Source organism: Bacillus sp. CECT 9360 (assembly GCF_918741275.1).
GTDB lineage: Bacteria > Bacillota > Bacilli > Bacillales > DSM-1321 > Peribacillus.
On record NZ_CAKKNA010000002.1, the window covers coordinates 1 to 57671 of the forward strand.

General features: G+C 42.1%; 59 protein-coding genes, 11 tRNA genes and 1 pseudogene (1 of these 71 running past the window's edge). 44 read left to right on the plus strand and 27 right to left on the minus strand.

Translation table 11 applies throughout. The annotated features are described in order from the left end of the window. The first annotated feature begins 40 nt into the window (after positions 1-40). The 14 genes from LQ216_RS01890 (at position 41) to LQ216_RS01955 (ending at position 4372) form a co-directional block, all read left to right on the plus strand. Positions 41-117, plus strand: a tRNA-Asp gene (locus tag LQ216_RS01890). A gap of 22 nt (positions 118-139) precedes the next feature. Continuing rightward, a tRNA-Phe gene (locus tag LQ216_RS01895) sits at positions 140-215 on the plus strand. A gap of 172 nt (positions 216-387) precedes the next feature. Next, positions 388-463: transfer RNA gene (locus LQ216_RS01900), tRNA-Thr, on the plus strand. Between the two features lie 17 nt (positions 464-480). After that, positions 481-564: transfer RNA gene (locus tag LQ216_RS01905), tRNA-Tyr, on the plus strand. Between the two features lie 11 nt (positions 565-575). Next, a tRNA-Trp gene (locus LQ216_RS01910) sits at positions 576-649 on the plus strand. Positions 650-665: 16 nt separating this feature from the next. Next, positions 666-741: transfer RNA gene (locus LQ216_RS01915), tRNA-His, on the plus strand. A gap of 39 nt (positions 742-780) precedes the next feature. Then, a tRNA-Gln gene (locus LQ216_RS01920) sits at positions 781-855 on the plus strand. 5 nt (positions 856-860) lie between these two features. Beyond that, positions 861-935, plus strand: a tRNA-Gly gene (locus LQ216_RS01925). A 6-nt stretch (positions 936-941) separates the two neighbouring features. After that, positions 942-1015, plus strand: a tRNA-Cys gene (locus tag LQ216_RS01930). A gap of 11 nt (positions 1016-1026) precedes the next feature. Further along, positions 1027-1107 (plus strand) — tRNA-Leu (locus LQ216_RS01935). 581 nt (positions 1108-1688) lie between these two features. Beyond that, positions 1689-1991 (plus strand): hypothetical protein, encoded by a 303-nt coding sequence (locus tag LQ216_RS01940; RefSeq protein WP_230126442.1) that lies wholly within the window; start codon positions 1689-1691, stop codon positions 1989-1991. 154 nt (positions 1992-2145) lie between these two features. After that, positions 2146-2580, plus strand: a complete 435-nt coding sequence (locus tag LQ216_RS01945; RefSeq protein ID WP_117307616.1) for a YciI family protein — start codon at positions 2146-2148, stop codon at positions 2578-2580. Then, positions 2577-3842 (plus strand): RNA polymerase sigma factor, encoded by a 1266-nt coding sequence (locus LQ216_RS01950; protein WP_230126443.1) that lies wholly within the window; start codon positions 2577-2579, stop codon positions 3840-3842. Before LQ216_RS01945 ends, LQ216_RS01950 begins: the two co-directional genes overlap by 4 nt. 116 nt (positions 3843-3958) lie before the next feature. Beyond that, complete coding sequence (locus LQ216_RS01955; RefSeq protein ID WP_230126444.1) at positions 3959-4372, plus strand: hypothetical protein; 414 nt, start codon at positions 3959-3961, stop codon at positions 4370-4372. Positions 4373-4401: 29 nt separating this feature from the next. Here the strand turns inward: LQ216_RS01955 and LQ216_RS01960 are convergent, their stop codons facing one another. Beyond that, positions 4402-5028: a hypothetical protein gene (locus tag LQ216_RS01960; protein ID WP_230126445.1), complete on the minus strand. Its 627-nt coding sequence runs from the start codon at positions 5026-5028 to the stop codon at positions 4402-4404. 321 nt (positions 5029-5349) lie between these two features. Here LQ216_RS01960 and LQ216_RS01965 point away from each other — a divergent pair, with 321 nt between their 5' ends. Beyond that, positions 5350-6033, plus strand: coding sequence for a hypothetical protein (locus tag LQ216_RS01965; RefSeq protein ID WP_230126446.1), 684 nt, complete (start codon positions 5350-5352; stop codon positions 6031-6033). A 64-nt stretch (positions 6034-6097) separates the two neighbouring features. On the opposite strand, the gene LQ216_RS01970 is transcribed toward LQ216_RS01965, so the two are convergent. Beyond that, positions 6098-6742: a DNA-3-methyladenine glycosylase 2 family protein gene (locus tag LQ216_RS01970; RefSeq protein WP_230126447.1), complete on the minus strand. Its 645-nt coding sequence runs from the start codon at positions 6740-6742 to the stop codon at positions 6098-6100. Between the two features lie 198 nt (positions 6743-6940). Between LQ216_RS01970 and LQ216_RS01975 the strand changes: the two genes are divergently transcribed. The 3 genes and pseudogenes from LQ216_RS01975 to LQ216_RS01985 all read left to right on the plus strand — a co-directional run. Then, the gene (locus LQ216_RS01975) at positions 6941-8080 is read left to right on the plus strand and encodes a zinc-dependent alcohol dehydrogenase (protein ID WP_230126448.1); all 1140 of its coding nucleotides are present in this window, start codon (positions 6941-6943) and stop codon (positions 8078-8080) included. Positions 8081-8317: 237 nt separating this feature from the next. Continuing rightward, positions 8318-8391, plus strand: a tRNA-Gly gene (locus LQ216_RS01980). Between the two features lie 208 nt (positions 8392-8599). After that, positions 8600-8851 (plus strand): annotated as a pseudogene (locus LQ216_RS01985) (multidrug ABC transporter permease); the annotation flags it as partial. A 30-nt stretch (positions 8852-8881) separates the two neighbouring features. Here LQ216_RS01985 and LQ216_RS01990 read toward each other — a convergent pair. After that, complete coding sequence (locus tag LQ216_RS01990; protein ID WP_230126449.1) at positions 8882-9556, minus strand: phenylalanine--tRNA ligase beta subunit-related protein; 675 nt, start codon at positions 9554-9556, stop codon at positions 8882-8884. 109 nt (positions 9557-9665) lie between these two features. On the opposite strand from LQ216_RS01990, the gene queG reads away from it, so the two are divergent. The 4 genes from queG to nfsA all read left to right on the plus strand — a co-directional run bounded on the left by queG (position 9666) and on the right by nfsA (position 13160). Further along, positions 9666-10805: a tRNA epoxyqueuosine(34) reductase QueG gene (gene queG, locus LQ216_RS01995; RefSeq protein ID WP_230126450.1), complete on the plus strand. Its 1140-nt coding sequence runs from the start codon at positions 9666-9668 to the stop codon at positions 10803-10805. An 87-nt stretch (positions 10806-10892) separates the two neighbouring features. Beyond that, complete coding sequence (locus tag LQ216_RS02000; RefSeq protein ID WP_230126451.1) at positions 10893-11771, plus strand: amidase domain-containing protein; 879 nt, start codon at positions 10893-10895, stop codon at positions 11769-11771. Between the two features lie 54 nt (positions 11772-11825). After that, a complete protein-coding gene (trmL, locus tag LQ216_RS02005; protein ID WP_230126452.1) occupies positions 11826-12323 on the plus strand; it encodes a tRNA (uridine(34)/cytosine(34)/5-carboxymethylaminomethyluridine(34)-2'-O)-methyltransferase TrmL in 498 nt (165 codons plus the stop codon). An 87-nt stretch (positions 12324-12410) separates the two neighbouring features. After that, positions 12411-13160, plus strand: a complete 750-nt coding sequence (nfsA, locus tag LQ216_RS02010) for an oxygen-insensitive NADPH nitroreductase (RefSeq protein WP_230126453.1) — start codon at positions 12411-12413, stop codon at positions 13158-13160. A gap of 237 nt (positions 13161-13397) precedes the next feature. On the opposite strand, the gene LQ216_RS02015 is transcribed toward nfsA, so the two are convergent. After that, complete coding sequence (locus LQ216_RS02015) at positions 13398-13883, minus strand: YjdJ family protein (RefSeq protein ID WP_230126454.1); 486 nt, start codon at positions 13881-13883, stop codon at positions 13398-13400. Positions 13884-13922: 39 nt separating this feature from the next. Next, entirely contained in the window at positions 13923-14306 is a 384-nt protein-coding gene (locus LQ216_RS02020) for a VOC family protein (protein ID WP_230126455.1), read from the minus strand. 218 nt (positions 14307-14524) lie between these two features. Here LQ216_RS02020 and LQ216_RS02025 point away from each other — a divergent pair, with 218 nt between their 5' ends. Then, complete coding sequence (locus LQ216_RS02025) at positions 14525-16423, plus strand: PrkA family serine protein kinase (protein WP_230126456.1); 1899 nt, start codon at positions 14525-14527, stop codon at positions 16421-16423. 220 nt (positions 16424-16643) lie between these two features. Here LQ216_RS02025 and LQ216_RS02030 read toward each other — a convergent pair whose 3' ends face one another. Then, positions 16644-16865: a hypothetical protein gene (locus LQ216_RS02030; RefSeq protein ID WP_230126457.1), complete on the minus strand. Its 222-nt coding sequence runs from the start codon at positions 16863-16865 to the stop codon at positions 16644-16646. A 185-nt stretch (positions 16866-17050) separates the two neighbouring features. Here LQ216_RS02030 and LQ216_RS02035 point away from each other — a divergent pair, with 185 nt between their 5' ends. Both LQ216_RS02035 and LQ216_RS02040 read left to right on the plus strand, forming a co-directional pair. After that, positions 17051-17377: an SCP2 sterol-binding domain-containing protein gene (locus tag LQ216_RS02035; RefSeq protein ID WP_230126458.1), complete on the plus strand. Its 327-nt coding sequence runs from the start codon at positions 17051-17053 to the stop codon at positions 17375-17377. 61 nt (positions 17378-17438) lie between these two features. Further along, entirely contained in the window at positions 17439-17597 is a 159-nt protein-coding gene (locus LQ216_RS02040; protein ID WP_230126459.1) for a hypothetical protein, read from the plus strand. A 28-nt stretch (positions 17598-17625) separates the two neighbouring features. On the opposite strand, the gene LQ216_RS02045 is transcribed toward LQ216_RS02040, so the two are convergent. Then, a complete protein-coding gene (locus LQ216_RS02045) occupies positions 17626-17835 on the minus strand; it encodes a heavy metal-associated domain-containing protein (RefSeq protein WP_230126460.1) in 210 nt (69 codons plus the stop codon). A 126-nt stretch (positions 17836-17961) separates the two neighbouring features. On the opposite strand from LQ216_RS02045, the gene LQ216_RS02050 reads away from it, so the two are divergent. The 3 genes from LQ216_RS02050 (at position 17962) to LQ216_RS02060 (ending at position 20121) form a co-directional block, all read left to right on the plus strand. Continuing rightward, positions 17962-18135: a hypothetical protein gene (locus tag LQ216_RS02050; protein ID WP_174234323.1), complete on the plus strand. Its 174-nt coding sequence runs from the start codon at positions 17962-17964 to the stop codon at positions 18133-18135. 281 nt (positions 18136-18416) lie between these two features. Next, the gene (gene yhbH / locus LQ216_RS02055; protein WP_230126461.1) at positions 18417-19589 is read left to right on the plus strand and encodes a sporulation protein YhbH; all 1173 of its coding nucleotides are present in this window, start codon (positions 18417-18419) and stop codon (positions 19587-19589) included. Between the two features lie 109 nt (positions 19590-19698). Then, a complete protein-coding gene (locus LQ216_RS02060) occupies positions 19699-20121 on the plus strand; it encodes a hypothetical protein (protein ID WP_230126462.1) in 423 nt (140 codons plus the stop codon). Between the two features lie 124 nt (positions 20122-20245). Here LQ216_RS02060 and LQ216_RS02065 read toward each other — a convergent pair whose 3' ends face one another. Both LQ216_RS02065 and LQ216_RS02070 read right to left on the minus strand, forming a co-directional pair. After that, on the minus strand, positions 20246-21463 hold the full coding sequence (locus tag LQ216_RS02065; protein WP_230126853.1) for an MFS transporter: 1218 nt from the start codon (positions 21461-21463) through the stop codon (positions 20246-20248). Between the two features lie 73 nt (positions 21464-21536). Then, positions 21537-22037, minus strand: a complete 501-nt coding sequence (locus LQ216_RS02070) for a DUF3231 family protein (protein ID WP_230126463.1) — start codon at positions 22035-22037, stop codon at positions 21537-21539. Between the two features lie 571 nt (positions 22038-22608). Between LQ216_RS02070 and LQ216_RS02075 the strand changes: the two genes are divergently transcribed. Genes LQ216_RS02075 through LQ216_RS02095 form a run of 5 tightly spaced genes read left to right on the plus strand, consistent with a single transcriptional unit; the run spans position 22609 to position 28082 of the window. Next, complete coding sequence (locus tag LQ216_RS02075) at positions 22609-23316, plus strand: ThuA domain-containing protein (RefSeq protein ID WP_230126464.1); 708 nt, start codon at positions 22609-22611, stop codon at positions 23314-23316. A 27-nt stretch (positions 23317-23343) separates the two neighbouring features. Continuing rightward, positions 23344-24384 carry a Gfo/Idh/MocA family oxidoreductase gene (locus LQ216_RS02080; protein WP_230126465.1) on the plus strand — a complete coding sequence of 347 codons (1041 nt, stop codon included), beginning with the start codon at positions 23344-23346 and terminating at the stop codon, positions 24382-24384. Next, the gene (locus tag LQ216_RS02085; RefSeq protein WP_230126466.1) at positions 24381-25391 is read left to right on the plus strand and encodes a Gfo/Idh/MocA family oxidoreductase; all 1011 of its coding nucleotides are present in this window, start codon (positions 24381-24383) and stop codon (positions 25389-25391) included. The genes LQ216_RS02080 and LQ216_RS02085 overlap by 4 nt, the downstream gene beginning before the upstream one ends. A 20-nt stretch (positions 25392-25411) precedes the next feature. Continuing rightward, positions 25412-26380, plus strand: a complete 969-nt coding sequence (locus LQ216_RS02090; protein WP_230126467.1) for a sugar phosphate isomerase/epimerase — start codon at positions 25412-25414, stop codon at positions 26378-26380. Between the two features lie 31 nt (positions 26381-26411). Further along, positions 26412-28082 (plus strand): alpha-glucosidase, encoded by a 1671-nt coding sequence (locus LQ216_RS02095; RefSeq protein ID WP_230126468.1) that lies wholly within the window; start codon positions 26412-26414, stop codon positions 28080-28082. Positions 28083-28123: 41 nt separating this feature from the next. Here the strand turns inward: LQ216_RS02095 and LQ216_RS02100 are convergent, their stop codons facing one another. The 4 genes from LQ216_RS02100 to nagA are packed head-to-tail and all read right to left on the minus strand — an operon-like array spanning position 28124 to position 31597. Next, a complete protein-coding gene (locus LQ216_RS02100; protein WP_230126469.1) occupies positions 28124-28861 on the minus strand; it encodes an SIS domain-containing protein in 738 nt (245 codons plus the stop codon). A 28-nt stretch (positions 28862-28889) separates the two neighbouring features. Beyond that, on the minus strand, positions 28890-29615 hold the full coding sequence (locus tag LQ216_RS02105; RefSeq protein WP_230126470.1) for a GntR family transcriptional regulator: 726 nt from the start codon (positions 29613-29615) through the stop codon (positions 28890-28892). Positions 29616-29668: 53 nt separating this feature from the next. Next, on the minus strand, positions 29669-30388 hold the full coding sequence (gene nagB, locus LQ216_RS02110; protein ID WP_230126471.1) for a glucosamine-6-phosphate deaminase: 720 nt from the start codon (positions 30386-30388) through the stop codon (positions 29669-29671). Positions 30389-30394: 6 nt separating this feature from the next. Next, positions 30395-31597 carry an N-acetylglucosamine-6-phosphate deacetylase gene (gene nagA, locus LQ216_RS02115; protein ID WP_230126472.1) on the minus strand — a complete coding sequence of 401 codons (1203 nt, stop codon included), beginning with the start codon at positions 31595-31597 and terminating at the stop codon, positions 30395-30397. Positions 31598-31845: 248 nt separating this feature from the next. On the opposite strand from nagA, the gene nagE reads away from it, so the two are divergent. The 4 genes from nagE (at position 31846) to LQ216_RS02130 (ending at position 34944) form a co-directional block, all read left to right on the plus strand. After that, positions 31846-33219 (plus strand): N-acetylglucosamine-specific PTS transporter subunit IIBC, encoded by a 1374-nt coding sequence (gene nagE, locus LQ216_RS02120; RefSeq protein ID WP_230126473.1) that lies wholly within the window; start codon positions 31846-31848, stop codon positions 33217-33219. A gap of 143 nt (positions 33220-33362) precedes the next feature. After that, complete coding sequence (locus LQ216_RS02125) at positions 33363-34040, plus strand: alpha/beta hydrolase (protein ID WP_354958258.1); 678 nt, start codon at positions 33363-33365, stop codon at positions 34038-34040. Then, positions 34027-34332: an alpha/beta hydrolase gene (locus LQ216_RS20440; RefSeq protein ID WP_354958260.1), complete on the plus strand. Its 306-nt coding sequence runs from the start codon at positions 34027-34029 to the stop codon at positions 34330-34332. Before LQ216_RS02125 ends, LQ216_RS20440 begins: the two co-directional genes overlap by 14 nt. After that, positions 34333-34944 (plus strand): DUF502 domain-containing protein, encoded by a 612-nt coding sequence (locus LQ216_RS02130; protein ID WP_230126474.1) that lies wholly within the window; start codon positions 34333-34335, stop codon positions 34942-34944. Between the two features lie 193 nt (positions 34945-35137). On the opposite strand, the gene LQ216_RS02135 is transcribed toward LQ216_RS02130, so the two are convergent. The 9 genes from LQ216_RS02135 to LQ216_RS02175 form a co-directional block, all read right to left on the minus strand. Then, positions 35138-35590, minus strand: coding sequence for a hypothetical protein (locus tag LQ216_RS02135; RefSeq protein ID WP_230126855.1), 453 nt, complete (start codon positions 35588-35590; stop codon positions 35138-35140). Positions 35591-36102: 512 nt separating this feature from the next. Further along, entirely contained in the window at positions 36103-37224 is a 1122-nt protein-coding gene (locus LQ216_RS02140) for a Ger(x)C family spore germination protein (protein WP_230126858.1), read from the minus strand. Further along, positions 37208-38302 (minus strand): GerAB/ArcD/ProY family transporter, encoded by a 1095-nt coding sequence (locus LQ216_RS02145; protein WP_230126475.1) that lies wholly within the window; start codon positions 38300-38302, stop codon positions 37208-37210. Before LQ216_RS02145 ends, LQ216_RS02140 begins: the two co-directional genes overlap by 17 nt. Before the next feature lie 11 nt (positions 38303-38313). Then, entirely contained in the window at positions 38314-39780 is a 1467-nt protein-coding gene (locus LQ216_RS02150; protein ID WP_230126476.1) for a spore germination protein, read from the minus strand. A 459-nt stretch (positions 39781-40239) separates the two neighbouring features. Then, entirely contained in the window at positions 40240-41097 is an 858-nt protein-coding gene (locus LQ216_RS02155) for an ABC transporter permease subunit (protein WP_230126477.1), read from the minus strand. Then, positions 41097-41897 carry an ABC transporter permease subunit gene (locus LQ216_RS02160; RefSeq protein WP_230126478.1) on the minus strand — a complete coding sequence of 267 codons (801 nt, stop codon included), beginning with the start codon at positions 41895-41897 and terminating at the stop codon, positions 41097-41099. Before LQ216_RS02160 ends, LQ216_RS02155 begins: the two co-directional genes overlap by 1 nt. Next, complete coding sequence (locus LQ216_RS02165; RefSeq protein WP_230126479.1) at positions 41894-42643, minus strand: phosphonate ABC transporter ATP-binding protein; 750 nt, start codon at positions 42641-42643, stop codon at positions 41894-41896. Before LQ216_RS02165 ends, LQ216_RS02160 begins: the two co-directional genes overlap by 4 nt. Positions 42644-42657: 14 nt before the next feature. Continuing rightward, positions 42658-43569, minus strand: a complete 912-nt coding sequence (locus tag LQ216_RS02170) for a putative selenate ABC transporter substrate-binding protein (protein ID WP_230126480.1) — start codon at positions 43567-43569, stop codon at positions 42658-42660. A gap of 112 nt (positions 43570-43681) precedes the next feature. After that, positions 43682-44281, minus strand: coding sequence for a DNA-3-methyladenine glycosylase (locus LQ216_RS02175; RefSeq protein WP_230126481.1), 600 nt, complete (start codon positions 44279-44281; stop codon positions 43682-43684). Between the two features lie 336 nt (positions 44282-44617). On the opposite strand from LQ216_RS02175, the gene proC reads away from it, so the two are divergent. From proC to LQ216_RS02200, 6 genes are all read left to right on the plus strand, one after another. Then, positions 44618-45424, plus strand: a complete 807-nt coding sequence (gene proC, locus LQ216_RS02180; RefSeq protein WP_230126482.1) for a pyrroline-5-carboxylate reductase — start codon at positions 44618-44620, stop codon at positions 45422-45424. A 375-nt stretch (positions 45425-45799) separates the two neighbouring features. Then, a complete protein-coding gene (locus LQ216_RS02185) occupies positions 45800-47512 on the plus strand; it encodes a serine hydrolase domain-containing protein (RefSeq protein WP_230126483.1) in 1713 nt (570 codons plus the stop codon). A 119-nt stretch (positions 47513-47631) separates the two neighbouring features. Beyond that, positions 47632-49743: a glycoside hydrolase family 3 protein gene (locus LQ216_RS02190; RefSeq protein WP_230126484.1), complete on the plus strand. Its 2112-nt coding sequence runs from the start codon at positions 47632-47634 to the stop codon at positions 49741-49743. 96 nt (positions 49744-49839) lie between these two features. Further along, positions 49840-51099, plus strand: coding sequence for a DUF1343 domain-containing protein (locus LQ216_RS02195; protein ID WP_230126485.1), 1260 nt, complete (start codon positions 49840-49842; stop codon positions 51097-51099). A 90-nt stretch (positions 51100-51189) separates the two neighbouring features. Further along, positions 51190-51249 carry a hypothetical protein gene (locus LQ216_RS20445; protein WP_354958370.1) on the plus strand — a complete coding sequence of 20 codons (60 nt, stop codon included), beginning with the start codon at positions 51190-51192 and terminating at the stop codon, positions 51247-51249. A 246-nt stretch (positions 51250-51495) separates the two neighbouring features. Continuing rightward, complete coding sequence (locus tag LQ216_RS02200; protein ID WP_230126486.1) at positions 51496-52881, plus strand: L-cystine transporter; 1386 nt, start codon at positions 51496-51498, stop codon at positions 52879-52881. Positions 52882-53163: 282 nt separating this feature from the next. On the opposite strand, the gene LQ216_RS02205 is transcribed toward LQ216_RS02200, so the two are convergent. Together LQ216_RS02205 and LQ216_RS02210 are read right to left on the minus strand one after the other, a co-directional pair. Next, positions 53164-53949: an SDR family oxidoreductase gene (locus LQ216_RS02205; RefSeq protein WP_230126860.1), complete on the minus strand. Its 786-nt coding sequence runs from the start codon at positions 53947-53949 to the stop codon at positions 53164-53166. 360 nt (positions 53950-54309) lie between these two features. Further along, a complete protein-coding gene (locus LQ216_RS02210; protein ID WP_230126487.1) occupies positions 54310-54465 on the minus strand; it encodes a hypothetical protein in 156 nt (51 codons plus the stop codon). A gap of 184 nt (positions 54466-54649) precedes the next feature. On the opposite strand from LQ216_RS02210, the gene LQ216_RS02215 reads away from it, so the two are divergent. Then, positions 54650-54844, plus strand: a complete 195-nt coding sequence (locus LQ216_RS02215) for a hypothetical protein (protein WP_230126488.1) — start codon at positions 54650-54652, stop codon at positions 54842-54844. Positions 54845-54923: 79 nt separating this feature from the next. Here LQ216_RS02215 and ald read toward each other — a convergent pair whose 3' ends face one another. The 3 genes from ald to LQ216_RS02230 all read right to left on the minus strand — a co-directional run. Continuing rightward, positions 54924-56057: an alanine dehydrogenase gene (gene ald / locus LQ216_RS02220; protein WP_230126489.1), complete on the minus strand. Its 1134-nt coding sequence runs from the start codon at positions 56055-56057 to the stop codon at positions 54924-54926. Positions 56058-56203: 146 nt separating this feature from the next. Continuing rightward, positions 56204-57457, minus strand: coding sequence for a helix-turn-helix domain-containing protein (locus LQ216_RS02225; RefSeq protein WP_230126490.1), 1254 nt, complete (start codon positions 57455-57457; stop codon positions 56204-56206). A gap of 97 nt (positions 57458-57554) precedes the next feature. Further along, positions 57555-57671, minus strand: the 3' end of a protein-coding gene (locus LQ216_RS02230) for an inorganic phosphate transporter (RefSeq protein WP_230126491.1). 882 nt of this gene lie beyond the right edge of the window; only the last 117 of its 999 coding nucleotides appear in the window; the start codon falls outside the window, past its right edge; the stop codon is at positions 57555-57557.

A 57671-nucleotide genomic window follows, 5' to 3' on the forward strand; every position in this document is an offset into this window, starting at 1 on the left:
CGAAGGTCGCAGGTTCAAATCCTGTCCCCGCAATCATAATGGTCCGGTAGTTCAGTTGGTTAGAATGCCTGCCTGTCACGCAGGAGGTCGCGGGTTCGAGTCCCGTCCGGACCGCCATTTTTATTTTTAATAAGTATTTGGCTCAGTAGCTCAGTCGGTAGAGCAAAGGACTGAAAATCCTTGTGTCGGCGGTTCGATTCCGTCCTGAGCCACCATTTACAAACTGGTTATTTTTTTTGCCGACGTAGCTAATTAGTAGAGCACGAATGAATAGGCTTTATCGATTTACATCAGCATACTGATCGAGTTGCTGCTTGAATAAGCTTTCTGAGATCAGGATGACCATTATAAAATCAAGACAGACTGGAAAATCCATTTTATATATATGCCGGTGTAGCTCAATTGGTAGAGCAACTGACTTGTAATCAGTAGGTTGGGGGTTCAAGTCCTCTTGCCGGCACCATCTTCTTTTTTATATATGGAGGGGTAGCGAAGTGGCTAAACGCGGCGGACTGTAAATCCGCTCCTTCGGGTTCGGCAGTTCGAATCTGCCCCCCTCCACCATTTCAATTTTTAGGGGCATAGTTTAAAGGTAGAACTGAGGTCTCCAAAACCTCCAGTGTGGGTTCGATTCCTACTGCCCCTGCCAATTTCATTTAATTATGGCGGTTGTGGCGAAGTGGTTAACGCATCGGATTGTGGTTCCGACATTCGTGGGTTCGATTCCCATCAGTCGCCCCATTTTTATTTTCATTTAAGTTTTATAACATATATTATTGATGGGCTATAGCCAAGCGGTAAGGCAACGGACTTTGACTCCGTCATGCGTAGGTTCAAATCCTGCTAGCCCAGCCATTTTTGCGGAAGTAGTTCAGTGGTAGAATACAACCTTGCCAAGGTTGGGGTCGCGGGTTCGAATCCCGTCTTCCGCTCCAAGATCTGGCGGCATAGCCAAGAGGTAAGGCAGAGGTCTGCAAAACCTTTACCACCGGTTCGAATCCGGTTGCCGCCTCCACATATTTATTTGCCGGTGTGGCGGAATTGGCAGACGCGCACGACTCAAAATCGTGTTCCTCTGGAGTGCCGGTTCGACCCCGGCCACCGGTATCCTTAGTGTCATTTTAGATACGATTATTAAGTTTGAAAAAGCTCCAAACCTTGATATAGAAGGTTTGGAGCTTTTTCATTTCCATTGACTATAAGGAATGGAACGATATAAATTCGAATTGATTTACACATTAATTCCACAAACATGTTCTCAAATGTTTTTACTGCTACTTGCTCGTCTTGTAACCTTAACTCCTTTAATACATGTGTGTATTCCTTCAATGTTGTTTCAATATCGCTGTGACCTAATCATTCACTTACATATGAGTTTTGGAACAAATAATAAAATGTGTGCTTTTTTAACTTTGTTCAGCAATAAAAACCCTTTAATCAAATATCTAGTATTGTAGAACTAAAAAGACAAAATGGCCCCCTTTTTTTAAAGGGAATTATTACACAATTGGAGTATATATAAGATGAAATGGAATTTTTAAGTATCCAATTAATTCAATATTTTTGGCAAAGAAAATTTATAAAATTTTTTTTGCGGATTTCCAAGAATAACAGAGCTGAAGCCATTAAGTACTTTATGATCAAGGGCATGGGGGGCACCATCATTTGTTGTCAGCATGATGCGCATTATGCCAGGTGTGTGTTCTAAGCTTATGGCGGTTGCACATACGCTTCCCTATGATGCTGCTTTGTTGGATGGCTATATGGAAGGAAAGGAACTATCTGCTGAATGGTGGAGTAGTGTTATGATGCCAAGGTTGGTGCTAGAAGGGACAGAGAGCCCTGTATCTCTTCGTCATAGTGCTCAAGCATTGGCATACGTGCTCCCCAATGCGCAATTGCAGAGTAAAAAAGGTCTTGGCCATACTAAGAAGCTTGATACAAAAAAGATATCGCCGGAGCTTACAGTATTTTTTACGGCTAATTACTAATTAGGCAAAAAGTTTTACAAAAAAGTATGAAAAAAATAATTTCGATTGTCGATTTAACAGGCAGGTATTCGTTGTATAAATAGAAGCGGATTTGCTTATGCGATTTTGCACCGATTAGAATGAAGCTTCACCATAAAATAGGAGGTTATTACTTATGAGATTTATGATGATTGTAAAAGCGACTACAGATTCAGAGGAAGGAAGAATGCCTAGCCCAGAGCTTATTGAGGCTATGCAGAAATATAACGAAGAATTGGTGAAAGCAGGTGTTTTATTAGCAGGAGATGGACTACATCCTAGTTCAAGCGGAATACGGATTTCCTATCCGGAACAGGGTGGTAAACCAAAGATTATGGACGGTCCGTTTACGGAGGCAAAAGAATTAATTGCGGGGTATACTTTGATTGAAGTTAAATCAAGAGAAGAAGCTATTGAATGGGCATTACGGATGCCAGATCCACATGGATTTGGACAGGGAGAAATTGAGCTTAGACAGGTATTTGAGATGGTGGACTTGACAGATAATCCAGAATTTCTGGAAAAAGAAGCAGCACTTCGCAAACATGTAGAGGAGCAAAAGAAGGCGTGAGTTTGCCCCAAAAACAACGAACGATTGAAGCGATATGGCGAATAGAGTCACCAAAGCTCATTGCAAAGTTAACCGGAATGGTACGGGATGTTAGTCTTGCAGAGGATCTGGCTCAAGATGCCTTGGTGATTGCTCTTGAAAAATGGCCGCATGCTGGGATACCAGATAATCCTGGCGCATGGCTGATGACGACGGCGAAACGGCGTGCGATTGATCTTTTGCGAAGAACGAAGATTCGTGATCAAAAGTATGTAGAGATTTCTAAAAATACGGATTTATATACTGAGGAAGACATAGATCATGTTCTGGATGGGGAGATTGGTGAAGATCTCCTTCGTCTGATTTTTATGACCTGTCATCCAGTATTATCACAGGATGCCAGAGTTGCCTTGACACTGCGCCTGTTATGCGGACTTACCACGGAAGAAATTGCGCGTTCATTCCTCATCGCAGAATCAACCATTGCTCAGAGAATTGTCCGTGCTAAGAGAACCCTTAACGAAAAAAAGATTCCTTTTGAGGCACCTCTTGGAGAGGAACTTAATGATCGCCTGTCGACCGTACTTGAAGTGATTTACCTTATGTTTAATGAAGGATATTCAGCAACTTCCGGGGACCACTGGATCCGTCCTTTACTATGCCAAGAGGCACTGAGACTGGGACGTGTCCTTGCCGAGATCGTACCTAATGAACCGGAAGTTCATGGACTAGTTGCTTTAATGGAAATTCAATTTTCCCGGTTCAAAACTCGAGTTAATTCGAAAGGAGAACCTGTTCTTCTTATGGATCAAAATCGGGCACAGTGGGATCGATTATTGATTCGCCGTGGTTTGGCAGCACTGGAGCGCAGCCGGAAGTTAGGGCGTTCACTTGGGCCATATTCATTGCAGGCAGCCATCTCTGCTTGCCATACTCAGGCACCGACTCCAGAGGAGACAGATTGGCCACAAATTGCTGCTCTTTACGAAGCGCTTTCGATTGTAATGCCCTCGCCAATCGTAGAATTAAACCGGGCAGTTGCTATATCCATGGCATTTGGTCCGGACATTGGCATCCAGATTGTAGACGAGTTGAATGCTGACCCAACCTTAAAGAAATATCATCTATTGCCGAGTGTTCGCGGGGATCTCCTGATGAAGCTAGGGCGGTACGATGAAGCTCGGACAGAATTTGAACGTGCTGCATCATTAACCCAGAATGAACGTGAACGAACCCTTCTACTAAATCGCGCAATGGAATGTGGAAAAGGAACATTTACATAAAATTATTACTCATCCTTGTCGATTATCTCATTCCTTATTCGTCGTGCTGGTAAAGGAATAGTTGAGCAGTCTATTCTGCTCTTCATTTCTTCCAACTTAAACGAGGAGGGAAAACAATGAGATTTTTATTGATTGTCAAAGCCACAGAGTACTCGCAGGCGGGACTAGCCGACGGAAAGGATTACCGCGAGGCAATGATTTCGTATAAGAAGTCACTGGCTAAAAAAGGTGCACTTTTTTCCGATGAAGAACTTCAGCCAAATTTAACCGGGTTAAGAATAATGTATCCAAAGAAAGGTGGAAAACCACAGTTATTGGCAGGCCCGTTTCCGGTAAATCAAGACCTTATCATGGAATATATGTTGATTAATGTGAGTACGGAGTGTCGGTTCGACCCCGGCCACCTTTATCAATTGGTCGAGAAACGCAATAGAAAAAAGACTTCAATGATTATTTTGAAGTCTTTTTTCTATGTTCCCTACCGACATAAATCATTCATTTTCGTTCTGCGAATCGTATGCCTGATTTGAGTGTTATGAGGAGATTTGCCCGAATCGCACTAAGTTCTTTGTTTTTTTCTTTTCTTACGCTTCTCTGTTGAATCTGATGCCTGATGCGGGTTCGTCATTTTTAATTTTTCCTTTTTTAGAAGGTCCCCATATTTTGGATCGGTCGTTTCGGTTAATAGCTGCATCCAGACGGATTTGGCTTTATTTTTTTGATTTGTCTCCTTATATGCCATTCCTAAATCAAAAAGAATTTTCCAATAAGACTCTTTTGTTAAGATAGTAGAATCTTTCTCATACGCGGACGCCAAATAATTAAAGTCTTCTAAAGCCGTTTTGGTTCGCTTAAAATACTTTTCAGGAACCCGATAGCTTACATAAGCCCTTAACAAGCGTATCTCTGTATTATCAGGTTCCTTCTTGACTGCTTCATCGAGTATTTTCAGGCCTTGGTTCGTAATGTTGAGTCTATCTTTATTTTGTTGTGCATCCCGGCCGATTAGTGAGGTTACGCTTCCATTGTAAGCTTCTACAAGATTATTTCCGGGATTTAGCGTACGCACTTGTTTCAATAAATCTGCAGCCTGGTTCACAGCCTCTTTGTCTCCATCTACAGCTTTTTTGTGAAGGCTTTTTGCTTCCTTAAAAAGAGCTGACCATGACTCATTATTTATTCCCAATCTTTCTACCTCCAATTATTGAACTTGTCCACATTCCATACTTAGTTTATGAATATAAAAAATTATCGTGCTAGAGAATAAGTGGATTTATTTCAATAAAAGAGGAGGAAATCAGCTTTCAGTTTAAAATGCACCCATCTCCTTTGCTAAGAAGGCAACATAAAAACCTGCAGTATATATGGCGCTTAATTATTTTGGATTAAATAACCAGATACATATTCCAACTGTATAAATATATAAATATAATAATTTCTTATATTTCAATCAAGTTTAATTGGTCTAATATTTATGTTAGTATAATAATAAAAGCCGGGGGATCATATGAAATTACTAAAGAAATATAAGACGGGAATTATTGCAATTGTAACATTGATTATCGGATTTGCTGTAGGAGCGAATTTCGGGTTTGATGCAGGATATGAAGATGGATATTCACAGACTTTTGCGGATGAAGAAAGTTCAACCAATAGTAGTGAGGTTGTTAGTGACAGCGATGAAACGGTATCTGTAACAGAAGAGGAAGTTGTGGATGACGGGAGCATTAGTGAAGGGATGTATAAAGTGGGACAGGATATTCCTAGCGGTGAATATATGTTAGTTTCACAGGGTGGCGGCTACTTTTCGATTAACAGGGATAGTGCAGGCTCAGATTCTATTCTTGCCAATGATAACTTTGATACCCATTCATTTATAACAATTGAAGATGGCCAGTATCTGACCCTTACTCGTGCAGTCATGTATCCAAAGGATAAAGCTCCAAAAATTGAACCAGCAGATGGAAAATTAGCAGATGGAATGTATATAGTAGGTGTTCATTTGCCAGCTGGTGAATATAAAGTCCATCCAAATGAAGGACAGGATGGATACTATGGGATCTACAGCGGCAGTTCGGTTAGCGGCCTTGATAATATTATTGATAATGATAATTTTAATACTGAACGTTATATTACGCTTAAGGATGGCCAATATTTACAATTAACTAGAGCTACAATTATTTTGAACTAGGGAAACCTATAGCTTGCTTACACGCAAATTGTAAGTAAGCTATTTTTGATTGTTTCAGTATGCTTTAACCCTCAAGACCATGCGGAAATTCCTTAATAACCCCCAAATTAATAGCCTCCCACAAATACAACGACACAATCGAATTATAAGGCTTCCATTTCTCATAAAAATGATCTAAATCCAACGGCTCGTCCTTCCCAATTTGATAAAGCCACCGGATCGCATTTTTTATGCTCACATCTCCATAGGATAAAACGTCCAATCTCCCTAAAGAAAAGATAAGGAACATTTCGGCGGTCCATTTGCCGATGCCTTTTACGCTGGTCAGGGTTGTCATGACCTCTTCATCTTCAAGCAGGTGAATAGTCGAGAAATCGACTTCTTTCAATTTATGTTTTTGAGCCAGATCCCGGATATAACTTATTTTTGGTCTTGAAACACCGGCGCTTCTTATTTGTTCGTCCTCTAATACATCTAATAATTCGGGATTAAAGTCTTGCCAAACTTCCTGCACTCTCCCGGCAATAGTCGCGGCTGCTTTTAATGAAAGCTGTTGCCCGATGATTTGCTTTACAATGGAGCGGTAAAAGTCTGTATTAAGAGGAATGTCAATTGTGCCAATCACTTCAATTAATTCTTTAAGTTTTGGGTCTGCCTGGGATAGGTGCCTTACTTTATCATCATCTATTGTGAAATATAATTTATTCATATTGATTTGCTCCCTTAGTGAGTTATCAAAACTAATAATACAACAATAAGAAGCAAGCAAGAAAGTAATACAAAATTACTGCCAGCTAAATAGATAGGATGATTTTATCCCACATTTGTTTCAAAACTTCTTCCAAACATGGCATATAAATGAGTGTAATGGGTATATTTCAAGTATTCCACACTTAGGAGGGCTTAGATGAAGGCAGTAACTTTTCAAGGAGCAAAAGATATTCAAGTGAAACAGGTGGCAGATCCCTCTATTGAGAAAAAAGATGATATTATTGTTCGCATTACATCAACGGCTATTTGTGGTTCTGATCTTCATATCTACCAGGGTGCGTTACCGGCTCAAAAAGACTATGTGATTGGCCATGAACCGATGGGGATTGTGGAAGAAGTAGGACCAGAAGTGACAAAGGTGAAAAAAGGCGACAGAGTAGTGTTGCCATTTAATATTTCCTGCGGCCATTGTTTTTACTGTCAGCATGATTTGGAGAGCCAATGTGATAACTCCAATGGTAATGAGGCTATCGACACAGGCGGATATTTTGGCTTTACTGAACGATATGGTAATTATCCGGGCGGACAAGCTGAGCTGCTGCGTGTACCATATGGCAACTTCATGCCGTTTGTGATTCCTGAGTCATCCGAGCTTGAAGATGAAGCTTTGCTGTTTATGTCTGACGTTCTGCCAACCGCTTATTGGAGTGTTGAAAATTCTGGTGTGAAGAAAGGCGATACAGTCGTTGTGCTTGGCTGTGGACCAATTGGCTTAATGACACAAAAATTTGCCTGGATGAAGGGTGCCAAGCGCGTCATCGCGATTGATAATCTCCCGTACCGTTTAAATCATGCTAAAAAGATGAACAATGTGGAAACATATAACTTTGATGAGCATGATGATATGGGTTCATATGTGAAGGAAATTACAGAAGGCGGCGCAGATGTGGTCATCGATTGCGTTGGGATGGACGGCAAAAAGTCGGTCGTTGAAGCGGTTGAGCAAAAGCTGAAGCTGCAAGGCGGAACGTTGAGCGCCATCCAAATCGCTTTGAAGGCGGTAAGGAAGTTTGGTACGATTCAGCTTACTGGAGTTTACGGCTCGATGTATAATATGTTCCCACTCGGTAATATCTTTGAAAGAAACGTGACGATGAAAATGGGACAGGCACCAGTTATCCACTACATGCCGATGCTATTTGATAAAATAACGAATGGTGAGTTTGATCCGACAGAGATCATTACGCATAAGGTTCCGCTTGATCAGGCAAGCGATGCTTATAAAGTGTTTAATGATCATGAGGATGAATGCATAAAAGTCGTATTAAAACCATAATACTATACCGGACTCTTTTAGGCAGAATGGGAAGCATTTTGCCTAAAGGGGTTTCTATTAACTTTTAAGAATAAATGCGTTAGAGGGTTGTATAATAGTAACAAAGCTAAGACTTCTTTTCCTTTGAAAATATTACTAAGAAAAAAACAAAATAAACGAACGTATTTTGCTTGCCTATACAAAAAAGTGGGTATATAATAAGTTTTATTGTTAAGAGACAAAAGACGACAAATATCTGCGGGTGTAGTTTAATGGTAAAACCTCAGCCTTCCAAGCTGATGTCGTGAGTTCGATTCTCATCACCCGCTCCATACATAGTCACAACGCAGTGTTTCGTTACATATGAGAACGAGGCATTGCGTTTTATTTTAGGAGCATACCATCTTCTGTGGTATGCTTTTTATGATGAAAAATTAGAATCGATTCATTTTCATGAATCTATATATAGGCAGGGGTTATGTATGGCAGGGAAAAAAGAAGCTGGGGGAAAAATTCAAGGAAGCCTTTCGTTAATTTGTTGAGGCTAAATCCAATCTTGACAGCGAATCGGAGCTGCTGGTTCAGCATGCGGTGAAAAATCTGATGAAAGGCCGGACTACGTTAATTATAGCCCATCGCCTTTCGACAGTAGTGGAAGCAGATCAGCTGCTTGTTGTTGAAAACGGGAGGATAACCGGCAAAGGAAATCATGCCGAGCTGCTAGAAAGCCATGAACTGTATCACAAGCTGGCCAAGCAGCAGCTGAAATTAGCGGACACGCAACAACAATAATTGAGCTACAGCCTCCTCAGCTGCAGGTCATCAGTCTTTACAGGTGATGACCTTGCACGTTGCTTCACCGCCATGAACCTGAACGAACATGTTCATGAGCGATTCCGTTAGCTTAAGACCATCTTCGATTGTTATCGAAGGCCTTAAATAAATGATTTGCAGGGCATTCTTCGTTTCTTCTGTAACCTTTGTCTGATCAGAGTCGACAAAAGGACTTCCGAACGTGCCCTGGTCATCGGCGGAGGTAATCATGTTGTGCATCGAATTCGTCCGGCCATTGATGCCGGTATATTCATCGCCTGCTTCGCCGATTTTAATGACGGTATCGCCGCTGATATGATCCATATCATAGATGCCGATCGGCACTACATATTGCAACGAGAAGAAGTTATTCAAGTCAATCGCCGAATTCACGGTAGTTAAGTAATTTTGTTTTTTGATCCGGCGGTAAAGGGCTTCTACTGATGGACGATACCGGGACGGGTCAGTTCCGGCCGCTTTGAAAACCTGGCGCCATTCTTTAACGCCTTGAAAATCGGTCAGTTCTTTTTCCTGCAAATCAAAAAAGATTGACTCCTGAAACAATTGCAGTCTCCCTTTTACCATTTGCGGAGAATCCCCTACTTGAATGCCGTTGTATGTAATAATTCCCGCTTTAAAATCGGGTATTTTGCTGCATAGGGAAGCATGGATAGAAGTTACCAATGGTTTCACCTCCAAAAATAATGGAAAATCGTTTATGATAAATAACAGTGGTTTATTTTTAACTATAAGGGAAACTTCTCTCATTTGAAAGCGGGAAGGAGGTTAAGTGATGGATTATCAACAATTGAAAGAAGACATTATTATATATAGCAAGGAAATTGGTATCGATAAAATCGGTTTTACGACAGCTGATACGTTCGGAGAAATGAAGAACAGGCTGATCCGCCAGGCTGAGCTCGGGTTTCAATCGGGCTTTGAAGAACCGGATATTAATAAAAGGATTCAGCCTGAGCTGATTTTTCCGGAGCCCCGTTCGATTATCTCGATTGCGATTGCCTACCCGTCTAAAATGAAGGATGCCCCGCAAAGTAAACGAGGCGAGCGGCGGGGAATTTTCGCCCGGGCCTCATGGGGAACGGATTATCACGTCATCCTTCGGGATAAATTAAAGCGCCTTGAAGAGTTCATTATGAGCAAAGTGCCGGATGCGGTGACGAAATCAATGGTCGATACGGGTGAACTGGTGGACCGTGCTGTTGCAGAACGAGCCGGCATTGGCTGGAGCGGGAAAAACTGCAGTATTATTACCCCGGAATTTGGTTCATATGTATACTTGGGTGAGATGATAACCAGCCTACCGTTTGAACCGGATCAGCCGATGGAGGATCGCTGCGGGGAATGCAATAAATGTATCGATGTCTGTCCGACAGGGGCGCTTGTTGCAGGCGGCCAGTTGAATGCCCAGCGCTGCATTGCATTTCTGACACAAACAAAAGGATTACTGCCGGATGAATTCCGGACGAAAATCGGGAACCGGCTTTATGGCTGTGACACCTGCCAAACCGTATGCCCGGAGAATAAAGGAAAGGATTTTCATTTCCATCCTGAAACAGAGCCGGATCCTGAGATTGCTAAACCATTACTGAAGCCGCTTTTGACAATCAGTAACCGGGAATTCAAAGAAAAGTTCGGACATGTTTCTGGTTCCTGGAGAGGAAAGAAGCCAATTCAGCGAAACGCGATCATCGCGCTTGCTCATTATAAAGACGAGACAGGACTGCCAGATCTGATTAAAGTCATGAAGGAAGACACACGTCCTGTCATCAGGGGAACGGCCGCCTGGGCGATTGGCAAAATCGGAGGCGAGACAGCGACAATAGAACTCACGTCTGCTCTAGAAGTAGAAAGCGACCAGGAAGTAATCAATGAAATTAAAAAAGGGCTGCAGTTTCAACAATCAGCAAGATAGATTAACCCGGCATCCGCCGGGTTTTTGTTTTGATACAGGCCTCTTCTTCATAGATATGCAATAGGCACTTTATGGGGAGGACTGACCTTGAGAACACAACTAGAGGCTTTGTTGAAGGAAAGAGTTAATCATTTTGTGACTGGTGAAACCCGTGACCGTGAGTTTTTAGGTGAAAAACTGGAGAGGAAGCTGCAATCGCTGCAGAAAAGAAAGGCAGAATTCGTCCAGGTTAAAGCGGAGGCGAATATTCTCTCTGAACAGAAACGCAGTCAGGATACGCTGCTGGAATACATGATTCATTATCGCTTCCTCACGAAACAGGTTGATTTTTTTTATGATGAGGAAGGCATTGAATATCGTACAGCCCGGTTTGTAAACGAAAAACTGGTTGAAGACAAGGAAAAAAGACCGAAAACAGAAACACCTGATTTTGCGTTGAGAATGGAGCCTCCGACCGCACCGGATGAAAGGCTGGCTTATACGTATGCCCGGTTGAAAGCCGTCCAATATGCCGAAAGATGGTGGAATGAATTTAACCCGGCGTATAAAAAATTCGATGATGATTGCACCAATTTTATCTCGCAATGTATGCATGCCGGAGGAATTCCGATGTGGGGGGTGGGCAATAAGTCGAAGGGCTGGTGGATGAAGGGGAATAGCTGGAGTTATACATGGACGGTCGCTCATTCGTTGATGCTGATGCTGGAAAACAGTCGCGGCGTACGGACAAAAAAAGTCAGCTCAGCTCAGGAGCTGCAGGTAGGAGATATTATTTGCTACGATTTCCAAGGAAATGGACGCTTTGACCACAACACAATCGTGACAGAAAAGGACAGGAACGGGATGCCTCTCGTTAATGCCCATACGACAAACAGCCGCCGGCGATATTGGGCATATGAGGATTCCACAGCCTACACGCCGAATATTAAATATAAATTCTATATCATTCTTGATGGGAACCCCTGATTTTTAGGAGATGGAGAAATAGTGATATAATAGCTTGTAGATTTTACAGACGGGGTGAACATAGTGGCCATACATGTAGTTTTATATCAGCCTCAAATTCCATCAAATACAGGAAACATCGCCCGTACATGCGCGGCGACGGATACAGCCCTTCACTTAATTCGTCCGCTTGGCTTTTCAACGGATGATAAAATGCTGAAACGGGCAGGATTGGATTATTGGGAGCACGTCAGCATCACTTATTATGATTCGTTAGAGGAATTCTTTGAAAAAAATAAAGGCGGAGAATTTTTCTATCTTTCTAAATTCGGCGAAAAGCCGCACACGACTTTTGATTACAGCGACAGTGACAAAGACTATTTCTTTGTGTTCGGTCGTGAAACAACCGGTTTGCCTAAGGATTTGATCCGTGAACAGAAAGATCGCTGCCTGCGGATTCCGATGACGGATAAAGTCCGTTCACTTAATCTGTCCAATACCGCCGCGATACTCGTGTATGAAGCACTAAGGCAACAGGACTTTCGTGATTTAGATAGAATCGGAAAGCTGTAGAAGACAAAGTAACAGGGAACATTCTCTGTTGCTTTGCAGTTTCTTCAAATCCAATAGAGGGAAGGATACATATAGAGGTGAGTAATCATGAATGAAGTAATCGAACGGATTTTAAACCATCGCTCCATTAGATCTTTTGAGGATACGCTGTTATCTAAGGAACAAATTCAGACCATTGTTGATTGTGCCCAGGCAGCTTCTTCATCAAGCTTTATACAGGCTTATACAATCATTGGGGTTACAGACCAGGAAAAGAAGGCCACGCTTGCTAATGTTGTTGGGTCGCAAGAATATGTCGCAGAAAACGGGCACCTGTTTGTCTTTTGCGCCGATTTACATAGACATGATGTTATCGCGGAGATGGAGGAGAAAGACCTCGCAGAATCCCTTGAAAGCACAGAGAAGTTCATGGTTGCTTGCATCGACGCCGCACTCGCCGCCCAAAATGCCGCGCTTGCAGCTGAATCGATGGGCCTGGGGATTTGCTATATCGGCGGCATCCGAAATGACCTTCCGACCGTAACGAAATTATTAAACATCCCTTCAAGGGTCATTCCACTTTTTGGCATGACAGTAGGATATCCGAAGCATATCACGGACAAGAAGCCTAGGCTTCCGCGTTCAAATGTCTATCACGAAAACAATTATCAGCAGGATAAGGAAACATTCATCGGCCAATTACAGGACTATAATGAAATCGTCTCCCAATATTATGAGGAACGAACAAATGGTAAACGGAGGGATACGTGGACGGGCCAAATGGCTGGGATGCTGGATAAAAAGAGCCGGATGTATATGAAGGAATTCGTCGAAAACCAGGGTTTTAACAAACGATAAGATGTAAAAAAGCTGCCGGGTGGCAGCTTTCTTTTATGCTTATTTTTTTACACCGGGCTTATCATCGTAACCAGCAGTGAAAATAGCGACTAAAAATGTAACACTAATAGCAAGGATAAGTACTGTACCCATTATGTAGCCCTCCTCTAGCAAACCATATAGTCCCAATTTGCCGTATATAAAAATATTATACCCTAATCTTTATTGTCTGTGAATGAAAACGGTTATAAATTTTTCCTAACTTACATACTTGAGCCATTTTGTTTTAAAAACTTGAAAATAAAAAATGAAAGCAAAGGAGATAAGCCCGATGCCGCCGGAAAGCATGATTTTGAAAAAGGTATTTGCCCCTATTGAAGGTGAATTAGAGACAATATTACATAGAAATAAAAGCAAGGCACCAATGCCAAAAACAAAATAGGAAAAACGTTTATGATTTTTTTGTAATAAACGGTATCCCAAAAGAATGAATAAATATATCCCGCTGATAAACATCATAACAGGAAAAAAGGGATGGAATTTTGCAGCATAAACAAAGTAATCGAATTGTGAAATGTCATTAGCATGGTTCAATTCAACGTTAAGAAGCTGTGTAATAGGAGTTGAATATCCCCACTCCCATGGATCATCCAAAATCCCGCTTCCCTCATACCAGCTGGCCCCGGTCGAAAACAGCAATATTGTGAAAGCTAAACTAGCTTGAAGCAACCATTTATAAGACAACACTAATCACCCCCATCTATCTTCCAAGAGTTTGCGACATCATCCAACTGAATCACAAATCTCAATATAGTGCCCATCTGGATCAGCTATATAGGAAACCGTTTGTCCCCATGGCTTGGTAACTGGTTCCACGATAATTGGAACCTCTTGCCTGCGCAATGTTTCGATTGTAGCGGCAACGTCTTCTACGACAAATCCGACTTCAAAAGTCTGGGATGCTTCTGAATCGCCAGGGACATCTAAGCCTGTTAACTCTCTGACAGAATCACGGGTGTTAATCGATAAAGTTGTTGAACCGGTATCAAATTCAACATATGTACCAGACTCCATCTTTATAGGCAACCCAAGGATTTTAGTGTAAAAATGCATGCTCTTATCAAAATCATTGACGTAGAGAATGATATATTTCATTTCTAGCTTCATTTGTCCGCCCCGTTTCTTTAAATGTATTAATTCTGTTCTCATTATTCCTTATATTAACAATTAAATAACTTTAACCGGGTTTGGTCAAGGAACAATTTCGTTCATTAGGTTTTTATGATGTCTCGAACCTCAGTTTTCATCATCCATACTCATGTTCAGGCAATTCCGAGCATAGAGTAAAGTATCATCTCTGAAAGTAACAGGGGGAGGTTCCTTAAATGGATATATTGAAGAAGATTGAGAAGTACAGAGAAGATGAACAGAAGCTGAAATGGGAAGGCACCTTCGCGGAATATTTGGAGATTCTAAAGGTACAGTCATTAGTTGCCCAGTCGGCTCATTCACGCGTTTATAACATGATCAAAGGCGCAGGTATAGAAGAAGTCAATGGAGTCCGTAAATACAATTTCTTCAGCGGTCAGCTCTTTGGGCTTGAAGAGCCGCTTGAGAGGCTGGTAGAGGAATATTTCCACCCGGCCGCCAAAAGGCTCGATGTGAGAAAAAGAATCCTTCTTTTAATGGGTCCTGTATCAGGAGGAAAATCCACGCTAGTAGCGCTTTTGAAGCGCGGACTGGAGGCATACTCGCTTCAAAATCAGGGAGCGATTTATGCGATTCAAGGCTGCCCGATGCATGAAGACCCGCTCCACCTTATTCCACAGCATTTACGCGAAGATTTCCACGAGGAATACGGGATTCGGATTGAAGGTAATTTATCCCCACTCAATGTCATGAGATTGGAAAAAGAATACAGCGGGAGAATAGAAGATGTGCTGGTTGAAAGGATATTCCTATCTGAGGATAAACGTGTCGGGATTGGAACCTTCAGCCCATCCGATCCGAAATCCCAGGATATCGCTGATTTAACCGGAAGTATCGATTTTTCGACGATTGCCCAGTACGGCTCTGAATCGGATCCGCGCGCCTACCGCTTTGATGGAGAGCTCAATAAAGCAAACCGGGGGATGATGGAATTTCAAGAAATGCTGAAATGCGATGAAAAATTCTTATGGCATTTGCTTTCCCTTACCCAGGAAGGGAACTTCAAGGCCGGGCGATTCGCGTTAATTTCGGCGGACGAATTAATTATTGCTCATACAAACGAAACAGAGTACAAGTCGTTTATCTCCAATAAGAAAAATGAGGCCCTTCATTCAAGAATTATCGTGATGCCGATCCCGTATAATCTAAAAGTGAGTGAAGAGGAAAAAATTTATGGAAAAATGATCCGGGAAAGTGATGTTTCTGATGTGCATATTGCTCCGCATACATTAAAGGTAGCGGCAATGTTCACCATCCTGACCCGGTTGAAGGATCCGAAAAAAGGCGACATCGACCTTGTCAAAAAAATGAGATTGTATGACGGTGAAAATGTGGAAGGCTTTACGTCCGCAGATATTACCGAGCTGAAAAAAGAACATCAGGATGAAGGAATGAGCGGGATTGACCCGCGTTATGTGATCAATAGGATTTCGTCGACCATCATCCGAAAAGAGGAGAACCCATCCATCAATGCGCTTGATGTTTTACGTTCATTGAAAGAAGGCTTGGATCAGCATCCTTCGATTACGAATGAGCTTCGGGAACGCTATTTGAATTTTATCTCGCTGGCCCGAAAGGAATACGATACAATCGCGAAAAATGAAGTGCAAAAGGCATTTGTGTATTCGTATGAGGAATCTGCCAAAACGCTCATGGACAATTATCTGGATAATGTCGAAGCCTATTGCAACAAGTCGAAGCTCAGCGATCCGTTGACCGGAGAAGAAATTTCCCCGGATGAAAAGCTAATGCGCTCCATTGAAGAGCAGATCGGCATCTCGGAAAATGCGAAGAAAGCCTTCCGTGAAGAAATCCTGATCCGCATTTCCGCATATGCCCGCAAAGGAAAACGGTTTGACTACAATTCCCATGACCGCCTGCGAGAGGCGATCCAAAAGAAACTGTTTGCCGACCTAAAGGATGTTGTGAAAATTACGACTTCCTCCAAAACCCCGGATGAAAGACAGCTGAGGAAAGTGAATGAAGTCGTCGCAAGATTGATCGAAGAGCATGGATACAATTCTACATCCGCCAATGAACTGCTGCGGTATGTGGGAAGTTTGTTGAATCGCTAGAATATATTCTAAAAAATAAAAAAGCTGTACGGCGATCGCCTGCAGCTTTTTTGGCGGGAAGGAAGTACAAAATTTGCTACTACGAATTATATCAATAGTCCTAATCGGCCTACAATCCGCAGCAATCCCGCTACAAAATTGGAATGTTCGCTACGAAATTTTGAATGGCTATCTTAATTGGCGATTCTTCTTTATATCAAAATTTGAGCAAATCTTATGATTAAGGCATGTATTTTGCAGCCCTTTTTAACTGTTCTACATCTTCATCAGACAATTTCTCTCTACCAGTCAAATGGTTCGCAACTTCTTTCGTCGAAAATTCTCTAGTTTTCTCTGTTTTTTCGGGTGACATCTCAGGGTGGAATACAGAACCCCAAGTAAAAGACTTCAAAAAACTCTTTGCTGTGTCTCTTAATACATTAGGTTCTTTCTCTTCATTCATAGATGATTCCTCCCTCCATTTGGGATTATTATACAGTTTTTAAACAGATTTGTAAATGAAAACAGAATATTCTCACGCTCTTCCTAAGGCGGTAGATCCATATATTTTTTTCTTTCATGTGAAAAATGGTATATTATTAATGGCTAATTATTCGAAAATTCCAATAACGATTGAGGGGGAATATTATGAGTGTCAAAAATGAACTAAATGAATTGGTGTCGAAAATGAATACAAATCCAGAACACATCGAGAATGAAAAAGACCGGGTGTACCAAATCAATCTGGATGAGAGCGGACCAGTGCAGATTGTTCTTAAAGATGGCAGGGTGGAGGTAGTTGAAGGAACTCCACATGAAGCGGAGGTCATTCTTAAGCTGTCAGATAAAAACTTCTCCAAGCTGCTTAAAGATGATTTGAATACGACGATGGCATTCATGACGGGTGGATTGAAGGTGGAAGGGAAAGTCGGTCTGGCGATGAAGCTTCAGGAAATCGTTAAGCTGTATCAGTAACTCCATCATTGAATAGACTCCCCTGCCTCCGGGGAAAGTAAGGATAAAGGAGGCGGTTTACATGGATAAGAAGAATCCGGAACAGGAAACGGAGCGTACAGTAGCCCCTGGCTTCGGCTATGAGGATCGAATTAATGAAAGCGCAACAGAAGAGGAAATTGAAAAAGGCGAATCCACGAATGTAACGACTTTGTCTTTAGATGAAGTGGACCCAAGCTAAAACCCTGCCAGCTGACAGGGTTTTTGTTTTATTCAGAAGTCGCATGGAACCCTTGCTTCGTTAGTTTTGTAATGATTTGCTGGCGGGAAATTTTGTTTTGATCGTATTCAACTTTTATCTCACCGTCGTCCGTATCGACAATGGCTCTCTCAATACCTTCGCTTTGCATCAGCAGGGATTCTATCTTTTGAATCGCTTCACTTGAGGTTGCTTCTCTTACATGGATCGTTGTATCCATCTCCAGTTCCTCCTTTTCATATAATGCTTTATCTATACCCCATTTATCAAAAGATATGTAATGTACAATCTGAACCCTGTTTATCGGCTTGAGGTTGCGGGTAAAGATAGACAGAGGTGATTTTTGATGGCGAAAGAAATCAAAAAAGATCATGTACCGGAAAACAGTTCTATGGCGAAAGATTTTGAAGAGATGAAAGAACTCGGTAAGCAAATGGAGAATTTAAGAACAAATGAAGAATTAAAAGATTGGGATAAACGTCCCGGCACTGTACAGCATGAAGAAGTTGAACAGGATTAGAAAAGTCTCCAGGTTTGGGGGCTTTTTTTTATATTAATGTAATAATAGGTTGTCTTATTTTTATGGACTAATGCCCTTTTGTCAAAATTTTTTGTAAATTATTCACTATCCCTGCATAAGATAGAGTAATAAATTAACATTGCCAAGGGGATATACCCTCAACTAAACCTATAAAATACATTTAAGGACAAATAGAAAAATTTTATAGGGAGGATTCACACTAACATATCATATGAATGGATATGTGAAAATGTGCAAAAAAATTAAGGAGGGGAAAAATAATGACAGAAGAGAACAATCATCAGTATGTGATTTCGAAGGAAGATTGGTCCCTCCACCGCAAAGGCTATGATGACCAGCAGCGTCACCAGGAAAAAGTTCAAGAAGCGATTAAAAATAATCTGCCTGATTTAATTTCAGAGGAAAGCATAATAATGTCAAATGGACGTGATGTTGTCAAAATCCCGATCCGCTCTTTGGATGAATATAAGATACGATATAACTATGATAAAAATAAGCATGTCGGGCAGGGAGACGGCGACAGCAAGGTGGGGGATGTAGTCGCCAGGGATGGTTCCGCTTCCCAACAAAACGGCCCAGGAAAAGGGCAGGGTGCGGGAGATCAGGCCGGTGAGGATTATTATGAAGCGGAAGTTTCGATGATGGAGATTGAAGATGCTTTATTCAGCCAGCTCGAGCTTCCGAATCTACAGCAAAAAGAACGGGATGAAAACACCGTAGAGCACATCGAATTCAATGATATACGGAAAACGGGACTGATGGGCAACATCGATAAAAAGAAAACAATGATAACCGCTTTCAAACGCAACGCATTGACCGGTACCCCAGGATTTCATCCGATTTATCAGGAGGATTTGAAATTTAAGACGTGGAATGAAGTGATCAAACCGGATTCTAAAGCCGTCGTGCTTGCGATGATGGACACCTCAGGCTCGATGGGAATTTGGGAAAAGTATATGGCACGCAGTTTTTTCTTCTGGATGAACCGATTCCTGCGGACCAAATATGAGACAGTCGAGATTGAATTTATCGCCCATCATACCGAAGCGAAAATCGTTCCGGAGGAGGACTTCTTTACAAAAGGGGAGAGCGGCGGCACTATTTGCTCATCGGTATACCGGAAAGCCCTGGAGCTGATTGACTACAAATACGACCCAGTGAAGTTCAACATCTATCCGTTCCACTTTTCAGACGGTGACAATTTGACTTCGGACAATGCGCGCTGCGTCAAGCTCGTGGAGGAGCTGATGAAGGTATCGAATATGTTTGGATACGGAGAAGTAAATCAGTACAATAGGCATTCCACTCTCATGAGCGCCTACAAAAACATCAACAATGAAAAATTCCGCTATTATATTTTAAAGCAAAAGGCAGACGTATTCCATGCGATGAGAAGCTTTTTTAAGGATGAAGAGAGTAAGAAATATGCGTAACCCAAAACCGACAGGCTTCGCTCTGTCGGTAATTTATTCTTTTGCATTTGACTGATAAATATATAAAAGTCTAACATTCATTTGTTTTTTGAAACAGGAAAAGTTCCTGGTGCGGCAACAAAACCAATCAAATTGGCAACAAAACGGAAATTTCCGCAACAAAACATGGGTCCGGCAACAACAACAGAATTCCGGCAACAAAAGTTCCAGTTCCGGCAACAAAATCAATCAAATTGGCAACAAAACGGAAATTCCCGCAACAAAACATGGGTCCGGCAACAAAAACAGAATTCAAGCAACGAAAGTTCCAGTTCCGGCAACAAAACCAGTCAAACCGGCAACAAAACGGAAATTTCCGCAACAATACAAAGGTCCGGCAACAAAAATAGAATTCCAGCAACGAAAGTTCCAGTTCCGGCAACAAAACCAATCAAACCGGCAACAAAACGGAAATTTCTGCAACAAAACATGGGTCCGGCAACAAAAACAGAATTCCGACAACGAAATGATACACGAAACATATCCCATCTGAAAATTGAATAGGAATAGAAAGTAGACTTGACCCGAGTTCATTCTATGGTGGATCTCATTTTTAAAATAAATGATCATCAAACATACACATTAAGCTGGCGGAAAAAGTAGGCTTAGAAATTATTCTACATATAGTTATACCGGATTGGCGTATCCTTTTTGGGTTCCCCATTTTTTCCTTTTACATGGATCATTATTAAAGCAAGCATGCCGACTATTAAGGTCAAGGCGGCAATTGAAATAAACATGCCTGTCCGCGACCACTCAATCAACCGTGTGAAGATAGGCGGACCGACGGCAACTCCTAAAAATCGGACCGAGCTATACAGAGAGGTGACAAAGCCTCTTAGCTCTTTTCCCACTGAACCGGTAATCAGCGTATTGATACATGGCAGAACAAGACCGGTCCCCAAACTGCTAATAGCCAAAATAAATAAGAATGGCACTAGTTTTTCAAAGAAAACCAATAATCCGTACGAAAGAGTCATGCATAAGAATCCGATGACAATTAGTTTTTTCATCAATTCTAAATTCTTCCCAATTTTACTTCCTGTTATATACGAAGTGATGCACATAACCAGTAATGGAATAGCGAGTATAAGTCCCTTTTTCACTCCGTCAATGTTATATTGTTTCTCTAGGACATCCGAAAGATAAAACAGTATGCCAAATAAAGTGAATAAACAGGTTGCCCCTGCAAGATATGTTGCCAGCAGCCATCTTCCGTCCTGTTTAAATACATGCTTAATGCCAAGCACATATTTAGCGAACGGAGGCGGAGCCTGTCTATTCCGCTTTTCTTTGATAAACAACCATGTCAGCAAAATCGACAAAAGACAGAAAACCGGGAACGCATAAAACGGGGCATACCAAGCAATAATGGCAAACAGGGAACCAAGGATAGGCGACAGGACTTTCCCAAAGCCATTTGACGCCTCGACTACACCAAGAACCCTGCTTTGTTCGCTGCCTTTAAACAGATCACCGGCGAGAGCCATCGCAATGGGCGCCGTGCCTGATGCGCCGATTCCTTGCAGAATGCGTCCCACCAGTATCCAAACATAAGGGTTTGCGAATGTTGAGGCAGCAAAGCCCGCCAGCAGCCCGCCAATCCCATATAAAATCAATGATGGGATAATGATGATTTTTCTGGAGAACCGATCGGAAAGGTATCCAAGTACAGGAATGAAAATGGCAGCTGCAGCCGAAAAAACCGTGATTGTTAAACTTACTTGTAACGCTGTCAGCTTTAAGGCTGATTTCATGGAGGGCAGAATCGGGATTAACATCGAATTGCCTAATGTCATGATGAGCGGTATGGAGCCTATAGCTACGATGGACATGCCTTTATTTGCGGAGGCCACTTGATGTACACATCCTTATATACATATTAGATTTCTATTGGTTGATTGTATCCTACTTGGCCATTAATGGCGGCGGGACAATCCAGCCTTTTTCCTTATTAATTTTCAGCAATTTTGCCGCGTACTCAGCTTTTTGTACGTGAAATTCCCCATACATCTCAGCTATATCTTCCCTAATAGATAACCCCATAATGGAACTGGATAACAGCATGCCTGCAGCTATTTCCTTCGCCACCATAGCAGCGATTTCCGGGTCATTGAACCGAGCTCCAGCCGGAATATCCTGCAATTCAACGTTAGGGCGGTCAGGAGGAGCGGGCGGAAGGCGAATACCGCTCTCTTTTAAAATGGCCTCGACCTGCTGTTCCTCTTGCTTGATGCAATTATCCTTAAGATCCTCTAATAATATTTTTAAATCGTTGTCTCCCGTATGGTTAATTAAAACCTGAAGAGTGACCAATAACCCTTTTGTTGCCTGCAAATGGGTCCAAAGATGGAACACCTCCCCTGAATGTAAGGGCTCCTCCTTTGGATTACCGCTTAAAATTCCCAACTTTATCCCTCCTAAACAATTCTCATTTTATTTTGCTTACAAGGAGTTGAATTTATGTACGAAGTTTCCTAAATTGAATTAGCGGTAAAAGCAGGGGAAATAGGTGTGTTTGAAGAAGTTATTAAAGAGAAAAAATATGAAATCTCCAGTCATGATCGGATCCCAGGATGACAAGTATTTTCGATAAAGTATGCAAAAAGTCGAAGGTGTCACCCCGAATGAATATCGCCCTAATCATCCATAGAGTATAAGCAGCAGTATGGCCCGGTGACTCATTCTGCTTTTTGTTTGCATAAGAAATTATTACACTCTATTGATAACTTAATGTAGGGATATTTGGACGTTTGATGGACTGGATGTAGTGCAAGTGCCAAAGCCGTTGCAGTGAAGGTGAGGATATTTCAAGGTTTGATTTTTAAGATTGGTATTGGAGATATGAGTGATTATCCGGATTTGAGCTCGATAAACAGAATATATGAGTGATTATCCAAATATATATGAGCGATGTCAGATTTAATGGGCAGTTCGTCATAATAGATAAAGTTATCTTTTTAAAAGGAGTGTTATCACTATGTTAAAAGTAACTGTATGGAATGAAAATCGACATGAACAAAATAATCCGGTTGTGAGAGATCTATATCCGACAGGCATTCATGGTGCGATTGCTGAATTTTTAAAAACAGAAGGTTTTGAAGCAAGCACGGCTACACTTGATGCGCCGGAGCATGGTTTAACTGATGATGTTTTGACTAATACCGATGTATTAGTTTGGTGGGGGCATCTGGCCCACGAAGAAGTAAAAGATGAGATTATTCAAAAGATACAGCAGCGCGTTCTTGATGGAATGGGCCTGATTGTTCTTCACTCGGGCCATTTCTCAAAAATTTTTAAAACGTTAATGGGTACGAGCTGTGATTTAAAGTGGCGGGAAGCCGATGAAAAAGAACGGCTCTGGGTCGTGAACCCGAGCCATCCGATCACAGAGGGGATTGCCGAGTATATTGAATTAGAAAAAGAAGAGATGTACGGGGAGCATTTTGATATTCCTGAACCTGATGAACTTATTTTTACGAGCTGGTTTGAAGGCGGCGAAGTCTTCCGAAGTGGCTGTACATATCGTCGCGGCAATGGAAAAGTGTTTTATTTCAGGCCCGGACACGAAACGTATCCGACGTATCATAATAAACAGATTCAACGTGTGATCATCAATGCCGTAAAGTGGGCTAAGCCTGTGGAACGTAACAGGCCTGTTTATGGAAATGCGCAACCACTTGAGTAAATTAAAAGAGCTTAGGAGGAAAAAATAATGACAAAGATCAAAATTGGCGTTATTGGATGCGGCAGCATTGCCCAGCATCGTCATTTACCGGAATATGCAATAAATCCAGGTGTGGAGCTTGTTGCGGTCTGCGACATTGTGGAAGAGCGTGCAAAAGAAGTGGCAGGGAAATATGGAGTTAAAGCATATACCAGCTATGAGGAATTATTGCATAGCGGTGAGGTAGATGCCATCAGTGTGTGTACACCGAATTATCTTCATGCCCCGATTTCTATTGCGGCCTCAGACGCTGGGATTCATGTGCTTTGTGAAAAACCGATGGCCACATCTAAAGAAGAAGCAGAAGCGATGATCGCGGCTGCTAAAAGAAGCGGTAAAAAGTTAATGATTGCTCACAATCAGCGTTTTGTAGCATCCCATCAAAAAGCACGGCAATTGATATCCAGCGGAGAAATCGGCAAAATATACAGCTTTCGTACAGCATTCGGCCATGGCGGACCGGAAGGCTGGAGTGTCGAGGGAAAAGGCGGCTGGTTTTTTCAAAAGGAGAAAGCCTTCATTGGTGCAATGGGCGATCTAGGCGTCCATAAGACAGATTTACTTCGATATGTGCTCGGCGAAGAAATTTCCGAAGTAGGTGCATTTGTTGAAACAAGCGCAAAAGATTTCGCAGATGTAGACGACAATGCCGTTTGTGTGCTGAAAACAGAAAACAATGTTATTGGTACTCTTGCTGCTAGCTGGGCTTATGTAGGCAATGAGGATAACTCAACGATTATTTATGGGGAGAAAGCCATCCTTCGTTTAGAAGATGACCCGACCAATTTCTTGGTCGTTCAATATGCAAACGGAGAAGTAGTAAATTATCAGCTTGGAAAAATTCAGTCCAATGAAGACGACGGCCAAAGCAACTCACACGTTATAGAGAATTTTGTCGATTCGATTCTTTATGATAAGGAGCCGCCCGTTTCGGGTGAAGAGGGCATGAAGTCATTGGAGGTCATTTTGGCTGCCATCGAATCGAATGCAACCAAGCAAATTGTACGACTAAAGGGGGCAACAGTGTGACTGCATTGCGAATTGGAATCATTGGCGTTGGCGGGATTGCCCAAACCCGCCATATTCCTGCTTTTCTGGAGTTGCATGATCAGTGTACAATAACGGCCCTAAGCGATGTAAATATTGGACGTGCTAAGGAAACCGCGGAAAAATATAAGATTCCTCATGTGTTTGAAAACTATCACGACCTTTTTTCAAAAGTCGATGCGGTCTGTATTTGTACACCGAATAAGTTCCATGCGGAAATTTCTATTGCCGCCTTGGAGGCCGGGGTTCATGTTTTGTGTGAAAAGCCAATGGCTATGAATTTAGCAGAATGCGAGGTCATGCTTTCCGCCTCAATAAAAGCGGACAAGGTTCTCGCGATTGCCTATCATTATCGTTTCATGAAGGAAGCTCAAGCAGCGAAAAAGGCGATGCAGGAAATAGGGACGCCGCTTGTAACCAGGGTCCAAGCGTTAAGACGCCGCAAGGTACCTGGGTGGGGCGTTTTTACGAATAAAGAACTTCAAGGCGGCGGCAGCTTAATTGATTATGGATGCCATCTGCTTGATTTAGCGCTTTGGCTGACAGGTAACCCAAAACCAATTTCTATCCACGGGAGTACCTACAACAGGCTCAGTAAAACAACAAATCAAATCAATATATGGGGTGATTATGATCATGACACCTTTGATGTCGATGACCATGTAACCGCCTATATAAAGTTTGAAAATGGGGCTTCCATGCTTTTTGAAACATCCTGGGCAGCGAATATTAAAGACGATCAGGAGCATGTCAGCATTTCAGGAACAGACGGAGGCTTGAGTGTTTTTCCGTTTGAGCTCTACACGGTCAAAAACGGAATGCTGTTAAACAGTGAGGCGGCGTGGCTTCCTGGCAACGAAGATTTTGGGCTGTCCCAGGCGCAAAATTTCGTGGATGCTTGTCTTGGAAAGGCCGGGCTTATCGTCCAGCCCCAGGAGGCCCTTCAAGTATCACAAATTATCGAAGCAATCTATGAAAATAAATCCTGATCAAGAAAAGGAGTATTGAGATGAAATTAGGGGTATTTACCGTCCTATTTGCCGACAAGTCCTTCGAAGACATGCTGGATACCGTGAAAAATGCGGGGTTAACCGCAGTAGAAATTGGCACCGGCTGTTATCCGGGAAAGGCCCACTGCGATCTCGACACTCTATTGGAGAGTGAAGAAGCACGAAATCAATATATGCAGAAAATACAGGAAAGAAATTTAACCATCAGCGCTTTCAGCTGTCATGGCAACCCGATTTCCCCTGAAGCAACATTTGCACAAGAATCTCACGAAACACTTTTAAAAACTATTAAACTGGCATCACTCTTAGAAGTACCGGTTGTAAACTGTTTCTCGGGTACAGCTGGAGATCATGAAGGAGCCAAATATCCGAACTGGCCTGTCACCCCGTGGCCAAATGAATATGGCGATGTCCTGAAATGGCAATGGGAAGAAAAACTGATTCCATTTTGGAAAGAAGTAGGGCAATATGCCAAGCAGCACAACGTAAAAATTGGTTTGGAGCTTCATGGCGGTTTCCTGGTCCATACTCCCTATACACTATTAAAACTGCGGGAAGAGACCTGTGACGCAATCGGTGCCAATTTAGATCCAAGCCACTTATGGTGGCAGGGAATTGACCCGGTCGCAGCGATTAAAATTTTGGCAAAAGAAAATGCCATCCACCATTTCCACGCCAAGGACACATACATCGACCAAGATAATGTGAATATGTATGGTTTAACGGACATGCAGCCATACGGGGAAGTGAAAACAAGAGCCTGGTCATTCCGTTCTGTCGGATGCGGGCATAGTTTGCAAGAGTGGTCTGACATGATGAGTGCCCTTCGTACATATGGTTACGATTATGTGGTCAGCATCGAACACGAGGATCCGATTATGTCGATTGATGAGGGCTTTAAACGCGCAGTCACAAACTTAAAAAATGTCTTGATTGAAGAATCACCTTCGCAGATGTGGTGGGCGTAAGGGCGACACCCAAAATATTCGGAGGTGGAGAATGAATAGAAAATGGTGGAAGGAAAGCGTCGCTTACCAGGTGTATCCCCGAAGCTTCATGGATAGCAATGGCGATGGAATTGGCGACTTAAAAGGAGTCACCTCAAAATTAGACTATCTGAAAGAGTTGGGAATCGACGTAATCTGGCTATCGCCTATGTATAAATCACCGAATGACGATAATGGCTACGATATTTCAGATTATCAGGATATCATGGAAGAATTCGGGACTATGTCCGATTTCGACGAACTCCTTGAAGAGGTTCATAAGCGTGATATGAAATTGATTCTGGATTTGGTTATCAACCATACTAGTGATGAACATCCATGGTTTATCGAATCTCGTTCATCGAAAGATAACCCAAAACGGGATTGGTACATTTGGAGTGACGGCAGAGACGGAAAAGAGCCAAATAACTGGGAGTCCATTTTCAGCGGCTCTGCCTGGAAATATGATGCACTAACTGAACAATACTTCATGCACATTTTCTCTTCACGTCAACCCGATTTGAATTGGGAAAATCCTGACGTAAGAGATGCTTTGCAGGAAATGGTTGTTTGGTGGCTGGAAAAAGGCATAGACGGTTTCCGTGTGGACGCTATTTCCCACATCAAAAAGAAACCAGGTTTCCCGGATATGCCTAATCCAGAGAAATTAGATTATGTATCTTGTTTTGAATATATGATGAATGTTGAAGGCATCGACAAGTTTTTATCTGAGTTCACTCAAAAAACGCTTAAAAACTATGACGTGATGACTGTCGGAGAAGCAAATGGTGTAGGAATCGATGACGCTAATAAATGGGTGGGAGAAGACGACGGCTATTTCAACATGATTTTTCAGTTTGAACATTTACACCTTTGGGATAAAGACTCAGAAGGATCAATAGGTGTCATTACATTAAAAAATATGTTGACCAAATGGCAAAATGGCCTAGAGGGCAGAGGCTGGAATGCGTTATTCATAGAAAACCATGATCAGCCACGCAGAGTATCCAGCTGGGGAAATGACCGGGAGTATTGGAAAGAAAGCGCCAAAATGCTGGCCGCGCTATATTTCCTGATGAAAGGCACTCCGTTCATTTATCAGGGTCAGGAAATTGGCATGACAAATGTTCAATTTCCTTCTATTAACGATTACAATGATGTGGGCATGATTAACTATTACAATGTTGAAAGTGCAAAAGGCAGACCCCACGAAGAGATTATGAACGTCATTTGGACAAGGGGCCGGGACAATTCCCGTACGCCGATGCAATGGGACACCACAAACATGGCCGGATTTACGACGTCGGATAAAACCTGGCTTGGTGTAAACCCGAATTATACAGAAATTAACGTAGAGGAACAAGTAAACAATCCAGACTCGATAATGCATTTCTATAAGAAACTAATCATTCTTAAAAAAGAGCATGAACTGTTTGTTTATGGCAAGTATGAGCTGATGATGGAGGAGGATCCTAAACTGTTTGTGTACACGCGTACATTGGAAGACAAAAAGGCACTCGTCCTTTGTAATTTTAATGCTAGTGAGACGGCATTTACAGTTCCTGTAGAGTTAACTTATTCTGAATCCGAACTCCTCATTGCGAACTATAACATTGCGGACCAGCACTTACCGCAGAACTGCACACTACAGCCATACGAAACAAGGGTATATTTATTGTCTTAACATTTAGGGGCATTTTGCCCCGTTTTTATATTTCTTCTTGCCTAATCATCCAACAAAGGGATCCTATCTTTATATTTATCAATTAACCTTCTATTATGATCAATTGCTCCATCTGTATTGCCGCTTTTGAAGATTGGAACCTCCAACTGATTCTCAGCCATGATCTTCACGGCTTCCACGATCACTCCGTTGACAATCGCAGCACCGATAACCGTAGATCCTGGACCGAACCGGACTTCTACACTTTGAAGTTGTATAAGGGCATCTCCGACCTCTATATGATTATCAATCACAAGGTCAGCCACATCAGCTAAATACTTTCCGCTATTATGCCTGGAAGGCTGAAATTTTGCATAACCCGTCGACGTAATTCCAATCACAAAAGCTCCGTTCTGTCTTGCTATTGCAGCAACATCAATCGGAACCGGATTTATGCCGGAAGTAGAAACAACGATGAGGAGATCCTTAGAGGTAATCTCGATTTTCCCCATGAACGTTGCTGCATGACCGCTTTTCTTCTCAAGAACGGAGGAGCGGACCGCACCTTTATGCAGCATCAAATCCTCAACAAAGATGGGATGAATCGGGGCAAGACCACCTGCCCGGTAAAATAGCTCTTCGGCCAAAATATGAGAGTGGCCGCAGCCAAACACATAGATGAGTCCATCCCGTTGGATGCATTCGGCTATTGCTTCGGCTGCCTTTGTGATCGTTTCTTTTTCATTTTGCTCTACCGTCGATAATAGTTCCTTGATTTTCTTGAAATACAAGTCGAACATTTAAAAACCTCCAGCGGTTCTTCACTGATTACCGTTTCATATTAATCATGAATCGATAGCGGTCGGCACGATATACAGATTTAACAAGCTCAATCGGGGTGCCGTCTTCTAAGTAAGATTTTCTTTGGATAAGCATGATGGGTGATCCTTTTTTAATCTTCAAATATTGCGACTCCATTTGATCGGCGATGGAAGATTCAATAATCTGTTCACCCCGGTCGATTTTCACTTGCTGCAGGTCCTCGATGTAGTCGTATAATGATTGATGCCTCATAATTTCATCCGTTAACCCTTTTATAAGATTCGCAGAGATATAGGTGGTTTCCAAAGCCATCGGTACATCGTCCGCTAACCTGATGCGTTTGATTTCATATACCGGTCCATGTTCTTGAATATTCAAATGACCTGCGATCAGGTTTTTGGCAGGAATAATTTCAAAGCTGAGCAATTCGTTACCGGGCACCATGCCCCGTGCCTTCATATCTTCCGTAAAGCTGGTCAGGCCTTGAAGCGGTTGTTCGATCTTTCTTTCTGCGACAAAGGTTCCTTTTCCTTTTACGCGATATAAATATCCTTCATCAACCAGCTTGGTCAATGCCTGCCTGATCGTCATCCGGCTGATCTGATACCTTTCGGCGTATTCCCTTTCGGAAGAGATGAGATCTCCGGGTGTTAACTCGCCTTTTTCAATCATGTTCTTAATTTGTTCCTGTAACTGATAATATATAGGCACCGGTGAATTCTTATTGATCATGAAAAATTTCTCCTTTTAGCCGCCATTCATGACTCTTAGTAAAGTTTCTCTGCTTAAGCTAAAGCTGCTTTATCAGCGATAACGGTAACGTATGGATGTTTTTTTAATACGGAAGCAGGGAAGCTTTCATCAATCCCACCATGCAACAGTTGGTACAGAGCTTCTTTTTTCTTGTCCCCTGAAACGAGAAGCAGGATTTCTTTGCTTTTCATAATTGTCGAAATGCCCATAGTCATGGCTTGATAAGGGACGTCTTCTTCTTTTTTAAAAAACCTTGCATTCGCTTTTCTCGTAGTAGGGGTTAAATCGATGATATGCGTTTTTGAATCAAAAGAGGTTCCAGGCTCATTAAATCCGATATGTCCATTGCTGCCGATGCCTAAGATTTGAAGGTCAATTCCGCCGTGCCGTTTGATGGACTGTTCATATGAACCGCATTCTTCCAGATTATCGCCTGTATCGCCACGGGGTATTTTTGTCCTGGATTTTTGAATATCAAGATGGTGAAACAGCTTGTTATCCATAAAATAACGATAACTGTTAGGATGATTCCCAGAGAGACCAATATATTCGTCCAGGTTATAGGTGGTGACCTGCTCATAAGAAGTTTGCTTATTTTTGTGGTCTTCAATTAAGGCAGCATAAGTCCCGATCGGGGTCCCGCCTGTTGCGAGACCCAAGGTAATGGCAGGATTGCTACGGACTTTTTCAATGATTATATCTGACGCCCGCTTACTCATCTCTTGATAATCGTTTACTTCGATAATCTTCATTCGACTCTACTCCCTTTTAAAGGCAAGTTTTCCCTTACAAAATGTCATCACTACATCATGGTTTTCATCGAGAATAACAAGATCGGCATCCTTACCTTCAGCAATGCTTCCTTTGCGGTCAAATACATTCAACTCTTTGGCAGGGTTTTCGGATGCCATTTCGATGACACTTTCTAGCGAACAGTTCGTGAAAGTTAGCATGTTTTTAACAGCCTGGTCCATTTTTAATATACTTCCCGCCAGTGTCCCGTCATGAAGAAATGCCTTATCATCTCTTACAATAACATCCTGGCCGCCTAAATCGTATGTTCCGTTTTTTAGACACTTTGCCCGCATCGCATCCGTAATTAATAAAAGTCCGCCTGGTCCTTTTTGGTTGTAGACGAGCTTGACCATTTCCGGTCTGACATGAATGCCATCCGCAATCAATTCCGTTTGCAACTCATCCCGCAACAGAGCGGCGCCGACGACACCAGGCTCCCGGTGATGCATCCCCTTCATTCCATTAAAAAGATGGGTAACATGCGTAGCTCCAGCAGTGATCGCATCCAAAACTTCTTCATAGGTGGCATCTGAGTGGCCGATGGAAGCGATGATTCCGTTTTCCTTTAAATATTCGATTAACTGAAGCCCGCCCGGTTGTTCGGGAGCTAAGGTAACAAGTCTGATCGTATCGTTTGAGAGCTCTTGCCACTTTTTGAATAACTCCACGTTCGGATCAACGATATATTCTACTGGTTGCGCTCCAGCTCTTTTGGAGTTGACAAAGGGGCCCTCAAGATGGATTCCAAGGACTTCTGCTTCACCCGGAGACTGATGATCGCTTATATAATCACGGGCATTTCGTAACGCTCGTTCAATTGCTTCGTTTTCTTGGGTAATTGTGGTCGCAAGAAAGCTTGTTGTGCCTTCTTTCGGCAGAGCTGAAGCCATAGTCTCCAATGCCTCGATTGTCGCGTCCATTGTATCTGCTCCGTTCACGCCGTGAATATGGACATCAATCAGCCCGGGGATGGCTTTATAGTGAGCGGGCAGCGTAATTTCTTCATAGCGCTCTTGATCAGATAGTTGGGTTATGGAGGAAGAACCTCCTAAGATTCCTAATTCTTTAATTTTGCCATTTTCAATTTTTACAAATCCATTCTCTATCACGTTGTGTTCCGTGTAAATTTGGATATGCTTAATTAAGATGTTAGTTCCAGGGTTCATAGGCTTTACATCCTTTCTATGCTTCCTTAATCTTACACCTTTCAAACATAGTTGTCTAGACCAGTTGATTTTCTATCATAACATGATTTTTTGTTAATATACTAATAGTAGAAAGTACTTTCTATTATTATTCGCAAAAATTGAAAGGAGGAAAATTGGTATAGACATCTATATGTCTATGATGGTAAAATTATCACAAGTAAGGAAACGTTTTCATAGTTTTATAAATTTTTTTAAGGAGTGATTCTATGTTAGGATTTTTGCAACGTATTGGTAAAGCATTAATGCTTCCGATTGCCGTATTACCGGCTGCGGGATTGTTGCTGCGACTTGGACAGCCTGACTTATTGGATATCCCTTTTATTGCAAATGCAGGAAATGCAATATTTGCCAACCTGGCACTGATTTTTGCTATCGGGGTGGCGATGGGCTTTGCTAAAGATAATAATGGGGCCGCCGCGTTGTCAGGGGCAATTGGTTATTTGGTTTTAACTGAAGGTGCAAAAGCGATAGATAAAGATATTAATATGTCCGTTCTCGGCGGAATCATCGCCGGTATCATCGCGGGGCTATTATACAATCGTTTTCATAATATTAAATTGCCGGAATGGCTGGCGTTTTTTGGCGGACGGCGTTTTGTTCCGATTATAACTTCATTAGTAATGATCGTACTTGCGGGTATTGCGGGTATTGCCTGGCCGCCGATTCAGGGATTAATTAACGATCTTGGTAATTGGATTATTGGCTTGGGTGCAGTTGGTTCAGGAATCTTCGGTTTCTTTAACCGGTTGTTGATTCCTTTAGGACTTCACCACGTTTTGAATAATTTATTCTGGTTCCAATTTGGGGAGTATGCAGATAAGACTGGTGATATTGCCCGATTCTTTGCAGGCGATCCAACTGCCGGACTTTATATGACGGGCTTCTTCCCAATCATGATGTTCGGATTGCCGGCGGCTGCATTTGCAATGATCGCCGCAGCTAAACGAGAAAAGCGAAAAGCGGTAACAGGAATGGTTGCCGGTGTTGCATTAACATCATTCGTAACAGGGATCACAGAACCTATTGAATTTTCTTTTATGTTCTTATCACCTTTGCTTTATGGGATCCATGCCGTCTTGACAGGCCTTTCGATGTGGGTTACTTCTCTGCTGGATATCAGGAATGGTTTCACCTTCTCAGCAGGGGGACTAGATTATTTATTGAACTTTAATATTGCAGAGCAGCCACTGATGCTGTTGCTTGTAGGTTTGGTTTTCGGTGTGCTTTACTTCGTGATATTTTATAGTTTAATCAAAATGCTGAATTTAAAAACGCCTGGACGCGAAGATGATGATGTTTTCATCGTGGACGAAAATGGGTCAGCAGGCGATGATAAGTATGAACAAATGGCTCATCGATTCATGAACGATATTGGCGGAAAAGAAAACATTACTTCCATCGATAACTGTGCAACAAGGCTTCGCTTGGAAGTACAGGATATGGGCAAGGTAAATGATTCATCCTTAAAAGCACATGGTGCTAAGGGAGTCATGAAGATGAATGACCACAATCTGCAAATCATCGTTGGGACAGATGTAGAGTTTGTTGCCGATGCGATGAAGAGATTGGATAGAGAATAACTATAAAGGCAGAGAGAAAATAAAGAATCAGTTAATCGGCAGGGAAGTTCCTGCCGATTTTTTTTCGATACATATAGTATTTCACCATGAAAAAGTTATAAGATGAATCTACGAAACTTACTTATAACCCGAGGTGATGATGTTTGAAGAAAAAAACGACTAAAATACTGGCCGTCATTCTCGCGTTGATCTTGATAGTTGATATCGCGGCCAGCTTTTATTTCTATAATATCGCCGTAGCCCGGTCATCGAAGGATTTTCTCGAGGGAAACCCGGACCTGGAAGTGTCGAGTGAGATGACAACGACCTATGAAGGGCGAGAATGGATTGGGAAGACCGCATTTGAAGACGTTACGATCACATCCGGTGATGACCTGAAGCTGAAGGGATATTATTTAGAAGCGAAGCAACCGACACTTAAGACAGTAATCATCGCGCATGGTTATTCCGGGAAAGCGAAGGATATGGGCACTTATGCGAAATTTTATCATGAAAAGCTCGGGTTTAATGTCCTGCTGCCAGATGCCCGTGGCCATGGGGAGAGGGAAGGGGACTATATTGGCTTTGGCTGGGACGAACGGAAAGACTACTTGCAGTGGATCGATTATGTGTTGAAATTGAACGGAGAACAATCGGACATCATCCTCCATGGCGTCTCAATGGGTGGAGCCACCGTATTAATGACCAGCGGTGAAGAGCTGCCTGATCAAATAAAAGCGATAGTATCAGATTGTGCGTATACATCAGCTGAAGATGTGCTTTCCTACCAATTACCCGAGAATGTACCATCTTCTGGAATTTCCACTTTTGCAGAGTACTAGTTTACTGACAAAAATCAGGGCGGGATACTCCTTTGAAGAAGCTTCAGCTTTAAAGCAGGCAGGCAAGGCAGACAAACCAATCCTTTTCATTCATGGTGAAGCAGATACCTTCGTACCTGTAGAGATGGTCCACCGCCTATATAAAGAAACCAAAAGCGAGAAGGAGCTTTTTTTAGTGGCGAATGCAGAGCATGGTAACGCATACGACACCAATCAAGAGGGATATGAGAAAACAGTGACGGAATTTCTCAGGAAGCATATCCGAGAAAAAGAACGACGAGGGGATATATAGATGAAGACTATGTTGCGCAATTTCATTAACGGCATTTTGACGATTGTTCCTATTATTCTGGTTATTTATGTTGTTTATAAAACATTCATGTTTTTAGACGGGATTCTTGGAAATGTCCTGAAACCATACTTAAAAGATGATTATATTCCGGGGATTGGATTGCTTGTCACGATCGTGCTTATTACGGTACTAGGCTGGTTGTCCACAAAATTTTTGACGGGAACGATTTTCCGGTTAATTGATCGGCTTCTTGAAAAAATTCCGATTGTTAAAACCATTTATTCTATTATAAAAGACACGATCAATTCGTTTCTGGGGGAGAAAAAGTCATTTTCAAAAGTAGCCCTTATCACGATCCCCGGCACGGAAATCAAAAGCATGGGATTCGTTACGACTGAGGATCTTGCAGGCCTGCATGATCCATTAAAGAATCATGTGGCTGTTTATATCCAGCAAACCTTCCAGGTCGCCGGGTTCACTTTTTTAATCCCTAAAGATCAGGTGGAAATCATTGATGTAAAGCCGGAAGATGCCATGAAATTCATTTTGTCCGGGGGGATGACAATTAAAGAAAAGCAGGAGTATACAAACAAATTGCAAAAGAACAATTAATATAAAAAAGGAGCCGATTAGCCGGCTCCATTTATTTACCCTATGTCGAAATATGAAGATTATTGTCGAGAAATCGATATATGGATAAAGTTGATAATAAATCCAAAAACTTGATAATAAATGTACCAAAGTTAATAATAAATCCAAAAACTCGATAATAAATCTAAAAATTCCCGTATCATGTATTAAGCTCTTATTCTACAATCTCTTCTTTCTTTTTCCTACTTTTATTGAAATATAAAAAAATCGGGAGAGGAATAATGATGAATCCTAAGCTATTGATGATCGTGTTTCTTGCTTGTTGTCTCGCCGATGCTTTGCTATCTTCGATCATCTGGTCATAGTCTTCACGCATTTGAGCTTCATTAACTGTAGAACCTTCCTCATAATTACCAGACTTATAACTTTCGTAACTTCCATATTCATAATACATATTGCTAGGGCTCACAAGATCCGCAACCCCCATAAAAATACCGATTCCACCACCTATTGACATCATCAATGTAGCAAAAAGCACTAAATATACATACAGCTGCTTAAACATATCTTTTCCACCTTTCTTATCATTCTTAACCACGGCCATTACGATAAATCCGATTATTACGATTGGCAATACAGTCATTAACAAAATCAAACCGGTGCCCATCACATGATATCCCCCCTGGATTTCTGTCTCTATATTCTAATTATAATCTTTTTTATACCAAGTATTACACACCGTTTAGATGTTTTGTTTAAAGCGTAACCTTAAATAAGGAACGAAATCCTTTTCCTAGAAAAGCTGTTGATAGTCAGAAACTTCACAGCAAAAGGGATTGGCAATAAAAATGGAACCCCTCGCAACAAAAGGTGGAGTTCCGGCAACAAAGTCGAAATTTCCGCAACCAAAAAGGGGATTAGCAACAAAACGAAAAATTCCCGCGACAAAAGGAAGACTACCGGCTACAAAACGGAAGAAACCCGCTACAAAACCCCAATTTCTGCTACAAAACAGGAACCCGGCTACAAAAAGAAAATTCCCGCGACGAAAGGAAGACTACCGTCTACAAAACGGAGGAAACCGGCTACAAAATCCGAATTTCCGCTACAAAAAGGAAGACCGGCTAAAAAAAGAAAATTCCCCGCTACAAAAAGACACAAACCCGCTACTCAAATATTTCATTTAACCAAACCATAGTCCCTTATCACTACATTCGCTTTACAATTGACCTTTACGGTTGGATAAACGTCTCGCCAATTGAGGCGTTTCCACTCTTCGTAATCTATGCTGTTACGGACGGCCTTTCCCAGTCCGAAACTATCTACATTATGTGTTTGGGTAAATGAAATTAATCGTTCCATGTCATGCTCGAGATATTCTTCCATTTTTCTTTCTATGTAGGCTCTATTTTCATTTTCTCCAATGCTTTTATTCCCTAAGTATTCCAAAATAGACCCTTTAACTTTTACTGAAATATTAACCGTGAAGTCCTTCGACTTTGGGTCATGCTTGACATTCAGTTTTCTACTGCTTTTTACATTTGAGAAAGCTACAAATTCAGGGTCAGCCTCTTTATTACTCGGCCATCGAAAATTTATGTGGCCATCGTCTAATTCTTGATGGATGAGCGAGAAAATGATGGCCCTTGTAGAATCAATTTTGGTCACATAACGATCATCTTGAAATAAGGCAATTCCATCAACACCTACATATGTCTTTTTCTTAATGAGCAGCGGGGCCACAGGATCGACACCATCGTCATAATAATCTGTTTCAAAATGGTAAAGACTTAGTCCTGGAAATGTATTATTTTGAACTTCTTTTTCGATTAATCGATCAATGTATTCATATGTCCCTTGTTGCTTATCATAGTCGGTGGAAAGCATCGCAGCAGCGTCACCATTGACGATCGCAACCTTTGTCCTTCCTCCAATCGAAGGGTCTCTTTCAAGTGCATCAAGGTGGGTGCTTACTCCAAAACTAGCAAGGCTTTTTCCGATCAGAATGGTTCTTAACTGCCCATTAACCAAGTTCCAGCCGGTTTGGGAGGACAATTTTAGTCGTGCCTCTTTACTGCTTGCTGCTTTTGCGTTGATTATCTTCTGTTTCCCTTTTTCTTCAGCTAAAGGAATCGACACGGAAACTTTAATTTTTTCCACTTTGGAATCATCATTTTTCTTTTCGAGATCATAAGTGATTGTTTGGATCATCGCCTGGTCCTCTAATATCCTAATATCGTTACAGCCTGTAAGAAAGAACAACACATTTGATATGATAATGATTTTAGCGGTTCTGGACATCACTATATTTTTTTCCTCCCTTCTGTATCATTAGCAACAATATGGCTACAGCTGGGAGGCCAATCGCTATGGCTATCTCTATTTTCGATAAAAATGAGAGCCATTCAGAGATCTGATCCAATGTACCGGGAACTAAGGAAATGAAGTAGGTTATGGCAATGATTAAAAAGGATAAAAGCTTTTCATCTGTTCTCTTGAAGATCCTTTTTGCTGCTTCCGTTGCTGCCCAATAATACATGACAGAAGTAATCAAAACTTTGAACAGGAAAAGCCCATACAGTAAGTTTTCCAGCCGTTCGAGAAAAGGAAAATGGATCGTTGATAGCAGATTCATAAGGGGAAATAGTAATTCTCTCAAATAAGCATGGCCAAAGTATCCGAAAATCACAAAACAGGTATATGTATAGATAAAGGTCGTGATTAAATTGCCAACAAGCATTGCTTTAATAAATCTTGATTCTTTATTGATATACGGGATGAAAAGGAGGGAAAGTTCGAATCCTAAAAAGGCAATGTACGTATCGATCATACCGTGTAACCAATCATTGCCTTCTTTAAAAAGAAAGGGTGTAAAGCGGGCCAACTCAATTCCATGAAACTGAGTTGTAAATAACAGGGCCAGGAAAATGGTGATTGAAAATATGATAGTCGAGGCTTTTGCAATATTATAAAGCCCTTTAATCAAGAGTAAATAGACTAATACATCATAGGTTAGCTTTAGTATCGTTACAGGAGTAGTATGGAAGCGGATAATCTGGTAAAGGTTCATATATTGTTTTCCTACAATACAGGCAAGCAGCGACCATACAATTAGAAGAAAAATATACAAGGGATATAGCAGAGGACGAGGTAAACCATTTTCAAGAATAATAAACAATGATTTTCCTTTCCCGAGCTTATATACGGCTCCTATTAATAAAATATTCAAAGAAATAAGCATAGACACCAGCAATACTGCAATCCAACCATTTGTTCCTAAATCGTATGCTAGTATATTTGGTAAACTAAATAAAGCTACTCCCGTTTGAATTAAGTAAATTAAAAGGACCAAATGGATGTAATGTAATTTCTCTTTCATTTTTTATTCACCTATAGTTTCTTTTTTTCGCGAATTGGATTAGGTGTCCTTGATTGGACCGGTCTCGATTTCAACATTGAAAACGGAGCTCTTATGAAAACGTCTTTTAAATCCTGCGGATAAAGTGGTGTAATAGGTGTTAAATAAGAGGTACCCATATTAGTGATACCAGTTAAATGAATCAGCACGAGGGCAACACCAAGCATGATACCATAATTGCCCCACATCCCAGCGAGTATGATGATACCAAAACGGACCAGCCGAATCGAAGCGCTCATCATATAACTTGGAATCACGAATGAAGCTATGGCTGATATTGCGACGGAGATAATTAAGACATTGCTTGTGAATCCTGCCTCTACCGCAGCCTGTCCAATAACGATACCTCCTACAATGCCAATTGTTTGTCCGATTTTTGTAGGCAAACGGGCTCCGGCCTCTCTTAATAGTTCAATGGTAATCTCCATTAACAGAGCTTCCAACAGAGGAGGGAAAGGAACCCTGCTGCGCGATTCCAACAATGTGAGGAGTAAAGGCCTTGGAATCATTTCATAATGATAAGTAGTAAGTGATACATAAAAGGCAGTGAAAAAAATAGTGATCCCAAAGGCAATGTATCTTAATAATCTCAAAAAAGACCCAAGTGCCCACCGTTGGTAATAATCATCCGGTGAGATAAAAAAATCAAAAAAACTGGTGGGAGCCACAGTAGCTGTCGGGCTTCCATCCGTAATGGCGACAATTTTCCCTTCAATCAATTTAGAAGCAGCGACATCTGGCCTTTCTGTCGTCAAGTATTGCGGGAAGATCGAGTAAGGATTTTCTTCAATCATTTGAATGAGCATATTTGAATCGAAAATGCCATCAATTTTAATCGATCCAACTCTCTTTTTAAACATTTCTACAAAGTCTTTGTTAACAATATTTTCAATATATAGAAGATAAATATCGGTTTTTGTTATCTCGCCAACGGATATTCTAATCGTTTTTAAATGTGAACTCCTTACTCTTCGACGGATTAGCGAGATGCTTTGGCCGGCTGATTCATTAAAAGCTTCATGCGGGCCGGTGATTACCGACTCCGTTTCAGATTCATTAACTGCGCGGGTCTCAGGTCCAAAAACATTGACGAGGTAAGCCTTGTCTTTATGAAAAATCGCGGCTTCCCCACTTAAAAGGCCCTGATATAAAATGTTTTTATCTTTAATTTCTGTATATCTTTCCTGTGCCAGGATTTGTTCCACTTCAGGAGACTTATTGACGTCAAAGGGATCAACTAAAAATTCCTTTACTTTTATTTCATTTACGAGATTCTCAAAATATAGATAGTGTAGCTGATACTGAGGGATGGTATTTTGGGTTAAGTCATCACAATCCTTAAAAGTTGCGAGTGTATCTTTCAAAGAAACAGCATCCATTTCTAACTTATTAGCATTAATAGATTGTTCATTCTTATATTTCTTCTTAAAGAATCCCAATATGGTTACCCCGCATTTTCTATTAATGTAAATAGTTTTTGCAAACTAATATTTCTTATACTTTTTTTTCTTGGCTCTGTTAAATTCCATTGTTGATTTTCAAATGGTCATGGAATCTACTCGCTTTCCGCGGACGAACTGGCAAGCCTCCTCACTCGTACCTCGCTGCGGGGTCTTGCCAGCCCGTTTTTCCGCAGGAGTCTCGCAGATTCCCTTCCCAAAAACAACATTATCGTTTAACAGAGCCTTATTTTTAGAGGGAGTATAGTGAAATTATTTATCTTTGACTTAAGTATAGAGGCAATACAAAAGGGGCTGTCTAAAAAGTCCATTTAAGAGTAAAATGTATCCAAATTAAAAACCCAAGAATGCTGATTTAACAGTATTCTTGGGTTTTACTTTTGTCCAGATTTCGGCTGAATTTCCACTTTCGGGACAGCCCCTTTGTCTTTATGCTCATCATCTGGCGGCTTTACGGAAGCCCTCTGAGATAAAGTCTGCCACAAAAACGAGAATGATATAGCAGATAAGGAGCAGTGTAATTTCTGTGTAGTGGAAATAGCTCAGGCTCAGTTTGAATTGCTGGCCCAGCCCACCGGCTCCCACAAACCCGACGATGATGGAGGTTCTCATGATTACCTCGCCGCGATAGAGAATGTAGGTGAGAAACTTCGGCATGACTGTCGGAATAATGCCATAGAAAAGGATTTGCGCACTTGAGGCCCCGCTTGATGCGAGATTTCGCATCGGCCTGGCGTCCGTATCTTCGATAACTTCTGCGCAAAGCTTCCCGAGAATTCCAAAGTTGTGAAGCGCGAGCGCAATCGCTCCCGGCAAAATGCCAGGCTTCAGGATGAACACGATTACCATCGCGAAGACCAACTCGGGGATGGACCGGGAAAAAATATATAGGCCACGGATGATACCGAATAAAATCCAACTGTACCATCGCTTTGAAGCGGTTAAAGTTCCGTCCGCGATATTCCGTGCGGCAGGGATAACTGTTAACAAGGCGGCAATCGTGGCAAATCCAATCGCCATGACACTCATTTGCAATGTTTCATACGTAAGCTTCACAGCATTCTTCCAGCTTTCTTTATCAGTAAAAGCCGGATTTTCTTCGCCTATGCCGAATAGCCCGGAGAAAAACTTCTTTGCATACTCCAAATTCCGCTCGTTAAAAAGCTCAAAAAAGTTAGCCCTTTCTCCGAAGAAAATATGTCCCCATGAACCGGTGAGTAAGGCAAGGCACATTAGGATGGAAAATGTCTTAAACGAAAAGCGTCGTTTTTTGGATGGGATTTTTATTGTACTCATTATAATACCAGCCGCTTTCGTAAGGAGTTGCTCCAGGCATCAATCAGGACAACAATCGCAATCAAAAAGAAGAGGAATGTCCATACCTCGTCATAGTGGAGATCGGCAAGGGAAAGCTGAATTTGGAAGCCAAGACCTCCAAGTCCGACGAAGCTCATGATCGCTGATGAACGGATAGAGCATTCGAAGCGGTACATCACATAACTGAGCATATTGGCACGGATCATTGGCAAATATCCGTACAATAGACATTGAATTCTGGACGCGCCTGTTGCGCGAAGAGCCATGATTGGTTCTTTGGGAACGTCATTTAACATATCGGCGAATATCCTCCCAAGGATACCGCCATAAGGGATACCAAGAGCAAAAACGGCCGCGTAAGGAGACAGCCCGATGACGGCGACAAATAAAAGCGCCCACACGAGTTCGTGAATCGCTCTGATAACGGCCAATACCCCTCTAAACAATCCTGTTGTAACCATTCGGACCGAACGGGAGGAAGCTAATACCCCCGAAGCTAAAATCCCTAAAACAAACGCGATGATAAGAGCGATTGTCATGCCAGTTACCGCATACACAATCGTGATCCATGAAGATTCCACCGCAAGTCTCAAAATATCGGGAGAAAGATCCGGTTTGATCAGACCTTCGAAAATCTGCACGGTGGTCGCCCATCCGCCGGCATGAACCAGGTCACGACTCCAGGTCACGGAAAACAGGCTCCATATAAAGGCAACCAAAAGAAGAAGTGACAGGACCGATCTTTTATGGAGAGCAAGGGGAGATAGGAATGGTTTCATCTCTCGGACATCTCCTTTAAAACATAAAGATTAGCCAATTGTTCTTTGGTGATTTGGTTTGTCGGCAGATCAAAAAAGATTTCTCCATCACGTAGAGCGATGATTCTTGAGAAATATTTCGTGGCGTACTCGACAGAATGGAGGCTCATCACAAGTGTCTGTTTTTCCTCATTTACAAGCTTTGTCAGCATGGCTAAAATATCCTCAGCTCTCGCAGGATCCAGGGAAGCAACCGGCTCATCAGCGAGAATTACTTCCGGACTTTGGACAAGAAGGCGGGCCAAGGCGACGCGCTGCTGTTCACCTCCCGAAAGCTTGGAGGTTTGGTCATATATTTTGTCCAGCAGCCCGACACGATGTAAGGCATTTGCTGCGAGCTGCTTGTCCTGTGGCAGAAATAGAGACAACATCGATTTAAAGAATCCCCATTCCCCGAGCCTCCCTGCCAGGACATTTTGGATGACTGGAAGCGCTCCAATCAGGTCGAATTGCTGGCGGATTACCCCGATTTTTCTTGCGAGTTCTTTTCTATTTTTAAATTGTTGAATAGCGTTACCGTTTAATAAATAGGTCCCATTGTCTGGGGCAGTGATTCCGGCAAGTAGATTCAGCAATGTGGACTTACCTGCGCCGCTTGGACCGATCAGCGCAACCGTTTCTCCTTTTTCCACATGAAAAGAAAGGGAAGATAAGGCTATCTTCCGCTCGAATTGTTTCGTTATATGATTTATTTCGATAATCGGCATCTCTTTATCACCTTCTACTTGATGATCTCGAGTTCTTTTGCGACTTCTTCAATCGTGTTATAATTCTCATTTTTTGTTTCAATGAAGGAATCTGTCTGGAACAAATCGAGGAACTCTTTCAAGTCCGCATTGTCTTTATTGATAGCAAGAATGGCTTTCTTCATATCATCCTTCGTGCCTTTTCCGAACTTATCGTCGACCTTATTTATGGTCCAATGGTAGTCATAATAGGAAGGGGTAGTATGAATGACCTTCACTTTGTTTGTATCGACTTTTTTCTCAGCCACTGCTGCTTCCCAGACGGCTTCATTCAGTACCCCGGCTTTAAAGGCACCGGATTCTACAAGCTTATAAGTCTTATCATGGGATCCCGAGTAATTCGGCTGTCCGTCAAAATCTTTTTCCGGATCGATTCCTTCTTTAGTTAAGAAATAGCGTGGCATTAAATGGCCGGAAGTAGAGCTTTCGCTACCAAATGCAAAATTAAGTCCTTTAAGGTCTGCTAACGTTTCCGCCTTCACGCCATTTTGTGCAATGAAGATCGAATGGAATTCCTTATCGCGGGGACGCTGGGCAAAAGCCTCAGCCTCAGGAACAAGATTTCTTGCCTGGACGCCCGTTAAACCGCCGAACCAAGCCATGTCTATTTCACCGCGTTCAAATGCAGTAACAAGGGCGGCGTAATCAACAGATGGAACATACTCGACTTTCAGTCCGGTTTCTTCGCTTAAGTAATTCGAAAGAACATCCATGCTCCTGCTTAAATCAGCGGCATTTTGGTCTGGGATGGCACCGATTTTGAAAACCTCGTCCGACTTTTTATCAGATGAGGCTTCGTTTTCGGAGGAATTATCGTCTGATGAACATCCGGCCACTATAACCATGGCCACGGTTAGCATTAATAATAATGAGAATAATTTCTTCATATTTATCATCCCTTTCTTGAAATATAAGTGACTATTAGATTTTACACCTATTATTACATTTTTCAATGATAACAGCCTGTTAGAGCGGGTAAAATAAATCCGTATTCTTTATCTATCGGGAAATATATGGGCTGCCGCTTACCCAGAACCTCCACGGATAATCTTTTGCCTCACCTGAATTGTCTATCCCGATGCGCGCGCCGGTTGATATGTTCTCTGGCGGTTTTCCCGGAGCTATCCATAATGGCGGCTCTCTGAATGAGTGTCCGTAATCTGCCATCGTGATACCAAGTGCTTTCGTCAGTTTGCCGGGTCCACTCGTCAATTTATTAAGCTCTGACATGCCCCGCCTTTCCTGCATCAGCGGAATGCCCAAGTAAGGTTCAACCGCTCTGATCAAGATGGCATGCGGCTGTTCTTTTTCGCCGCTCACGACATTGACCAATGTATGGGTGTGCATCGAATATGTATAGATAAGGCCGGGTTCCCCAAACATGACTTCTGTCCGCTTCGTCCGTCTGTTACCAAAGCTGTGTGCGGCCCTGTCTTCAGGACCAATATAGGCTTCCGTTTCCACGATATATCCCGCTGCGGTACCTTCGGGGGTGTCTTTTATAAGGAGGCAGCCAAGCAAAGCCTGAGCAACCTCTAAGGTAGGCATTTGGAAAAATTCCAAGGGCTGCGGCGTTGCGTTTTGAATTTCTTCAGGCATGGCGTTTTTTCCTCATTTCTCTTAAAAATATCGTCTCCTTATTATATAAGTTGAATGTAGGAATTGCATTTAATTAAAAACTCTTCGTATTCAGTTCTAATCTGTATGTTTGCTGATTTTCTTATTTGGTCTCGATTTTTTGAGTTTCTGCTCAATTATTTACATTTGTGCTCGATTATCTGGATTTCTGCTCATTTAATCAAGTTTGTGCTCGATTATCTAATGTTATGCTCGGTCAGCTTTCAAATATACTAATGGAAGTATGTTAGCATTTTCGAAGAGACGTTTGGTAAGATTGCTATATGTCGAAAATTATAGTCAGGATGTGAAATAAAGATGAGGAATATTGGCTTTATCGGCTGCGGAAAAATGGGACAAGCGATGATAGAAGGGATAGTGAAATCTGGAGCAGTGACGGTTGAACAAATTATGTTCAGTACGTCAGGCCAGCATACATTAACTGCTATTGAAAATAAATTACATATTAAGGGTTCGTTGGATAACCGGGAAATAGCCCGTTTTGCCGATTTTCTTTTTTTAGCAGTCAAGCCGGACATACATGAATCTGTTATTAAGGAAATTAAGGATTATATAAAAGAAGATGCCGTCATCATAACGATAGCTGCAGGGATTACAACGCAGGCCGTTGAACAGGCATTTGGAAAAACGGTTAAAGTGGTGAGGACTATGCCCAATACTCCTTCACTGGTAAGAGAGGGGCTGACAGCCGTTTCTGTAAATACTGCAGTATCCGAGATTGATTTGGATGAAATTTTTTCATTGTTAAATAGCTTCGGTAAGACGGAAATGATTAAAGAACAGCTTATGGATGCCGTCCCTGCCATTAGCGGCTCCTCCCCGGCTTATGTATATATGTTTATTGAAGCGTTGGCTGACGGCGCAGTAAGAGATGGCATTCCAAGGGAGCAGGCGTATAGAATGGCGGCACAGGCCGTTTTGGGTGCAGCAAAGATGGTGCTTGAGACGAATTTGCATCCGGGGGTGCTTAAGGATGCGGTCTGTACACCGGGTGGATCCACGATTGAAGCGGTGGCAGCCCTTGAGGAGAATAATTTTCGGGCGGCCGTATTAAACGCGATGAAAGCATGTACAGGTAAAAGCAAGGCCCTCTCACAAGAATAATGATTTCCCATGTAGGGAAAGCCAGGCATTCCAATAATTATGGACGAATGCTTGGCTTTCATCATTTATTTCTTTACCACCAAGTTGTTTTTGTCACGATCGCCTTTGATGTTTTTTATTTAGTACACGAACATTAGAAAGAAACCCATATAAAAAATTCTCTGCTAGGAATATAGTTATGACTGCCGTAAGATTAACCCCGGCATTTAGAAGGAGGAGGAGAAAAACTCTTTGGGACTAATGGAGTAAAATTACATAAAATCATAAAAGAATGTAGTAAAACGTCGAACTATACATTATTCTTTAACTACATCCAGACAGAATACAATATGGAGCAAACTGAAAGCCCTTACTTAAATTAAGAAGGAGGTTGCAATGAAAAATAAATCCTTACCTGTTGTTGCTGCCGTTCTTAGTGTTTCCATGTTATTTGGAGAAGCTGGATTTGTGAATGCCACTAATTCCAAACAGGTTCTGCCATCAATTGAACAAAAAGAAAAGAAAAGGAAAGGGGGAATGAAAAGCATCGCCCACCCTTTTTCTTGGGACCAGCCTGGACCTTCATCCCCAGTTCTTCATCCTGGACCAGTCCGGGCAGCCGGAATGGTCAATCAGCCGTTGCATGACATTGATCGCTTTATGGAAAGTGCGATTGAGCAAAGGGCAATACCGGGTGCGGTTGTTTATGTAGCTAGACGCGGGGTTACTGTGAAACATGATGCCTATGGATATGCTGCCCGCTATGTCGACAATCAGTACACAGAAATGGATGACACTAAGCTTATGGAAAAAGACACAATTTTTGACCTTGCTTCGATCAGCAAGCTCTTTACTACGACAGCTGCCATGAAACTTTATGAGCAAGGAAAATTCAAATTGGATGATCCCGTTGCCGATTATATCCCTGAGTTTTCACAAAACGGAAAATCAGATGTAACCATCAGACAGCTCATGACCCATACCTCAGGATTTGCCGCATGGATTCCTCTTTATAATAGGGGCGAAAGCCGTACAGACCGCCTTCAAATCGTTTTTTCACAACCTTTACAAAATAAGCCCGGGGCAAAATATACATACAGCGACTTAAACATGATAACCCTCGGGGCTCTTGTTGAAAGATTATCTGGAAAGCGGCTGGATGAATTTGTCGCAGCTACAATTACAAAACCGCTTAAAATGAACAATACCATGTATAATCCGCCTGCGTCCTTAAAGGAGAGGATTGCTGCGACAGAGTATCAGCCGTCGACAGGGCGAGGTCTTGTCTGGGGAGAGGTACACGATGAAAATGCCTGGTCGCTTGACGGTGTTGCAGGCCATGCCGGTGTTTTTTCAACCGCGGAAGACCTGGCCAAGTTTTCCCACATGATTTTACAGGAAGGAAAATACGGGCGGACAAGAATTCTACAGCCTTCCACGGTTAAGTTATTGAATGAAAACCAGAATGCTGCTTTTCCAGGGGACGATCATGGTTTAGGTTGGGAGCTCCAGCAGGGCTGGTATATGGATGCTTTAACAGAAAGCCATACCCTTGGCCATACCGGTTATACCGGTACTTCGATTGTAGTAAGCCCAACAAATGATACGATTGCGATTTTGCTCACAAATCGGGTTCACCCAACACGTACTACCGTTTCTACAAACCCAACTCGAAGGTCGTTCGCACGCCAGGTCGCAGATTCTATTCCGGTGGATATTCCCGGCAAAAATCCCGCATGGTTCTCGGGATACGGAGATAATCTGAAGCGCCAACTTATACTGGAAACAGAGCTGGAACAAAACGCGGTCCTATCTTTAGATACTTGGTATAGAATCGAAGCCGAAACAGATTATGGTGATATTGAGATATCGGAAGACGGCAAACAGTGGGCGAAACTTGCTGACTCGGTTACAGGAAACAGCGGACAATGGCTCAAGCAAAAGTTCCCAGTACCCATTCATACTAAATATATCCGTTTCACGTACAGAACTGATGCAACTGTTAACGGAAGGGGCTGGTATGTTGCCAATATAAAGCTAATGAGTGATAGCGGGCAAGAAATTAATACGAATATCGTTAATGAAGGCTGGACTCTTCGAAAATATTAGGCTTGTAATCTGAAAATAGCACCGAAACGGGAGATGTAATCGAACCCGCAGAGATAGCAACGAAAAAACTGGTTATTTTAATTAAAAGAAAGATCCAAAATTCTCAAGGAGGTTATGGAATGATGAAAATTCAAAAAGCATTTGTACTTCCTGTTCTTATCGTTTCTTTGTTGATTACAACAATTTTTGCCACACCCGGACCAAGAATAAAGGCTGAGAGCAAACGTGGTACTCATGACTTAGTCATTTATCAAAACCTGCCAGAAGTAGATGCGGAAATTGAAGACAGTAAAGTAACATTAAGGGCTCTTCATATCCATAAACAAGGTCATTTTACAGAGGTAACCCAAGGACTGACGTGGAAATCAACCAATAAAAATGTTGCTCGAGTTGACGAGACCGGCACAGTCACACTTTCAGGAAAAAAAGGAAGAACGTTCATTACCGTAAAAGATGGGTCAAAAACCGATCGTATTGGAGTATATGTTAAATCCGATTATGGCTCGAAAAAAGAGAGTAAGCCGGGCATTGAAGCATCATTAGTAAGGCAAAAAGGGAAGCGCTACCACATTATTAAAAAAGCGGTGAAAGGGCTCTCGCTGGAAGAAAAAGTGGGACAGATGCTTATGCCCGACTTTCGAACTTACAACGGTAAAAATGTAACTGAAATGATGCCTGAAATTGAGTCGCTGGTGAAAAAATATCATCTCGGCGGAGTCATTCTTTTCCGTGAAAATGTTGTGTCAACCGAACAAACAGCAAGACTTGTCGCGGACTATCAGAAGGCTTCTAACAAGTTCGGCTTGCTGCTGTCGATTGACCAGGAAGGCGGGATTATAACCCGATTGCAGTCTGGCACTGATTTTCCAGGTAATATGGCGCTTGGAGCGACGCGGTCAGAAGAGATTGCCTGGAAGGTGGGTCATGCGATTGGTGAAGAATTGAACGCACTTGGTATTAACACGAACTTTGCGCCTGTGTTTGATGTTAATAACAACGCTGACAATCCGGTTATCGGTGTCCGTTCTTTCGGTGAAGATCCACAGCTTGTGGCCGATCTTGGGGTCGCCTATACAAAGGGATTGCAGGAGAGCGGCGTTTCCGCAACAGCCAAGCATTTTCCGGGCCATGGCGATACGGCTGTAGACTCACACCTTGGCCTTCCAGAGGTGCCCCATGATAAGGAACGACTGAAACAAGTAGAGTTATATCCCTTCCAACAAGCGATGGACGAAGGGATTGATGCAATCATGACAGCGCATGTTACTTTCCCAAAAATAGATGGTACAAAAGTAATCTCGAATAAGGATGGCAGTGAAATCGCGGTTCCCGCCACCCTCTCCTATAAAGTATTAACTGAATTAATGCGTGAAGAAATGGGCTTTGAAGGTGTTATTGTAACCGATGCACTGAACATGAAGGCAATAGTAGACCACTTTGGGCCGGTCGATGCAGCGATCCGTGCTGTAAAAGCAGGGTCGGATCTTGTTTTAATGCCTGTAGGACTAGAAGCTGTAGCAGAAGGGTTGCTTAATGCAGTGAAGACCGGTGAGATTTCAGAAGGAAGAATCGATGACTCCGTGGAACGCATTTTAACGTTGAAAGTAAAAAGAGGCATTTTTAAATCGGAAACACCGGTTGATATCGAGAAGGAAATTGATAATGCCCTAAAGGTCGTGGGATCTGAAGAGCATAAAAATGTAGAAAGGGAAGCAGCTGAACGTTCCATTACACTCGTGAAAAATGAAAATGCGTTGCCTCTTCAGGTGAAGAATGAAGAGAGAGTAGCTGTCGTGGGAAGCACCTATCTTGACGAGCTTTTCGCATCTGTCCAGAAGCATCACGGGAATGCCTTCCAGCTGAGGGCGAGTAATACGTTAACAACACAGCAGCTTGAAGAATTAAGAACAGCATCGGCGGTAATAATCGGCACAAATACATCCACAGTTGCTGGTCGATCTCCAAGCAGTGCCCAGATGAAAATGGTTAACCAGATTGCCACCGAATTAGACGTACCCGTTATTGCCCTGGGTATCCGTAATCCGTATGACATTATGGCTTTTCCCGCTGTGGACGCTTACCTAGCGCAATACGGTTTTAGAAAAGCAAGCTTTGAAGCCTCCGCAAGCACGATATTTGGGAAAAATAACCCTGCGGGGAAACTTCCGGTATCGATTCGCGGCAATGATGGGAATATGCTCTATTCTTTCGGCCACGGTTTAAGCTATTAATAAAAAGGCAGCTAAAACTCGCAGGTTGAGAGGGGATCTAAGGTGGAAATATAGAAGCCTGAATCGGTTCAAATTTTATCTCTGGGAGGGGTTAAAATGAAAAGGTGGATATTTAGCATTGTCACACTTGTACTCATCATTTCGTCTCTGTCGGTCGCATTGGCAAATGAACAGTCTCAAGGGAAGGCAAAAGGAAAGAAAAAATTCGAATTGGGTGTTGAAGTGCTGCTTGATGAACAGAGCGATCTCATTAAGGGAAAACGAGTTGGCTTAATAACTAATCCGACCGGTGTCGACCAAGAGCTGAACAGCATCGTAGATCTTTTGCATGAGAATCAGGACGTGAACCTGGTAGCTTTGTACGGTCCTGAGCATGGTGTCCGCGGAAGTGCCCAAGCTGGGGAATATGTTCCATTTTATACAGATGAGGAAACAGGACTGCCGGTATACAGTTTATACGGCCCAACGAAAAAACCGACTCCGGAAATGCTTGCGGGAGTCGATGCTCTTGTTTTTGATATTCAAGACGTTGGAACACGTTTCTATACCTATATCTATACGATGGCTTATGCTATGGAAGCAGCGAAAGAAAATAACATCCCTTTTATTGTACTTGACAGACCGAACCCGCTTGGCGGTACAGAGGTGGAGGGCCCTGTACTAGATCCGGCCTATTCTTCCTTTGTAGGAATGTATCCGATTCCAGTGCGCCACGGTATGACTGTCGGTGAATTGGCCAAGTTCTTTAACAAAGAATTTGGGATTGGTGCGGATTTGACCGTTGTTGAAATGAATGGATGGAAGAGAAATATGCACTACGATGACACACCTCTCGAATGGGTGCTTCCTTCACCCAATATGCCGACATTAGATACAGCATTTGCCTATCCGGGTGCTGCCTTGATTGAAGGAACAAACGTATCTGAAGGAAGAGGCACGGCAAAGCCGTTTGAATTACTGGGTGCGCCCTTTATTAACAGCACAGATTTGGCGAATAAACTAAACGAACAGAAGCTCCCGGGAGTGGTGTTTAGAGCGGCAAGCTTTACGCCAACATTCTCAAAGCATTCCGGCAAATTATCAAACGGTATACAAATTCATATTGCGGATCGCAATGATTATAAGCCGGTAGAGACCGGATTAACCATCGTAAAGGCGATTCATGATCTATATCCTAAAGAATTTGCATTCCGCGCCGAAGATAGCCGGGGCATTTCCTTCTTCGACTTACTGATCGGCAATGGTTCGATTAGAGAGGCCATTGAAGATGGACAAACTGTAGATGAAATCAAGCAGACATGGGAGCCGGGACTAGATCAATTCATAGAAAAGAGAAAACAATATTTGCTCTACTAAACCAAAAGTGTTCATCTAAGAAGGAATAATCTATAAAAATGTCTTTTTAAGGTGCCAGGCCTCCATTGTGAGACGAATTTGCATCCCGGGGTGCTTAAGGATGCGGTCTGTACACCGGGAGGGTCGACGATTGAAGCAGTGCTGCCCTGAAGAAAACCAATTTCGAGCCGCCGTACTAACTGCGATGAAGGCATGTACGAGTAAGACGCTAAAACTAAAGAATAAGGCTAAAAAGAGCATCTCGTTGATCGTTTGAACGAATGCTTTTTTTTTGATGAGAGTCTTTGAGCAGAATAGTAGAATTTTTTAGAGGAAAGGATAATATATATAACGGAACAATTATTCCGATAAATTCTCTTGGAATAATTACCATCAAAGTTAAGGAGGAAAAATTGTATGACTGGCTTCGTGATTATAAACATTGCAATAATGATCATTCTTTTACTAGTTCTTTGGTTTATGCAAAAGAAGCATGTTTCTTTTACAAAAAGAGTTTTCACAGCTTTAGGGCTAGGGATACTTTTCGGATTTCTGCTCCAAGTGTTATACGAACCGGAATCAGAAGCAATTGTGAATTCGGTTGATTGGTTCAATATTATCGGAAGCGGCTATGTGAAGTTCCTGCAGATGATTGTCATGCCACTCGTTTTCATTTCGATTGTGTCTGCTTTTACAAGACTGAAGCTGGCAAGTAATATCGGCAAAATCAGTGCGCTTATTCTCGGGATTTTAATAGGCACAACGGCTATCGCAGCCGGGCTCGGAATCACTACAGCCTTTGTATTTGATTTAGAGGCGGTGCAAATCGAAGAAGGCGATGCGGAAACGGCCAGGGCCCAAGAGCTCGAAGAAACGTATGGAACGATTGAAGGAAAAACAATGCCACAGCAAATCGTGGAATTAATTCCTGCTAATCCGTTCCTAGACTTTACAGGTGCCCGTCCAACTTCAACAATCTCTGTTGTCATTTTCGCAGCATTTTTAGGAATCGCATATCTTGGTGTAAAGCGAAAACAGCCGGAGCATGCCGAATTTTTCGCGAAAATCATTGATACGTTATATGCGATCGTTATGAGAGTTGTTACGCTGATCTTGCGCTTAACGCCTTATGGTATTCTTGCTATTATGACAAGAACAGTAGCGACAAGTGATTTGGACGCTATCGTCGATTTAGGGAAATTCGTTATTGCTTCTTATGCAGCGATTATCGTCATGTTCCTGATTCATCTGTTGTTGCTGGCATTTGGGGGATTAAACCCGCTTACGTATGTCAGAAAAGCTTTTCCGGTTCTGTCGTTTGCGTTTACATCCCGGACAAGTGCGGGCGCTTTGCCGCTTAATGTAAAAACGCAAAAACAGCTTGGAGTCCCCGATGGGATTGCCAACTTTGCCGGCTCTTTCGGGTTAACAATCGGACAAAATGGCTGCGCAGGCTTATACCCTGCGATGCTCGCGGTAATGATTGCCCCAACTGCGGGTATTGATCCACTTTCACCGTCATTCATTGCGACGTTGATTATCGTTGTCGCTATCAGTTCTTTTGGGGTTGCCGGAGTTGGCGGCGGCGCGACATTTGCAGCGCTCATAGTCCTTTCCTCGATGAACCTGCCTATCGCACTCGCTGGATTGCTCATTTCAGTAGAGCCATTGATCGATATGGGACGTACCGCTTTAAACGTCAGCGGCAGTATGACCTCAGGTATACTGACCAGCCGAGTGGTAAAAGAACTCGATACAGAAACATATAATGACAAATCATTAAAAATTGAAGCTGAAGCATAATAAAGAACTCCTGCGAGACAGGAGTGGAAAGCCTGCAGACCTTAATTGAGTCTGCGGGCTTTTTTCATTTATTGAATAATAATACTGGCATGGGTTGATATAACTCTAGCTATTCATGCGGGGTCTTAAGGGTCTTTTGATTTAAACAAAAAATACCCTCATTTAAACGAAAGTGTGGATGATTTGAACGAAAACTAAATCCATTTAAACGAAAGTTCATATTCTCCGCCATGTAGATGCAAGCAATCTGGAAGCTATACTTTAAATTTCTATTTGAGGATTTTAACAGCCAAATCTCCTAAATCCACCCTCCGAATGAATGACCTGGCCCGTCACCCACTCCGCCTCATCTCCAGCCAAGAAGGAAATAAGACGTGCCGCATCGATAGGCTGGCCGATTCTCCCTAAAGGTGAGCGAGCAAGGATTTCTTGTTTTAATTCATCGTTCATCCATCCAGTATCCGTGGGGCCAGGGTTTACTGCATTTACGGTTATCCGTTTATTGGCAACAGCTGCGGCCAATGTATATGTCAACGTTTCAACGGCCCCTTTTGTGATCGCATAGGACAATTCGTTAAACATCGGCTGCAATGATTGTCCTGAGATTATATTAATAATTCTTCCGCCTGATTCATATGTAAAACTTTTTACAAATTCCGATGAAAGCAGGGTAGTACCCCGGACGTTTATCTCATAATGGGCATCTAAAGTGGTTGGAGAAAGATTTTCAATATTGTCAATGGTTGAATAACAAGCATTATTCACTAATATATGCGGGTACCCTAGCTTATCCCGAACCATTTTCAAAAGCTTTGTTATCTCAGTGGGAGATGATAAGTCAACCTCCGCGCTATCACAGCGGACTCCCAGGTCAAGAATCTGCTGCTTTAGTAATGCTGGTTCATTTTGTTCGACTCCCCACGAGAATTGCTGATCGTATTTAGTCCAATAAGTAAAGAAAACATCTGCGCCTTGGGCAGCTAATACTTTACAAATGGCCGCACCAATTCCTTTTAGGCGGCTTGCTCCCGTAACAAAGGCAATTCTACCTTGTAATTTCTTTTCCATTTGTCTGCTAGTCAAATCCGTCATCTCCTCCATTCTTTTTTGACAACAAAAAAACTCTCTAAAACCTAGAGAGCGGATAGCAGCAAATAAACCATATTCACCAAATGGAAACATGTAATTGGTTGATAAAGAATGGTTTAAAAATGGGCATACTAATCCTATCCTCAAGGTTTATTAAATCTAAAAACCAACAAGAAAAAGGATTAGAACTTCATTTTTAAACATCATTCCTTCCCGATGTAATATATACATAATATTCTGAAAATTTATATTTGTCAATTGCCTGGTTAAGAACTTAAGCGGTCAATTGGCTTTCACTTAAAATCAATTTTCCCCGTTCCATATGGGGGCTGTTCTTAATTAAGATTCATCATTATCTTGTTGGTTTAAGTAAAGATTTTCAGTTGTTGCAAAAGTAACGGATTGGAGGCTCATCTCAGGATCGAGATCATTTAAAGCTTTTGCTGGTTTATCTTCTGTTTTTTCAATTTTACTAGAGGTTTGTTTTTTCAACATGATTGTCACTTCCTTTTTCAAGCTTGTTTTGTAGGATTCACTTAAATCAAAAAGTTTATTCCTGAGGCTAATGGACGTTCACTATTTATAGTAAAATTTTTACAAAAGAAGGAATCTCCAATTGGATATCGTATATATTAAGTAGGAAATTAATCGAGTTTTTCTAAAATGAGGTGGAAGAATCATGCTGCAAACAAACTACGAGGAAATGATTGTGATCTTAAAAGAAAAAGGTGAGGTCGAAATCCCGCTGACTGATTGCGACATGCAGTTTTACATTGAAGACACCTTGGAAAGTTTAGATCTGAAATATCAGAAGCTGATTCCGCCAGTAAGAAGAGGCGCTGTGAAAACGATGATTATTAAAATTGAGGATTGAAAAATAATTAAAATAAACAAGTAAGAAGAAAAGAAAAGCAGTGGATTTCCTCCCCGGAAAACATCCACTGCTTTTGTTATTAGGCGTTTATACTCTCGTTATTTAAAGCTTCTTCAACACTCACATATTTGTAGCCTAGATCATTTGCAACAGCTTCAAAGGTAATCTCACCATTCGCGACGTTAACCCCTTTTGCAAGTGAGGCATTATCAAGAATTGCTTGCGCCGCACCCTTACTTGCGATTTGTAATGCATAAGGAATGGTTACGTTCGTCAAGGCGATAGTTGATGTTTGTGGAACTGCTCCTGGCATGTTCGCAACCGCATAATGCACGACGCCATGCTTAACATATGTTGGGTTATCGTGTGTGGTAATCTTGTCAACGGTTTCGAAAATGCCACCCTGGTCAATTGCAACGTCGACAATGACGGATCCAGGAGACATCGACTTTACCATTTCCTCGGTAACCAGCTTAGGCGCTTTTGCACCTGGAATTAATACGGCACCGATGACGAGATCCGATTCGGCTACTGCGTGAGCAAGGTTGAATGGATTTGAAATTAATGTCGTAATTTGATTTCCGAATATGTCATCCAATTGGCGAAGACGGTCAGGGCTTAAGTCGATGATCGTTACATCTGCACCGAGACCAATCGCTATTTTAGCGGCATTCGTGCCAACAGCACCGCCGCCGATGATTGTTACCTTACCGCGTTTTACGCCAGGCACACCGCTTAGAAGAATTCCTTTTCCGCCTTTTGGCTTTTCTAGGAATTGGGCGCCGATTTGCGCGCTCATACGGCCGGCAACCTCACTCATCGGTGTTAATAAAGGAAGCGTATTGTTAACTGCAACAGTTTCGTAAGCAATTGCCAACACGCCGCTGTCTTTCAAAGCCTGTGTCAATTGAGGATCTGCAGCCAGGTGCAAATATGTGAATAGGATCAATCCTTTTCTGAAGTATTTATACTCCAGTTGAATCGGTTCCTTCACCTTTAAGATCATATCTGCGCCAGACCAAACGTCGCCAGCGCTTTCAACTATTGATGCGCCAGCCGCAAGATAGGAATCATTAGCGAAGCTGCTTCCAGCTCCAGCGTCTTTTTCAATATATACTTCATGGCCGGCCTTCACTATAGCTACGACACCAGCAGGAGTGATCGCGACACGATTTTCGTTATTTTTGATTTCTTTTGGTACACCTATTCTCATGATATATACCTCCAATAATAATTTCGTCTTTATACAAAATTATAACGCTTACATTAATGTTGCTAATTGTGTAAATAAGAAAAGAAAAAAAGAAGCGTTTGTGTAATTTCACAAACGCTCCTTTTTTAAAAAAATAACATCAAGTTTCATCTTTTCTTTAAGAATTCCTCATAGTGACTAATTTTAAAGCTTAGAAATAGTGACATTTTCAGCAGGGGATCTTTTAAATTAATTTCACCAATCTCAGCAATGCGTTTTAAACGGTAGTTCAAAGTATTGACATGTATGTGAAGGTGTTTTGCCGTTTCATTCGGATGACAGTCTTTCTCCAAATAAACCTCCAATGTGCTGAGTAAATCTGTTTGGTTTTTGGCATCATAATCTTTTAGCAGCTGAATCGAAGCGTGCTCGGTTTCGGAGTATCGGCTTTCTATTAGTATGTCCATCGTTTGAAAGATGCCAAGTTGATGATATTGTGTCATGTTCTCCGTGTCAACAGGAAAGGCATGTTTCATTTTCAAAGTAAACAATGCTTCGTGGTAGCTATGCATTCCTTTAGAGAATATTCGGTAAAGGTTTCCGGATGCTCCTGAGATATCCGTTACTTGAAAGCGTGAACTCATTTGCCTGATAAAATAGGGGATGAATCTGCTAATGGATGCTGTGAATCCAGCGGTGCTCTCTGCTCCAACCAATAATATGAGCCGATTCTGATCGGTAGTGAAGAAATATGACTTAATTTTTTGGGTGGTTGTAAGCATATAGGAGATGTGGCGCTCGACTTCTCTTGTGATCTCGTCTGGAAACTCGAAAACAATTACGGAAAATACAGCAGGGATATGCAGTGAAAACTGGGTGAGTTTTTCCGTGAGTTCCTGTTCGTCCTGGAAGTGGCCAGTCAATAATTGCCAAAAAAACTCCTGATAGCTTTCTTCTTTTCTTTTTTTTCGAAGCTGGAGCTGCAGCAGCTGATTTTTGGCTTCTTTGGCAGCAAGCTGTAAGAATACCATATCTTCCTCAGAAAATGGCTTACTGGCCTCAAGAGCCCAAATGAAACCGAGGACTTCATTGTTTTTTCGGATGGAAATGGCAGCTCTCTTGCCGAGACCAACATCATCGATTGATGGTACCTGAACCGGTTTCTCATCTTTTAGGAGGGCAGGCAGAATCCCTTCTTTCCAAAGGCTATTGATGACTTTTTCAGGAACCCTTCGCCCGATGATCGTTGAAATCCTCGCTTGATCGGTCGTTTCCTCGTGTGTACTGTATGCAAGCAGCCGATGGTTTCCATCCTCAATAGTGACCGGACAGCCCAGCACTGAACTGATTCGGTCCGCAAACTCCATCAGATCTCCGTAAACACCTTTAAAAATTTCTCGTTTTTTACTGGATTCCTGCATATATACAAAATCTCCTCAACTTATTTATTCATATCTTAACAAAGAAGAGTGGCAGGTACCATCCGCAAAATGGATGTTACCTGCCACCTCTACTTAGTTAGAAGAAAAAATTTAATATAAAATAAATAAGAGCTGCCAAAGTACCTGAGATTGGCAGTGTAATAAACCACGTAATAATCATACGCTTGGCAGTACCCCATTTAACACCCTTTAC

Excerpts from the sequence above, each read along its gene's own strand:
- LQ216_RS02045 (WP_230126460.1), bottom strand. The coding sequence starts at position 17,835 with ATGGATACAACGATCCATGTAAGAGAAGCAACCTCAAGTGAAGCGATT.
- nagE (WP_230126473.1), top strand. The coding sequence starts at position 31,846 with ATGTTAGGATTTTTGCAACGTATTGGTAAAGCATTAATGCTTCCGATT.
- LQ216_RS02205 (WP_230126860.1), bottom strand. The coding sequence starts at position 53,949 with ATGGAAAAGAAATTACAAGGTAGAATTGCCTTTGTTACGGGAGCAAGC.
- LQ216_RS01955 (WP_230126444.1), top strand. The coding sequence starts at position 3,959 with ATGAGATTTTTATTGATTGTCAAAGCCACAGAGTACTCGCAGGCGGGA.
- LQ216_RS02025 (WP_230126456.1), top strand. The coding sequence starts at position 14,525 with ATGGATATATTGAAGAAGATTGAGAAGTACAGAGAAGATGAACAGAAG.
- LQ216_RS02165 (WP_230126479.1), bottom strand. The coding sequence starts at position 42,643 with ATGCCGATTATCGAAATAAATCATATAACGAAACAATTCGAGCGGAAG.
- LQ216_RS02225 (WP_230126490.1), bottom strand. The coding sequence starts at position 57,457 with ATGCAGGAATCCAGTAAAAAACGAGAAATTTTTAAAGGTGTTTACGGA.
- LQ216_RS02050 (WP_174234323.1), top strand. The coding sequence starts at position 17,962 with ATGGCGAAAGAAATCAAAAAAGATCATGTACCGGAAAACAGTTCTATG.
- LQ216_RS02135 (WP_230126855.1), bottom strand. The coding sequence starts at position 35,590 with ATGGGCACCGGTTTGATTTTGTTAATGACTGTATTGCCAATCGTAATA.
- LQ216_RS02130 (WP_230126474.1), top strand. The coding sequence starts at position 34,333 with ATGAAGACTATGTTGCGCAATTTCATTAACGGCATTTTGACGATTGTT.
- LQ216_RS01975 (WP_230126448.1), top strand. The coding sequence starts at position 6,941 with ATGAAGGCAGTAACTTTTCAAGGAGCAAAAGATATTCAAGTGAAACAG.
- LQ216_RS02140 (WP_230126858.1), bottom strand. The coding sequence starts at position 37,224 with ATGTCCAGAACCGCTAAAATCATTATCATATCAAATGTGTTGTTCTTT.
- LQ216_RS01945 (WP_117307616.1), top strand. The coding sequence starts at position 2,146 with ATGAGATTTATGATGATTGTAAAAGCGACTACAGATTCAGAGGAAGGA.
- LQ216_RS02035 (WP_230126458.1), top strand. The coding sequence starts at position 17,051 with ATGAGTGTCAAAAATGAACTAAATGAATTGGTGTCGAAAATGAATACA.
- LQ216_RS02020 (WP_230126455.1), bottom strand. The coding sequence starts at position 14,306 with ATGAAGCTAGAAATGAAATATATCATTCTCTACGTCAATGATTTTGAT.
- LQ216_RS02210 (WP_230126487.1), bottom strand. The coding sequence starts at position 54,465 with ATGTTGAAAAAACAAACCTCTAGTAAAATTGAAAAAACAGAAGATAAA.
- LQ216_RS02155 (WP_230126477.1), bottom strand. The coding sequence starts at position 41,097 with ATGAGTACAATAAAAATCCCATCCAAAAAACGACGCTTTTCGTTTAAG.
- LQ216_RS01965 (WP_230126446.1), top strand. The coding sequence starts at position 5,350 with ATGAAATTACTAAAGAAATATAAGACGGGAATTATTGCAATTGTAACA.
- LQ216_RS02105 (WP_230126470.1), bottom strand. The coding sequence starts at position 29,615 with ATGATCAATAAGAATTCACCGGTGCCTATATATTATCAGTTACAGGAA.
- LQ216_RS02185 (WP_230126483.1), top strand. The coding sequence starts at position 45,800 with ATGAAAAATAAATCCTTACCTGTTGTTGCTGCCGTTCTTAGTGTTTCC.
- LQ216_RS02080 (WP_230126465.1), top strand. The coding sequence starts at position 23,344 with ATGACAAAGATCAAAATTGGCGTTATTGGATGCGGCAGCATTGCCCAG.
- nagB (WP_230126471.1), bottom strand. The coding sequence starts at position 30,388 with ATGAAGATTATCGAAGTAAACGATTATCAAGAGATGAGTAAGCGGGCG.
- LQ216_RS02170 (WP_230126480.1), bottom strand. The coding sequence starts at position 43,569 with ATGAAGAAATTATTCTCATTATTATTAATGCTAACCGTGGCCATGGTT.
- LQ216_RS01940 (WP_230126442.1), top strand. The coding sequence starts at position 1,689 with ATGCCAGGTGTGTGTTCTAAGCTTATGGCGGTTGCACATACGCTTCCC.
- LQ216_RS02075 (WP_230126464.1), top strand. The coding sequence starts at position 22,609 with ATGTTAAAAGTAACTGTATGGAATGAAAATCGACATGAACAAAATAAT.
- proC (WP_230126482.1), top strand. The coding sequence starts at position 44,618 with ATGAGGAATATTGGCTTTATCGGCTGCGGAAAAATGGGACAAGCGATG.
- nfsA (WP_230126453.1), top strand. The coding sequence starts at position 12,411 with ATGAATGAAGTAATCGAACGGATTTTAAACCATCGCTCCATTAGATCT.
- LQ216_RS02095 (WP_230126468.1), top strand. The coding sequence starts at position 26,412 with ATGAATAGAAAATGGTGGAAGGAAAGCGTCGCTTACCAGGTGTATCCC.
- yhbH (WP_230126461.1), top strand. The coding sequence starts at position 18,417 with ATGACAGAAGAGAACAATCATCAGTATGTGATTTCGAAGGAAGATTGG.
- ald (WP_230126489.1), bottom strand. The coding sequence starts at position 56,057 with ATGAGAATAGGTGTACCAAAAGAAATCAAAAATAACGAAAATCGTGTC.
- LQ216_RS02200 (WP_230126486.1), top strand. The coding sequence starts at position 51,496 with ATGACTGGCTTCGTGATTATAAACATTGCAATAATGATCATTCTTTTA.
- LQ216_RS02215 (WP_230126488.1), top strand. The coding sequence starts at position 54,650 with ATGCTGCAAACAAACTACGAGGAAATGATTGTGATCTTAAAAGAAAAA.
- LQ216_RS02145 (WP_230126475.1), bottom strand. The coding sequence starts at position 38,302 with ATGAAAGAGAAATTACATTACATCCATTTGGTCCTTTTAATTTACTTA.
- LQ216_RS02190 (WP_230126484.1), top strand. The coding sequence starts at position 47,632 with ATGATGAAAATTCAAAAAGCATTTGTACTTCCTGTTCTTATCGTTTCT.
- queG (WP_230126450.1), top strand. The coding sequence starts at position 9,666 with ATGGATTATCAACAATTGAAAGAAGACATTATTATATATAGCAAGGAA.
- nagA (WP_230126472.1), bottom strand. The coding sequence starts at position 31,597 with ATGAACCCTGGAACTAACATCTTAATTAAGCATATCCAAATTTACACG.
- LQ216_RS02195 (WP_230126485.1), top strand. The coding sequence starts at position 49,840 with ATGAAAAGGTGGATATTTAGCATTGTCACACTTGTACTCATCATTTCG.
- LQ216_RS02160 (WP_230126478.1), bottom strand. The coding sequence starts at position 41,897 with ATGAAACCATTCCTATCTCCCCTTGCTCTCCATAAAAGATCGGTCCTG.
- LQ216_RS02175 (WP_230126481.1), bottom strand. The coding sequence starts at position 44,281 with ATGCCTGAAGAAATTCAAAACGCAACGCCGCAGCCCTTGGAATTTTTC.
- LQ216_RS01970 (WP_230126447.1), bottom strand. The coding sequence starts at position 6,742 with ATGAATAAATTATATTTCACAATAGATGATGATAAAGTAAGGCACCTA.
- LQ216_RS02040 (WP_230126459.1), top strand. The coding sequence starts at position 17,439 with ATGGATAAGAAGAATCCGGAACAGGAAACGGAGCGTACAGTAGCCCCT.
- LQ216_RS02090 (WP_230126467.1), top strand. The coding sequence starts at position 25,412 with ATGAAATTAGGGGTATTTACCGTCCTATTTGCCGACAAGTCCTTCGAA.
- LQ216_RS02030 (WP_230126457.1), bottom strand. The coding sequence starts at position 16,865 with ATGAATGAAGAGAAAGAACCTAATGTATTAAGAGACACAGCAAAGAGT.
- LQ216_RS02065 (WP_230126853.1), bottom strand. The coding sequence starts at position 21,463 with ATGTCCATCGTAGCTATAGGCTCCATACCGCTCATCATGACATTAGGC.
- LQ216_RS02100 (WP_230126469.1), bottom strand. The coding sequence starts at position 28,861 with ATGTTCGACTTGTATTTCAAGAAAATCAAGGAACTATTATCGACGGTA.